Origin of the sequence: Halobellus sp., assembly GCF_042218505.1 — an archaeon.
Classification (GTDB): Archaea; Halobacteriota; Halobacteria; order Halobacteriales; family Haloferacaceae; genus Haloquadratum.
In genome coordinates this window covers 54,130-97,516 of the sequence record NZ_JBDGQZ010000024.1, presented here as the reverse complement: position 1 = coordinate 97,516, position 43,387 = coordinate 54,130, and the positions used below count along the sequence as shown (strand labels likewise).

Genomic DNA, 43,387 nt, shown 5'->3' with positions numbered 1-43,387 from the left:
TGAGCGCGCTTACCGGGGTGAATCGACTGGAGTCGATGTGCTGCACCCACTCTCTAAGTCGGTCACACCGTTATTGATAGAGGCCAGGTAGGTCATTGAGTCGCTGCTTAATACACAGCGCGAATGCAGCACGTCGGACACGGAGAATCAGGGCCGTCTGATTTGATCAGTACAGGGCAGGCACCGATCACATAACTGAATTCAGTTATCTGTAGTGTCACAAGCGATTGTGTCTGCGCCGGTTAAATTCGGTGTACTCCCCTTTTGGAGTCCCTCGTTAGTCGGATCATCTCGAAGGGCAAAGCGGTTGGTGAGGTAGTACCACACGGATACCTCAAAGAATCCAGATGGGAGCGGTGTGGACGACGTCGTCGAAGTTTCTGTGTTGTCGAATTGAACACGGCTATCAATACCGACGGTGTATCCTCCTTGTGTTTGGGAAATCGCCCATTCGGGAACTTTCAGGTCGATCTCTATGCCCCCGTACTCAGGGAGTTTGGAATTGTACTGATATGCCCGTTCAAAGGCGGTTGCGAACGTCTTCGCTGTGGATACTGTCAGCGACTCTGGAATCGTGGGATATTGCTTCGTTCTGGATGAATCAGGTGTTGGCCGAAGTCGGGTTGATGATTCGCATTCGCCCTTCGACGGTGTCTGAACTGAGATTGATCGATCCGAAGTACTGGTAGACGGTGAAGATGGTTGGTCTGAATTGTTGGAAGATCCTGTTAGACAACCACCGAGGACAGTTGAGAGAGCGATACCGGTGGTAGCGAGGACTTCGCGTCGATTCATAACGAGGTAATCAAAAGTTCTGAAACAACCTCTAAATGCTTTCGGGGAACCGAACCTATTGACCTCTGCTTAGTTCGCAGTCCTACGGACTGTCTGATTCATCCGGATTAGTGTGAAACCAACAAAGGCTGACCGCTGACTTCATACTCTGTCTCTTGCAGGCTCTTCCTGACGGTTTCTGGGCAGGTCACTCCAAGCTATGCAAGATACAGGGCGCGTGTCTTGCAGTAAACTATCTCGGAGTTCGATTAGACCGGATCGGTCAACACAGATGAACGCAGTATCACACCGAATCGTTATCTACTCAGGATCTGTCAGAAACGGGCTGCTGAGTAGAGAGGCCGTAATCAGCTCAGTGGCGCCGTCACCTCGCTACAAAGGTACTGGAAATCTCGCCCAATAATAATACCTACTGGTTATTGCGTGTTCCTTCGATCCGGTCCGGAAGTTCCGGGCACCCCGACCACCACTGGATTCCTATCAGACCGACAGAGAACCTGATATCCGCCCACCAGTACGACACACCCTGCCAGAATCGCCTCGGCGACGAACGGCGCAGCCGTACTCGCTCGGGCAACGATGCCCGACACCTCAACGGGTGTCTCGAACAGTCCCGCCTGATTGTGTACCGCGTGTGCGATCATCGGTATCAGCAGGCATCCTCCCGACTCATTGTAGAACCACGCGTAGACGATTGACTGTCCGATAGTCCCGAGCACGTACCAGTGGAGCGTCGACGGATCGAACACACCCAAGTCGAACACAAAAAACAGCGGCAGATGCCACAGTCCCCAGAGAATCCCAATCCCGGCTGCCGAGAGCGTTGCCGAGTAGGATCGTTGTAGTCGCGGTTGAGCGAATCCACGCCATCCGAACTCTTCGAGACCGCCTGCCAAGAACAACACCACCGCCAATCCGACGACGTAATTCATCAGCGACGGCGGCGAGAAGCGCACCGGGAGTCCAGCCACGGCCTGGATCAGGACTTCGGCCTCGCCGGCCAGCAGGGGAAATGCCACGGCGAGCACGTACCAGAGGGGACTTATTCGCCAGTTGGTCACCTGTCCGAGCAACGCACGGACACTGTCACCGACGACGTAGGTCACGACCACTGCCCCGACTAACGGGCCCCAAGCACGCGGGAGGAGAAGGAGCATCGGAGGGGACGCTCCCCAGGCGGCGTAGACGACGGCGTCAATGCCGAACGACCAGCCGAGGGTGGCCAGTACGAACGCTAAAACGGGATGGTGTCGCATCCATCTGTGAACCGTGTCGGTCATATGTCACAATTCCTTCGAATGCTCATTAAAATCACGCTCTACAGAAGAAATGATTATCGGCGGCGAGAGTGGACGACTCAACGTGGACCGAGACACACAACAGACCATTGCCGTGTGGACAATCTTCCTTCTTCCATTCTCGGTCTTTGGCGGCTTTCTGTACATCCGAAATCAACTCACATTGGGGGTTATCGGTATGTACTGGTTCCCTCCAATCGTCCTGATGATCATCGGAGTTATCCCGCCACCTTGGAAACCACTTGGTAAATAAGCACGTTCACCTAACGGCTGTTTCGTCGCTAATTGGGTGAAACAAACGACAACCAACTGCTGACTACACGCTCTCTATTCAGCAGCCGGTTCCTGACAGGAGATAGGTAGCACCCGGGTCGGCCTGCCACAGCGTCCTCTGTATGGATCAAATGACCGTTGTCATCGGGGCCGCAGAAGTACTTGGAGCTGTTGGACTTGTTGCTACGGTCACAATCCCTGCATTCGCCGATATGGCGCTCGCGTGGTGGGTTATGGCCGTGTGTATGAGTATCGAAGGCGGTAATAGAGTGCGTGCTCAATTCATTGATGACATCGATGGGCACTCTTGAGGACCGAATCGAGGATCTCAAGACGACGCTGCAAGTGCTGTTCCTTGTCGGTATCGCGTTTGTAGTCGTCGGGAGCGCCGTGTGGATGACGAGTAGCGGGCAGGAAGGAACCGTTGGCGGACTCCTCTTGGTCGGGAGTGGCATCGTGGCACTGTTCGCAACTGTTGTTCTGAGCGATAGCGACACCCAGCCCTGACGCCAATCCACGCGATGACAGCCTCACAGAACAGCCGCCCATCACGGTATGAGAAACAGTCTATGACACCCGCTGCTGGTCGGAATGAAGAATTAATAGTCACGACTGGCAACAAGCATACATATTTGACCGGATTCGATCCGATTTCAGGAGTGAAGACCCGAAAACGATGCTCGTACTCGGGCTGTCGATGGTTATCACGGGGGGTCTGACCGCGGCAGGGGCCAGCGATGTGGGCATCGGTCCGGTTCTGGGAACTGCGGTGTTAGTTTGTGGTCTGCTCGTTCTAGGTGGCACGGTCGTCTGTGACAGCACTGAACAGCGCCAGTAACGACAGGTGGGGAAGGTCAATATGGAAGATACGATCTTGCAAGAGGTGGCGTCGCACGGTCCCGCCAGTTGGCTGCTCTCATCTGCGATGTTTCTTACCGGGCTCATCGCCCTGTTTGTAGCCGCCATACAGACGGACAATCACTGGATTTTGGTCGGCATCATTTTGATCACCTTGGCAGAGGCCATTAATCGGAGACGGCTGCCCGATCCGGACGATCCGCGCCCATCGTGGTGGCCGTGGAAGTAAGTGCACCGGGTCTTACCGACACCACAAGCGGCAGACGACTGAGTTTCCGCTGGTGATGCAATGAACGCCCACTACATACGATCATACCTGTGACCGCGAAAACAGCAAGTTGATGTCCCAGCGATACGGCGACGCTCTCTTGTTCCGAGTGTGATCACGACGGGCGAATCAATGGCGACTGGCTCATCCACGTCCTCGCCGAGTCGCTCACCTACGAGTGCCCACAGTGTGAAACGGCGATGAAATTCCCGCCAGCAGCGACGCGAATTGACGGAAAATAGTGCTGGCTCACTTCGCTTCGAACGGAGGAACTGACTGATCGAATCTCCCGACTGACCAATTCGCTATGAGAGATGCTTTCGGAGATACCGTGCAAGATATGCGCCTTGTATTCAGCAGGGCGTTCTCAATACAATCTCGATTTGACAGAACCCTCGACATTCACTAAGCACGCGGCTTCTCAAGACTGGTTCACCGAAAGACAAGTGAAATCAGTAGCAGCGAACCGGCCAGTACAGTCTGAACACTTATCGGCGGGGAGAGTCTTGTAGACAATATGATCCACGGTCTGTGGGACGTGTTCCTGTCTTTGATCGGGAACACGGATGAGGGGAGTGAGACCGACAGTAACAGACGGTTCACCCCATCACCGCTAGACCTGTCGGTTCGCGTCGGCCACGGAGGCAGAGACGATGAAGTTGTGCGTGAACTCTGTGAACTCGACGAACGCGCACGCGAGCTAGAAGAGAATCGGCGCGATCAGTAGGCAGCTCCTTCTAACGGCTATTCAGTGCGATCACAGGTGGAAAAATACCTTGTGAACCGTTGTATACTCCCTGTTAGTGTAATATCTGAATATGATTCGATTTACAGCCGCTAGATCGAATCGAGGAATTTCCGTCGCTGCTCTGCCTTCTCACGCTCAGTCCGCTCATCGTAGTGGCGGTCAAGCACCTCAGGTGATGTTGAAGCCCTATCAGAAACCACCGTATCTGGAACATCAGATCGGAGCCAGTGCGTAATCCCGCCTCTCCGGATCGCGTGCGGTGACAGCGACGACGGACAGTCGTATGCTTCCTTTCGCATTGTCGCGGCTGTACATTCCTCGGGATCACGGTCGTGCGGACACCCGGATCCAGCGACACACGGACGTGTCGTAGCGTAGGCGTCCGCCTGTAGTGTACTCACGTGCGGGCGTCCCTGTGTCGTTGTAATAAGAGGCTCACGGCCGTATTCGTCGGTCACATCGGTTCGATGCTCTTCAATGTAATCAGCGATCACGGATGCAGTTTCCGACTGCAACGCTAGGTACCGATTAGCGTCGTACTGATTTTTGAGCGGTGTACCTGTCTCCGGGCGGTGCCGAAGTTCGATTCCGGGCTCGTCACCGGTAAGATAGATGTCGTCAATATCGATCGCACGGATCGCACCGCGGCGTAGGAGTCCACGCCACATCAACAGTACCACGACGTGCTCACGGGTCGCATACTGGTACTTCGACAGGTAATCGATGATCCGGTCGGCGACATCCGAATCAAGCATCTCGCTGCGTTCATCCTCGCCTTTAGCGAGGGAGGGAACGTGGATTGCGTCGGCGAGCCCGTCACCGACGATTCTGGCGCTCTCGCACCAATTAATAAACACGCGGATCGTGCTGAGTTGCGTATTCATCGTTACCGTATTCGGATTTCCATTCTCCCGTCGCCACGCAGCATACCGTTTGATCGAGAGAGGAGCGATCGAACTCATATCATCGACCCCGACCTCACCGCACCACTCGATGAAGTGGTTAAGATGGGATCGGTGCGCGTAGATCGAACTGTCAGCGAGTTCGGGGGTATGGTCACTGATATACAATTCAACGGCTTCCGTGGGTTCGATTGACTCCGTCATAGTCTAGTTCGACGGATCGATGCACAGCGCGGGGTGCGACCTGCAGAAGGTTCAATTCTCCCTGGCTCTCCGGATGCGGTAAACGCGCGCATTCGGGCCTCTATCCGGTGATTTGGGCATAAGGTCTGATTCGGGAGCGGCAACAAAGAGAACGGACCCGACGGGATTTGAACCCGCGACATCCTGGTCCGGAACCAGGGACTCTGTCCACTGAGCTACGGGCCCCCAAAACGAGTAGGCTGGCTGCCTGTTTAACGGTTATGAACAACCACGAGACGCTGCGAAAGAACAGCTGCGGGATCTCAGGGCGCTTCCCCGGTTTCGATCGTGAAGTCCGCGCGGGGGTACGCAACGCACGTGAGGGTGTACCCCTCGCCGAGTTCGGCGTCGTCGAGCATCTGCTGATTGTCGTGTTCGATGTAGTCCTCGGAGTTGCCGCCGGAGGTGATCTGCCCGGCACAGGAGACACATTGGCCCTGCCGGCAGGCGTAGGGGAGGTCCCAGCCTTCTTCCTCACCCTGATCGAGGAGCGGTTCGTCGTTCGAGACCTCGATTGTCTCGCCCTGCTTGGCGAACTCGACCTCAAAGTACTCGATTTCGTCTTCCGGAATGTCGCTGGGATCGACCTCTTCGGCCTCTTCGGCCTCTTCGAGTTCGGCACCCTCTTCACCGCCGACGACTCCCCCTGCAGGGGCTGCGCCGCCGCCGATGGATCGGTTCATCGGTTCCGGGAAGTCCGTCTCTGGGAGCGTGCTCGCCCGCTGTTCGAGCACCTCTTGGGAGATGTCGCCGGTGGCCGTCCACCCGGTACCGCGAGCGTAGTGGATCGCCACCACGAGGAGCGTTAGGGTCACCCCGAGACCCAGCCCCACGAAGTTGATTTCGACCATACTGGCGCTATGGAATCGGGGGTTAAGGAAATTGTGATTATCGCGCCGGGGCCGACACGAACGGGCGAGATCCCGCCGCTCACTCGTTGCGTCGCTTCACTTCGTGCCGGCCGAAGCCGTATCGAAGCCGGTTCGCGAGTCGGCGGGCGAAGCGGCCGTCGTCGGCCCGACTGCCGAAGCGCTCGGCCAGCGCCTGATAGATCAGCGGCACCGGCACCTCCTGTTCGAGCGCCTCCTGGACGGTCCAGGTCCCGGTCGAACCGCCGGCGACGTGGTCGGCGACGTCGCCGAGGTCGCTGCCCTCCTCGCGGAAGGCCTCCTCACAGAGATTGAGCAACCACGAACGGATGACCGCACCGTTGTTCCACGTCCGCGCGACTGACTCCAGATCGATGTCATACCGGCCGTTCGCGAGGAGTTCGAAGCCCTCGCCGTAGGCCTGCATCAGCGCGTATTCGATGCCGTTGTGCACCATCTTGACGTAGTGACCCGACCCGCTCGGACCCATCCGATCGTGGCCTGCTGGCCCGGTCGCGACGGCGTCGAAGACGGGAGTCACCGCTTCGTAGGCCCACTCGGGACCGCCGATCATCAGCGAGAAGCCGAGTTCGGCGCCAGCCGGTCCGCCGGAGGTCCCGCAGTCGAGGTACGCTGCATCGGTCGATTCAGCGCGCCGCACCGACGCCTCGAAGTGGGAGTTACCGCCGTCGACGACGACGTCGGCGGAATCGAGATGCGGTTCGAGTTCCGTGAGGGTCGCGTCCACGGCGTCGCCGGCGGGCACCATCAGCCAGATTCGCTTCTCCTCGCCGAGGCGACCGGTGAGGTCAGCGAGGTCCTCGGCAGGGGTCGCGCCCGCTTCGGCGGCCGTCGCGACCGCCTCCGCGTCGAGGTCGAACGCCACTACGTCGTGTCCGGCGTCGATCACGCGGTCGACGACGATCTGTCCCATCCGGCCGAGGCCGACGACGCCAAGTTGCATACCAGCGCCTCCGCCCCCAGGCGAAGTAGTGATTGCGGTTTCTCGCGATATTGCACCGGGTGTCCCCGATCAGCACCGTTCGAGGAACGCCTCAGCGAGGCGGCCCCCGGCACCGTCGTCGGCCCGAAAGAACAGTCGGGGTTCGATCAGTTCGATCTCTATGAGGCGGAACGTTCCGTCCCGGACGATCCCGTCGACGCGGGCGTACAGCGGCACCTGCCTCTTCAGTTCGGCTGTCACCGCCTCGACGACGTCCGTCGCCTGCTCGATGAGTCCTCCCCGCGGCGACTCGGCCGCCGCGCGCCCGCCGTGTTCGGACTGAACGCGGAACTCGCCGGCTTCGGGCTGCTTTCGGACGGCGTGGCTGTACGCGCCGTCGAAGAAGATCAGCGACCACTCCCCCGCCTCGATTTCGTCGGCGAAGCGCTGGACTAACACGTCCCGGCGAGCGAGGATCTCGTCGAACCACGCCTGCGCCGCGTCGACGTCGGCCTGGGAGACCCGGTTCGTCTCGAACGCTCCGGCACTCATCGCGGGCTTGACGACCACCTCATCCCAACCGCGGTCAGCCATCAGCTCGTCGAGTGAGGCGTCTGCTCCCCGCTCGAGAAACGCCGTCTGGAGGGTCGGCACGCCCTGCTCTGCGAGGTCCCGGAGGTAGAACTTGTGGCTGTTCCACCGGAGCGTCCGAACCGGGTTCCACACCGAAGTCGGCACACGGTCGAGCCGATCGAGCCACGCGTCGAACGCATCTTCACACCGGTAGTAGTCCCAGATCGTTCTGACGAGAACCGCGTCGAACTCGCCCCACGCGACGGTTTCGTCCGACCAGACGACCGGCTCGGCGGTCACACCGCGGGCGTCGAGCGCGGTCCGGAAGGCGTCCTCGTCGTCGATGAGTGACGGCAGACCGGCGGCGGTGGCGAGGGCGACGTCTGTCACGATCCGGCGTCGGCCCTCCGCGATCATAAGTGAGGCGATACACGTTTGTCACCCCGCCCGTCAGATGACGTATGGACCCACGTGTCCGCGACCACGCGGAACTCCTCGTCGAGTGGAGCGCTCGGATCGAACCCGGCGACGACGTCGTCGTCAGCGTCGCCGAGGGCACTCACGACCTTGCGGTCGCCGTTGCGGACGTCCTCGGTGAGGTCGGCGCGAACGTCGCCACGACCTACGCTTCCGACGAGTTCGAGCGCGCCTACCAGCGCGCGCACGACGGCGACTTCGGGACGCCGGCCCACGAACGCGCGCTCTACGCGAACGCGGATTCAGCCCTGTTTCTGAAAGGCGGTCGCAACACGTTCGCGACCGCCGACGTCGACGGCGAGACCCAGCAGGCCGCCAGGCGGGCGAACTCACCGATCCGCGAGGCGCGCCTCGCCACCGACTGGGTTTCGACGCTCCACCCGACGCGGTCGCTGGCTCAGCAGGCAGAGATGGCCTACGAGGCGTATCAGGACTTCCTGTACGACGCGATTCTCCGTGACTGGGACTCGCTGGCGGCCGAGATGGGCCAACTCAAGGAGTCGCTCGATCAGGGGAGCGAGGTTCGACTCGTCCGCGGCGACGCCGAACTCACGATGTCGATCGAGGGCCGAACTGCGGTCAATTCCGCGGCTTCGGTCGTGTACGGCTCGCACAACCTCCCCTCCGGCGAGGTGTTCACCGCGCCGTACGACGTCGAGGGCGAGGTCCGCTTCGACGTGCCGATGACCGTCTCGGGCTCCCGCGTCCGGGACCTCTGGCTGCGCTTCGAGGACGGTCGCGTCGTCGACTACGACGCGGCGGTCGGCGCGGCGACGATCGGTGACGTGCTCGACACCGACGCCGGAGCCCGATCGCTCGGCGAACTCGGCGTCGGAATGAACCGCGGCATCGATCGCGCGACCGGCAACGGGATCATCGACGAGAAGATGGGCGATACGATCCACCTCGCACTCGGCCGCGCCTACGACGCGTGTCTTCCCGAAGACGAATCGGGTAACGAATCGGCGGTTCACGTCGATCTCATCACCGACGTGAGCGCGGACGCTCGGCTCGAAATCGACGGCGAGGTCGTCCAGCGGAACGGCCGCTTCCGCTGGGAGGACGGGTTCCAGTCCGCATAGGGGCCCGAGCCTCGCCAACGGGGAGTCGCTTTCGACGTGCTTTTTATCGGCGACCGTCTCGATCCCCCTATGGCTGAATTCAAAGTTGTCGTCTCCGATAAGACCGGAGACACCCAGCAGTTCGAGGTCGACGGACAGGACGCGAACCGATTCCTCGGCCGCGAACTCGGCGAGGAGGTCGACGCCGGCGCTGTCGGTCTCGATGGACGAACGCTCGAACTCACTGGCGGCTCCGACGAGGCTGGCCGCCCGATGCGAGACGACGTGGCTGGCGCGGACCTGAAGGAACTGCTTCTCGAGGGCGGCGTCGGCTACAAGCCCTCGCGCGACGGCGAGCGCAAGCGTATCACGGTCCGTGGCCGACAGATCTCGGAAGCGACCGCCCAGGTCAACGCCTCAATCGTGGACGGGACCATCGCCGGCGAGCCCGAAGAAGCGGACGCAGACGAGGAAGAGGCCGAGGCTGCCGACGAAGCGGGCGCAGATGAGGAAGCCGCAGCCGACGACGAAGACGCCGAGGCTGCGGACGAAGCCGATGCGAACGACGAGTAACTCTTCCCGTGGCTGAGCGCGTTCCGAGCGATCACACCGCCGTGACGAACCTCCGAGCGACGCTGGCCCGCAGCGGCGGTATCAGACGACCCTGTCTCCGACTTCCCGACGACGCCGCGGTCGAAGCCGACGACGTCATTCGCCTCCTGCTCGACGGAACGACGACGCACGCCCGCGTCGAGTCCGATTCTCGCGGGATGCTTCTCCGGGGCGCGTACGACAACGAGCGACTGGCGCGCGACCCGCCGGACGGCGAGAACCAGCTCGTCGGGTGGTGTCGGACCCACGACCGCAGCCCCGACGACACAGTCGTCCTCGACGAACTCGACCCCGGCTTCTGCTATGGGCTCCGAGAGCCCGGCAACCGACTCGTCTACAACGTTCCCCGGCGGCCGGACGAGTCGCTGCAGGACATCGCCTCCTCGCTCCGCGACTGACTGCCAGTCCCCTATTTTCACCGCGTGAGTAAGCCTTACCACGACTCCGGCGCTCCTTCCGGTATGAGTCAGGTGCCCGAGCGCAGCGAGATCGACCCCGAGTACAAGTGGGATCTCGCGAGCATCTACGAAGACGACGAGGCCTGGGAGGCGGCGTACGAGGCGATCGACGATCACGTCGATAACCTTCGTGAGTACGAAGGCCACGCGACGGACGACGCCGAGACCCTGCGTGAACTCCTCGACCTTCGTGAGGAGATCCTACGCGAGGTCTCGAAGGTGCGCAGTTACGCGAGCCTCCGAAGCGCCGAAGATACCCGAAACCAGGAGTATCAAGCCCTGCAAGCGAAAGCCGAATCGCTCTCGTCTTCGGCCCGCTCTGCGACGAGTTTCCTCGAACCGGAACTCCAAGAACTCGACGAGGCGGACGTCAAATCGTTCATCGAGGCCGAACCGGCCCTCGCGGAGTACGAGCACTACTTCGACGACGCGTTGCGGATGAAGCCCCACACCCGGTCTGCGGAAGTGGAAGAACTCCTTGCCGAACTCGGCGAGGTCGCGGGCGCGTCCTCGGACATCTATGGGATGCTCTCGAACGCCGATATGACCTTCCCGACCGTCGAACGGCCCGATGGCGAGGCGGTCGAAATCTCGCTGGGTAACTTCACGAAACTCCAGAAGCACCCGGATCGCGGCTTCCGCCGCGAGGTCTACGAACAGTTTTACGACGAGTGGGCCGACGTCCGCAACGCCGTCGGCACGTCGTTGAAGAACAGCGTCAAGAAGGACGTCAAATACGCCCGGGCACGAAACTACGAGACCGCTCGCGAAGCCGCGCTCAACGGTCCGAACGTTCCCGTTGCGGTGTACGACACGCTCGTCGACACCGTGCGGGCGAACCTCGATAGCCTCCATCGACACGCCGAACTGAAGCGCGACGCGCTCGACGTCGAGGAACTGGAGATGTGGGATCTCTATATGTCGCTGACGGGCGACGAGGGGCCGGACATCCCCTACGAGCAAGCCACGGAGTACATCGTCGAGGCCGTCGCACCGCTGGGCAAACCGTACCAGACCCGCGTTCAGGAGGGCCTCGATTCGCGGTGGGTCGACGTCTACGAGAACCGCGGAAAGCGCTCGGGCGCGTTCTCCGCGGGGACGTACGACACCCAGCCGTTTATTTCGATGAACTACCAGGACGACATCTCCTCGATGTTCACGCTGGCGCACGAACTCGGCCACTCGATGCACTCCGAACTTGCGAAAGACGCCCAACCGTGGCAGTATGCGGACTACACGATCTTCGTCGCCGAAGTGGCCTCGACAGTCAACGAGACGCTCCTCACACACCACCTGCTCGAGACGCTCGAAGACGACGAACTGCGGATGCACATCCTCGACGAGTACCTCGAACGGTTCCGCGCGACCCTCTACCGACAGACGATGTTCGCGGACTTCGAGTTGCAGATCCACGAAATCGCCGAAGAGGACGGCGCGCTCACGCCGGACCGCTTCGACGAACGCTACCGCGAGGTGAAGGCGGAGTTCTACGATCCTGCGCGGATCGACGACCGGATCGCCCGCGAGTGGATGCGTATCCCGCATTTCTACTACAATTACTACGTCTACCAGTACGCGACGGGGATCTCCGCCGCGGTCGCAATCGTCGATCAGATCCTCGAGGATGGTGAGGACGCCGCTGCGGCGTACCGGGAAGCACTTTCACTCGGTGGGTCGGCGTATCCGATCGAGGTGCTCGAGACTGCCGGCGTCGATATGACGTCCCCCGAACCGATCGAATCGGCGCTGTCGGTCTACGACGACTACCTGGACCGGATGGCACAGTTGCTCTGAGGCGGCGACGACTGCCGGCTATCCCCGACCGATCGCGATCCGACACAAGGGGTAAACCGTTCGAGTCCACCGATTCGGTATGGACGCCAACCGCGCCGCCCTCGCTACGGCGGCGGACCTGCCGCTCGAGGACCTCTCGACGCGACTCTCGGGCGACATCGTCGCCCCCGCCGACCCCGCGTACGCCGACGCGCGCCGAGTGTGGAACGGGATGGTGAACGCCTACCCGGCCGCCATCGCGTACTGTCAGTCCGTCGACGACGTCGTCGCGACCGTCTCGTTCGCTCACGACAACGACGTCGACGTCTCCGTACGGAGCGGTGGGCACAGCGTCTCCGGCGCGTCGGTCGCCTCCGGGTCGCTTGTCGTCGACTGCTCGCGGATGGAGTGGGTCCGGATCGATCCCGACGGGCGGACGGCCCGCGTCGGACCGGGTGTTACGTGGGGGACCCTCGACTGCGCCGCACAGTCGTTCGGGCTTGCGACCCCCGGCGGCGTCTACCCCGAGACAGGCGTCGCCGGACTGACGCTCGGGGGCGGCACCGGCTACCTCTCGCCGAAGCACGGCTTCGCCGCCGACAACCTCCGCTCGATCGACGTCGTCACGGCTGCAGGGGAACGCGTGACCGCCGACGCCGACCGCAACGAGGACCTCCTGTGGGCCGCCCGCGGTGGCGGCACCGTCGGCGTCGTCACCGCTTTCGAGTTCGACCTGCACCCGCTCGATCACGACGTCGTGTACTTCGAGTCGTGGCTGCCGCTCGACGAGGCAACGGCGTCGCTTCGGACGTATCGAGAGTTTCAGGCGACTGCGCCGGACGACGCCTGTGTCTTCCCGTACTTCGGATCCGTCCCGACGACTGCGGAGTTCCCGCCCGACCGCCACGGCGACGACGCGCTGGTACTCGCAGGCGTCTACGCCGGCGCGCCCGAGAACGCCCGCGACGCGTGCGATCCGTTCATCGCCCACGAGGCCGCCTTCGCGACGTCGTTCGATGCGATGTCCTACCTCGCGGTCCAGTCGATGATGGAGCACGACTTTCCGGACGGCCGACGCTACTACTGGAAGTCGGTGCCGCTTGCGACGCTCAGCGACCCGACGGTCGAAACGCTCCGCGAGGCGGCCGAACGCGCGCCCTCGACGCTCTCGACTATCGTCCTCTGGCCGATGCACGGCGCAGTCGAGCGCGTCGACGCCGAGACGAGTCCGGTCGTCGGCCGCGACGCTGTGGCCGTCGCGAACGTCGAGGCGGCCTGGGACGATCCACTGGCGACGACGGAACACGTCGAGTGGGTCCGCGAGACCTGCCGGTGGCTTCGCGGCGAGGACTCCGTGCCCGGGACCCTGCCGAACTTCGCTGGCGGCGCGGAACCGGACGCCGAGGCGGTGTACGCCGACAACGCTGCGCGACTCCGGACAGTCCGCGAACGGTACGACCCCGGGACCATCTTCACGCACGAGCGAGTGTGAGTGGGTCGCCGTCGGACGGCGAAGTCACTCCTGAGCCGCTCCCCTGACGAGACTACACTGGCGAACTGTCGGCATCGTCGTCGTTCCTCGGGCCCCACGTCGGTCTGCCGAGCGACCGCTGCCCGACGCGGGGTCGTTCTCGCGTCATAGGAGTGGTGGCCCCGTTATCCGACATAAACCGTCGGGAGCGGTGCATTCGATATAAGTGAACTGATTCCCAACGCGTGGGTATGAACCATCGGACACTGGGCGATTCTGCCGTCGAAGTGAGCGAAGTCGGCTTCGGCGCGTGGGTCGTCGGCACCGACTGGTGGGGCGACCGCACGCGCGAGGACACGATCGAGATGCTTCATCACGCGATCGACGAGGGCATCACGTACTTCGATACCGGCGACGTGTACGGTCACGGCCAGAGCGAGGAAGTCCTCGGTGAGGCGCTCGCTGAGTACCGCGACGACGTCACCGTGGCCACGAAAGTGGGCTACGACTTCTACAACAACCCGCAGGCGGGACACGGCGAACTGCCGAAGGAGGTCACCGGCGAGTGGATCCGCTCGGCGACCGAGAAGAGCCTCGATCGCCTGGATATGGAGTACGTCGACGTCCTCCAACTCCACAACGCGAACGTCGACGAGGTCGACGCAGACGTCCTCGAAGCGCTGGACGAACTCCGCGAAGAGGGACTCGTCCGCGCCGTCGGCTGGGCGCTGGGCCCCTCGATCGGCTGGCTCGCCGAGGGCGATATGGCGATCGAAGCGGAGTTCGACTCCGTCCAACTCGTCTGGAACCTCTTCGAGCAGGAGGTCGGCAACCACTTCCTGGAGACAATCGAGGAGACCGGCTCCTCCACCAGCCTGATCCCGCGGGTTCCGCACTCCTCTGGACTGCTCAACGAACAGGTGACGCCAGAGACCGGTCACGACCTCGACGACCATCGCGGCTTCCGCCCGGACGCGTGGTACGAGACGGGCTGGGAGAAGATCGAGGCGCTTCGCTTCCTCGAACGAGACGGCGAGCGCACGATGGGGCAGGCTGCGATCGCCTACCTCCTCAGTCACGGTGCGGTCGCCTCGGTGACGCCGACGTTCCACACCAAAGAAGACATCTCCGCGTGGGCGGCCGCGAGCGAGGTCCCGAAACTCACTGACGAGGAACTGGCCCGCGTCGCCGACCTATATGAGACGAACTTCGGCATCGACCGCAACGACGGGATGGACGAACTTCGCTCGTCGGTCGGCGGTGAGGACATCCGCGCTGCTGGCATCGACAAGCGCGCGACGACGGGGCCGCGAAACACCGCCTCGTCGGACTGACGCCGTATGAACGCTCGCCGGGTGGTGTTTCTCGTTGCGACCGCACTCGCCCACCTCGCGCTGACCGCGTGGGTCAGACGCGACGCGGACCGGCGGGGAATCGACCCCTCGCCGTGGGACGCGCTGACGCTGCTCACGGGCGTCGTCGGCGCGGTCGGCTACCGTCGCAGTCGTTGAATCCCGTCGCAGCCGTTCAATCTGGCCGCGGTCGTTGAGTCCCGCCCTGATGTTACCTCTGGCTGTCGTCGTTGCTGACTACTGCTACATTCGTCTGTCCGACCGACTACTCTCTATGCGGCCAGTCGACAGACTCGACGAACGACGACGCGCCGCAGGCTCAGCACTCGCCCGGCGACTCGTATCGGGGCCCGCCGCTTTCGACGTACTCTGCCACGGTTCCGGCGTGCACGACCTGACACTCGGTACACACGTACCGTGCTGGCCGCTCTGGTGAGTGCGCCGGACGAGAGTATCAATAAGACAACATATAATCCTGGGTATTCTCGGCCTTGGATGGAGAGGCAGTCCTCGACGTGTGTATCGACGTCTAGGCACTAACACGCAGGTCAAATAACCAACTACCGGTCGGTACGGACGCGACTCATCGCTGGCGTTTCGCAAACTCCGTCGTGCCTGACCCCGCTGTTTCGCTTCGAAACCTGCAGACTGCACCACGTCTGACACTGCAGTCGCAACCTTCGTGGAGTGGAAACGGGTCCCGGACCGTCGGGGTTACGCCAGGAACACGTGTCGTGGCCGGTCGGCGAGGACGTCTCGCCCCCACTCGACGGCCTCGCTGAAGTCCTCCGAGCGGAAGAACGCCATCGCGTTCTCCCGGGAGTCCCACTGGCTCGAAATGAACATATCGTTCTCGTCCTCGACGTTCACGAGCAGGTCGGTCTCCTGGTGGCCGTCCATCCCCGACAGGACCTCGCCAACGGTGTCGAACGTGTCGTGGAACTCCTCGCGGTAGTCCGATTTCACCGTATAGAACATTCCCATCGTCCCGAATCCGGACTCTTCGCCCGCCCGGGAGACGACGTCGGGCAGTTCGGAGAGGAACCCCGCGGCCGTCTCGGCGGCCGAAGCGGTGTCCCAGATGCTCACCACTGCGCTGCGGTCCCGGTTACGGGCCTCGTACACTGCCGTCTTGACGTGCGTGCCGTAGTGCTCGAAGTTCCCGCGCAGCCCCTCGACCTCGTCGAACAACTCGTCGGTGTCGGCCTCCGAGTACAGCACCGTCGCATACACGTCCTCGCCGTGGGGCTGGCCGCCGTAGATGTCCATCTCGGAAAGTTCCGCGCGGATGCTGTCCTCGTCTGCTCCCTCGTCGCCATCGTCGTGATCGTGCTCCTCGCTCGATTCGTCGCTCTCGGTTTGCTCGCCGTGTGAGTGGCCTTCCGCATCGCCGTGCTCGCTCGTCGGGACGGCCTCGCCCTCGAGATAGGCGCCAAGGTCGGCGGGCGGGAAGCGGCGGCCGACGTAGAACCGGCCGAACTCCCCGTACTTCGAGGACACGTCGTCGAAGCGCATCTCGTAGACGATGTCTTTGATGTGGGTCGGATCGTCCGAGAAGAGCGTCACTCCCCACTCGTAGTCGTCGAAACCGACCGAGGAGGCGATGACCTGCTTGATCTTCCCGGCGTACTCCTTGCCGGTCTCGGCGTGGGTCTCCATCATCTCCGCTCGCTCGCTGAAATCGGTGTCGTACCAGTTGTGCGTTTCCCCGCGGCGCTTCGACATCGGATAAAACGAGACGTACTCGTCGTTGGGAATCTCCGGCTTCAGTTTCCCCTCCATATAGTTCTTGAGTCCCTCGTCGACGGCGTCGGGATCCTCGAAATACTCCGGCGTCGAGTATCCCGAAATCTCCGTGACAGAGACGTACGACATCGGCTGGCCGGTGAAGCTGGCCAGCGCCGTCTGCTCGAAGGCGCGCTCGGCGCGCGAGAGGTCGTCGAGCGTCGGTCGGAAGTGAACGACGAGCAGGTCGGCTTTGTGCCCGAGAACGGAGAAGACGGCCGATGCGCCCTCGTCGCTGTCGGCGACCTCCTCGTGTCTGCGGAGGTGCGTTGTCCCTTCTGCAATTGCCTGCTCGCGCTCGCGCTCCGGCGCGTCGCGCCACGCCTCCCAGTCAACGGTCCGGAAGTCGTGCAGTACGAACCAGCCCTCGTCTGTCGGTGGGGCTTCTGACATACCCGTATCTTGATCAGCCTCCCGTATGGGCGTTGCGAGTCGCTTCCGATTTACAGACCTGGGTGTGTCGCATCATTTTCTTCGTGTGTGTGGACTCTGGGGTTATGTGGATCGTCTGTGAGAAGAGGCCGAATCCCCAGAGCGAGCCGACAGCGTGCAGGCAGACCACGAGCGGTGACAGCGCTGCACAGTTCGAGAATGTGAAATCGCAGCGGACTCACCGCGAGGTTATCCACCGAGGATGGTGGGTCCGAACACCAACAGCAGCAGCGACGCGAGCATCGTCAACCCCACGCCGGTGGTGATCGTGGTGACCACCCGGTCCCGGTCGTCGATCGGGAGTCGCGAGACGATCGTCTCGACGCTCGCCCGGAGGATCCGCCCGCCGTCAAGTGGATAGCCCGGGATGCAGTTGAACAGTCCGAGTTGGAGATTGATCCACGCTGTCCAGAACGCGACGTTCGCGAGCAGGAACACGCCCGTCCCGAGAAACTCGAGCGTCCCCGTGATCGCGTAGAAGTTGTGGACGTTCCCCGTGAATCCGGGGAAGTTCGGGATTCCCAGCACGAGCGACGCGAGCGGCAGGACGAGCGAGACGTACACCGTCGCCAGCGGTGACCCGCCGATGCTTCCGGAGAGGCCGAGCGCGTCGGGTCCGCCGTCGCCGCCGAGCAGTTCGAGATACGTCCCTGCCGGGTACGACTGCACACCGAAGTCAGTCACCAACAACCCGCTCGTCCCGGGGAAGATGTTGACGCCGAGGAATCCGTTGCCGTCCTGCGGACTCTCGCCCAGCGTCACGTCGTACGTCTGCAACTCGCCGTCGTGATACACTTCGATCGGGACGGTCTCTCCGGCTTCGGTCCGGTCGAGCACCCGAGTGAGTTCAGTCGAGGAGACGACCCGCTGGCCGTCGATTGCTGTCACGATCAGGCCTGGTTCGGTGGGCGCTCCAGACTGCGCCAGCGGTCCGTCGTCGACGACGCGCGTGAGGTACGCGCCGACCGGGATGGTGACTGCCCCTCGCGCGGTCGTGATCGTCGCGAACCGGTCATCGCCGACGGCTGAGGCGAACCCGGAGCGGGTGTAGACCGCGGTCCCGTTCACGCGTGTGACGTTCACGGGGTCGCTCTCGACGCTGATGTTCGCTGGGTTGCCGGCGACCGTGCCGGCGACGATCAACGACCGCTCGACTGTGGCGGTCCGCGCCTCTCGATCCGCAGCGCTCTCACCGCCGTCGAGTTCGACCGAGATGGTCCGCGCGTCGGTTCCGAGTAGGGCCGCGTCGAGTGAACTCTCGTTTCCGACTGGAACCCCGCCCACGGCGGTGATCCGATCGCCCTGCGAGATGCCGGCGGCCGCCGCGGGCGAGCCGTCGTATGCGCCCTGGACGGCCATTCCCGGCGCGACCCCAATGCTCCCGACAATCGGGCCGAAGAGGAGCACGAACGCCACGAACGTGATGAAGAAGTTGTTCGTCACCCCGGCGGCGAACATCCGCGCTCGGCCGCCCCTGTCGGCGCTTCGCTGGCTCTCCTCGTCCGGTTCGACGAACGCGCCGAGCGGGATCACGGTGAAGAGGAAGACCCCCATCGACTCGATGTTGATCCCCTCGACGCGGCAGAGAATTCCGTGTCCACCCTCGTGCACGATGAGGCCGACGAGCAGGCCGAAGACGATCTCCGGCGCGACAGAGAGCGGCAGAAAGTCGTTGACGCCGGGGATCACGAGGAAGTTCTGCGGTTGGTTCACCTGGGAGGGCGCGGGGGGATCCTGTACGATCGCGATCCCCTGCAGCAGCAAGAAGAGGAACATTCCCGCCATAATCACGAGCGCAGCCCCGACGCCCAGATTCGTCCAGGCGCGCCAGAACCGCTTCGGCGTCGCGATCCAGTCGATGAGATCGCGCCCCCGCTTCGTGTGTACGGTCGTGAACGGCCCTCGAATCTTCATCGAAGCGGGCACGAGCCCGCGCTGTGAGAGGAAAAAGGACCCCGCCGAATAGGCGACGAGGCCAACCAGCACCCACAGAAGCGTATTCATCATCAGACCAGAGGGGTCCGGTGCGGAAATGTGTTATTACCCTACCTTGTCATTCCGCCAGGCGCGGCACCGCGGAGCCCCGTGGAACGGTCCGTCCGGCGACCGACGTACCGCTCCGGTCGCGCCCGCTCCCGAGCAGGGCAGACACCGTAGCTATTTTTTCGGTGGCTGAGTAGCCCCGTTGTGGATGCCAACGCGTCGCCGCCTCCTGCTTTTCGGTGCGGCCGCCGCCATCGGCGGGGCCGGGTATCTCACCCGACAGGACGCGGCCGTGCCAGCGTCCGCGGTCTCGACCGTGACCGACCGACTCAATCCGACGTGGCAGTCGGTTTCAGACGCCCCGTGGGACGTTCGCTGGGAGGTCGACGTCGACGGACGGCCGACAGCCACTGCACAACCATCGGACGGTTCGGTGATCGTTGCCGGGAGGCGGTCAGCGGCGGAGAGCGCGCCGGGATGGTTCTGCGAGATCGACGTCGACGGAGCCGTCCGCACTGCGCGAACGCTCCCACGAACGGCGTCGAACGGACCGCCGTCGGCGATACTCCCCACGGCTAATGGGGTACTGATCGGCGGTGACAATGACGGGGATACAGTGTGGGTCGTCGCGCTGAACGAGGGGGGCGCAGACCGATGGGTGAACCGCTACCAACCGGCCGGTGGCTCCGGCCGTGCCCCGCTCGCGATTCTCTCCGCACGGTCGACGGATGCCGCGTACACCCTCGTGTCACAGCGCGAATCGTTCGACGACTGGCGCGACTCGGCGTGGCTCCTCGGCGTGGATGCGAACGGCCGCGTCCGCTGGAACCGCACCTACGACGCCGACGTCTCGTACATCGACAGTGCGTGCGCACTCGACGCCTCGACGTCCCTTCTCGTGGGCAGACTCGACGGAACCGACGGCGTCGAGTCGCCGGCCGGTGCCCTCGCAATCGAACGCGGCGGGGTGGCGTGGCGCCGAACGTATCCAGCGAGTGTGCTCCACGACGTCGCGCCCGCAGTTGCGGACGGCTCGGCGGCTGTCGCGGTCGGACAGGTCGATCGGCGCGGCCGCGACGGCGTCGGGGTGATCGCCCGCCTGAGTAAACGAGGTCGCGTGCAGTGGTGGCGAACGCTCGGCTCGGACGACGGAGCTCTCACGCTGAACGGCGTTCAGCCGACATCCCGGGGCTACCTGCTGACTGGGCTTCTTCGACGCGAAGACCGGGACGATATGCCGTTCTACGGCCTGTTCGACCCCGGTACCAGCAGCTGTCGGTGTTATCGCTTCGACCGACCGCGAGGCGCGCGGCCCCTGCTCGTCGGTGACCAGTTGCTGTCCGTCAGCGAGACGGCGGCGAGTACTACGATCCGGTCCCTCGGGAGGACGTGAGATGGCACGCAGGCTCCTCAGGGGAATCAGACTCGTGTTCACCCGGCTGCCGGGGATCTCCAGCCTCGATCGGCTACTGGGCGTCGTGAGTGGGACGATCCTCGCGTGGAACGCTCTCCCGAGTCTGCTGCCAGCCTCGGTGCCCGACCGGATCGCTTCATCCCTCGCCGGCGTTCAGACCGGTTTGCTGGGGTCACTCGTCCCGCTCTGTTTGAGCGTCCTGCTCTTGGGCCTCGTCGTCGTCGCGACACTCTCACGGGTGTACGTCGGTCCACTCAGTGAACCGATCGGCCGGCACTCGCGGGTTCGAACGGTGCTCGGGGCGTACGCCTTCGCCGTCGGGACGGTGTTCTACCTCTGGGGGTTGTCAGTTGGCGGTTCGAGCCTCCCTGCCGGACTGCGCGGACCGCCACAGTGGGTGTTGAACGCCACGATGCTCTCCGGATTTCTCCCTGTCGGCGTCGCACTGTCCCGGGCAGAGCCGCGGCCGATTCATCATCCGGACAACTATTTCGCTCGGCCGCTGGTCGGCCTTTCGACGGCCGACGACTCCGCCGCTGGCTGGCGCGCTGACTTCGAGACGCTGGCCGGACGTCCCCGACTGCGAACGCTCGTGGGCTTGCTGGTGGCGACTGCGGGTACTAGCGTGTTCGTGGTGCCTGCGACGCTTCTCGGGGTCTTCGTCGGGACGCTCAGCCTCTATTATCCCATCATCGAGATCGTGGCACTCGTGGGCTCCGTCGGGAGTTGGGCGCTGCGGACCGATCGCACACCGGCTCCTGACTCCCAGATCGGCGGCGGGTTCGACGCCGCCAGAGACGTAGACTCGTCGTTCTATCGACAGCTCCGGACAGCCGTTACCCCGCGGGCCTGGGGGGTGTTTCTTCCGGTGCTCATCGGTGTGCTGTTCGCGGTGGCTCCGCTGCTGCTCGCCGGCGCGTACCACACGCCGACCACTGCCCTCAGCCCGTCAGCGCTGCTCGGCGCGTACAGGTCGCTCGCCGAGCTTCGGACTCTCGGAGCCTTGGGGTACGCCGTCGACGTCACGGGCGACGCCGCCGTCTGGGCGGCACTCAGCCTCACGCCCCTCGTCGTGGTCTGCTACAGTCTCTGGTACTGGTTCCGCATCGTCCGTCGGATCCCGACCCTCCTGTATCACGCAGATTCGACCTCCGTCCGTGCGCATCTCGAAGATGCTTCGAGGACGCCAGACGTACGCAGACCCACGGGCTCGTTACTCCCGTTGTGTCTCGTCGTGTGGGCGTGGTTGTCCCACCGCTTCACGTGGGGGGAACCGTTCGTTCCGATTCCCCTCGCACGGAGCGAGTTCGGCTTCCTCTTGATGTGGTCTGTCGGGATCGGGGTCCTCACGTGGACGGCCTACGAGGCAGTGCAGTCAGCGCCGACCGTCCCGAACGGCCCCGTCCGAGAGCTCTACCTCCCGCTCGGCGTCCAGATTCTCGTGGTGATGGATATGGGGCTCGATCGGCTGCTCGAACTCGGCAGTTTGCTCACGCTGTTGGTGCTTTTCGTCTCGCTGTACTATCTCTTCCCGAGGGCGGAACTCCTCTTCGACCTCCCGCGCTCTCGACGCATCCTCGCGTTCGCGTCCGTCGGGTCCACGTTCGGCTTCCTCCTGTGGTTGCAGTACGACGTTGGACTCAGCCTCCTCGTCGGTGCAGCGGTCTTCGTCGTCCTCGTCCTCGGCGGCGAGTGGCACGATCTCATCGAAGAGAGCGACTGAGACCGAGACGCACGATGACCCACGCTCAATCGGTCGATACGCCCAGTATCCCGAATCACCGCTCTCGGCACACAGACTGCGACGAGATCTCGTATCGGACGCTGCGAACTCCGGACGAACACCTTTTGTCGATGCCGAACCATTGCCTCCAAATGTTCGACAGTCGCTCGTATGAGGTCCGACAGAAGATTTCGATCGGCAACAAGTACCGCATCTACGAGGGCGACGCGCCGATTCTCGAATCCGCACAGAAGAAACTCCGACTCAAGGAGGACTTCCGCTTCACCGACCCCGAGACGGGCGACGAGCGGTTCCGCGTCAAGGCCGACAGTGTGCTCGACATCGCGGCCGCCTACGACATCGTCGACTCACAGACCGACGAGCGCGTCGGTGCGGTCAAGCGCGAGGCCATCTCCTTTTTCAAACACGAGTACACCCTCCTCGGTCCCGAGGGCGACAAAGTCGCGACGATCCGCGAGAACAGCGTGCCGATGGCGATCGCACGTCGATTCCTCACGACGCTGATCCCGTTCTCCTACGAGATCGTCAGCGTCGACGGCACCGCAATCGGCGAGGTGATGGGCGCGTTCTCGCTCCGGGATAAGTACTCTATTGACCTCTACGGCGACGACGTCGATCCGCGACTGGTAGTCGTCGGGATGGTCGTCGCCGACGCAATCGAGGAGAACTAGCACACGCTTTCTGCCACTCGCAGATACGGAAGACCCGACGTCGCCCGAGGGGTCTTACCGACCGGATCGACAGTTCGCTACGTCGGATCAGGCCCGGGGCAGTTCGACCCGGAACACGCTCCCCGTTGGTTCGTTGTCCTCGATCCAGACCTCCCCACCGTATATGTCGACCAGTGTATCGACCAGGTGCAATCCGATCCCCGACCCGGGGCTCTCGAGTCCCATCTTCCCCCGACCGAAGACGGTCTCCTTGCGATCATCCGGAATACCCAGTCCGTCGTCTGCGACGACCACCTGGACCGTATCGGGGGTCACCTCGAGACTGATCGTTACCCGTGGTGTGTCTTCGGTGTTGTGCGTGACGGCGTTGTTCAGGAGGTTTCTGAACACCGACGACAGCATCTGGTTTGCCTCGACTGTCACCCCGTCGGGCAGTTCTCCCTCGACGGTGAACTCCGCCTCGCTGTGAGTGGATCGGGCCTTCTCGATTTCGGCGCGGAGCACATTGACGAGGTCGCTGGGACGCAGATCGGCGTCCTGTTCGCCTTCGAGAATGTTCAGAAAATCCCCGACCGTCTCGGTCAACTGTGTGATATGATCGGCCGAATCGAGCACTCGAGACAGGTACTCCTCGCCGCCGGGCTCGACGTAGTCTTCGAGGGTGGTTCCCCATCCGGTTATGACCGACACGTCGTTGCGGATGTCGTGGCGCACGATCTGATTGAGAACGGCGAGTTCCCGGTTCCGGCGCTTCAGTTCCCGCTCCTGGCTCGCACGCTCGATTGCGTACCTGATCGTGCGCTGGAGGAGTTCTGGCGAGACTTCGTCCTTGATGAGATAGTCCTGCGCGCCCTCTCCGACCGCTTTGACTCCCAGTTGTTGATCGTTCAGCCCGGTTAGCACGACGAGCGGAGTAGCCTCGGACGCAGCCGACATCGACTGGAGCGTCTCGAGTCCCGCGCTGTCCGGTAGATTGAGATCCAGAAGCACGAGATCGACCTCGTCGATCTGTGCTTCGATCCCCTCCGAGAGGCTGCCGGCGTGGATGACCTCGGGACTGCCCGTTGATTTCTGTCCCCACTGGCCGTCTACCAGGTACTCCTCGATAAGACGAACGTCGCTCGGATTATCCTCGACGAGGAGCAGTGTAAGTTCCTCAGATGTCATCGGTCGGTTGTACGAGTTTTGCAGTGTGCAGCCAAAAGCGTTCTATCTGCGCGGCGAGCGATTCACATTCGCCGATGTCTACCGGCTTCACCAGATATGCGTTCGCGTGGTGTCGATACGCCGCCTCGATATCGTTCGATGCATCCGAACTCGTCAGCACTAACACCGGGATCTGTTTCAGGTCGTCGTCCCTCTTGATACGTTCGAGCACTTCGATCCCGGATCGCCTGGGAAGGTTGAGATCGAGCAACACGAGATCGGGACGCGGCGCGTCCACGTACGGTGGCTGCTGTTCGAGGAACTCCAGCGCCTCCGCTCCATCGCGCACCCAGTGGAGGCGGTTGCACACCGCTGCGGAAAACCCCTCCTCGAGCAATCGCGCGTCGGCCGGGTTGTCCTCGACGTGGAGTATCGCGGTCTCGGATCGGTTCGATTCGTCAGTCATCGGTTGTTGCCGGTAGTGTGAAGTGGAACGTCGATCCCTCGCCCTGTGCGGACTCGACCCAGATGTCGCCGCCGTGGCGATCGACGATCTTGCGACACATCGCCAGTCCGATTCCGGTGCCGGCGTACGACTCTCGGCTGTGGAGTCGCTCGAAGACCTGGAACACCCGCTCGGCGTCTTTGGCCGTCATCCCGATACCGTTGTCCTCCACGGCGAACGCCCACTGGCTGCCGGTTCGCTCCGCCGAGACGTGAACGCGCGGTTGCGTGTCGCCCGCGTACTTGATCGCATTGTCCAGCAGATTCTGGAACAGTCGGACGAGTTGTGGTTCGTCACCCTGAACGGTGGGAAGTCTGTCGGTAGTGACTGTGGCGTTAGTTTCGTCGATGGTCACTCGAAGGTTCTGGTGGGCCTTTCGATACACGTCGTCCATACTGGTCGGGGTGAGTGGCTCTCCGCGTGTATCGACTCGCGAATACTCGAGCAGCGCTTGGATCATCTCGGACATCCGCTCGGCCCCGTTCACAGCGAAATCGATGAACTCCTGTCCCTCTTCATCGACGTCCTCCCCGTACCGGCGCTCTAATAACTGGAGGTAACTCGACACCGTTCGGAGGGGTTCCTGCAGGTCGTGTGAGGCCACGTAGGCGAACTGCTCCAGATCTTCGTTGGATCGCTCCAGTTTCGCACGGGTTTCCTGCAGCGTCTGTTCGCGTTCCATACGAAGCATCGCACTCGTGACGGTGGAACCGAACAACTCGAACAGTTCGATATCCGTATCGCTGAACTCGTGCTCGGACACGGAACCGGTCGCAATCGCGCCCTGATCGCCGAGAGGGACGATGACCTCGGCGCGGATGTCCGTGTCCGGATTGAACCGCCCCTGGACCGTCGAGACGTCCTCGAAGACGGCCTTTTCACCCCGCTCGAATACCGTCCACGTGAGGCCACTCCCCGGTTCGTATCTGGGCGCTGAACCGAACAGCTCTCGAGCCGCCGGCGTCTCGCTGATCGGGAGCAACGCCTCCTGTTGCTCGTCGTACGACCAGATCCCCGTCACTTCGAGGCCGAGGATCTCCTCGGCGGACTCGACGGCGATGTCACCGATCTCATCGATCGAACCCGCCTGCATCAATTCTCCGGCGACCCTCTGAAGTTCGCGGAGTGTCCCCTCGAGACGATTCTGCGCCAATTCGTATCCGGCCCACTGGACGAGGAGTTCGACGAACGCCTGTTCTGACTCGGTGAACGAGTACTCGCGGCTCTCACTGCCAGCAAAGCACAGAGTTCCGTACAGTTCCTCGTTGACGACGACTCTCCCGCCGAGATAACAACCGAGATTGTACCGTTCGTATGCCGGGTCGGACGCAAACCCCTCGTCGGCAGCATCCTGCACCCCGAGCAACCCGTTTCGTTGAACCGTCTTGCGGCAGTATGCCTCCGAAAGCGGCCCGGTTGCGCCCGGCTGAAGGCGGTCGTGAGAGCCCACCGCCTCGACGATATACTGCGTGTCGTCGTCGATGCGTGTCAGGAAGGCAAACGGGAGATCGAGGCGCTCGCGGCCGAGTTCGAGGATTCGGTTGAGTTTCTCCTCGAACGACAGGTCGGTGTCGGACGTGATCCGGTACAGCTCACGGAGTGACCGCTCACTTTCACGGAGTCCACGGAGTGCCTCCTTGCGTTCGGTGACGTCGTTGAGAAACGCCACCACTTCGATCAGGTCGCCGTCGGCATCGTGCAGGGGCACTGACGAAAGCGTCACATCGAGCCGAGTTCCGTCTTTGGTCCGGCGCTGGAGTTCGACCTTCGAGAGCGACTCCCCGTTGAACGCACGCTCTCTGAGTTCGCTTTGACCGTCCCGGTTTTCGTCCGGAATCACGGGGTTGAACTCGCCGAGGACTTCCGCCTCGGACCAGCCGAAGATCTCCTCGGCGGCCGAGTTCCAGAGGGTGACCTCACCGGCGGGATCGACCGCGAGAATCGCCACGGGTGCAGCCTCGATGAACGACTCGAGCCGGTCTGAGATGTCTTCGAGTTCCCGCTCCCGGTGCCGTCGGTCGGTGACGTCAGTCACGGTGAGGATGGCGACGTCCTGCGTTCCCGGTCCGGTGACAGGCATCGTCCGCGCCCAGAGGTGCCGCTCATCGCCGTCGACCCGGATCGTACACTCACTCTCGGTACTCTCGAAGATCGACTTTTCGGCGAGTTCGTCTCTGAGTACTGACTGGAGCGGCTCACCGACCGGGTCGTCTACCCCGGGGCGGAGGCACACCGACGCACGACCCGCTGGATTCGTCTCGACGACTCGGCCGTCAGCGTCGAGGACGAAGACGGCGTCGTCGAGCGACTCGACGAGTCGCTGTCTCGCAACCGGAACGAGATCGAGCAACTGGTACCGGAAGACGCCAACCGATAGCACGGTTATGCCGAGGGCGAACCCCAGCGGCGTCAGGTCGATATACGCCGGCCCGATGTCACTGACCACCGCTACGTTCACTGTCCACGGAACGAGTCCTCCGATGATGATGGCCGCGGTCTGTGCCCTGTACAGTCTGTTGGAGGTGACGGCGAACCGTAGCAACAGAACGGTTGCTACGAGGAGGATCCCGTACGAGTACGCCGTATGGATCCAAAACGCGGGACCGGCGTTCGCCGTCGTCCAGACCAGTAGTGTCATATCCCCCACCTGTGTGAGGTTGACGCCCTCGTAGAACAGCCCGTGATCACTGTTCGTCGCTAGCGCGAACAGCGTAAATACGGGATGCACGGAGAGCGCGGCGAGCACCGGCCGAGATACCCATTCGTGCCGTCCGGTGAACCGGAGCGTGAACACGAGGAAGGCGGCCGGAAGACTCACGAGTCCAGCGTATCCTACCACCTCCCAGAGCAGTTTCGTGTCCAACTCGGGGGCCAGCAGCCGGGCAGAGAACGCAATCGTCGTCAGCGCGATTGCTCCGACAACGGCGCCGAACGCCCGCTCGGTCGATCCGTCCCGGTGTCGCCAGACCACGTAGCCGGTGAGTGTGACTGTGCTTACCGCTGCGAGCACATATCCAGTGATGGCGAAGAGCAGGTAACTCGGCAGCGTCATCAGTCACGCGTCCCGTCGAAACGCACGTCTGTAGCCGAGTTGACCACGACGAAGCGTCGAGACTGAACGGTGGTCCCGGGCCCCGCTGTGGAACTGTTCCTCACGATGCGTCCTCCGTCACGATCGGGCGGAGGACGCTTTCTGGAACCTCGTCTATCTCGGTTTCGAGTTCCTCGATACGGGTGACAAGCCGTCTGTACTCCTCGTTTTCGTCACGGTCTTCGTATCCCAATTCAGTCTTGAGAAGCGCCTGCTTCGACCGAAGGGCGAGATACTCTCGGACCAGTGCGCCGTGCTCTCGACGGTCCAGAACCGTGTCTACGACGTCCAAAATCTTCGATTTGTCTGTGGGCTTCGTGAGATACTCGTCGAATTCGAGATCGACGATATCGGTATCGGGGTCCTGGGACGTCAGCACCACGATCCGGCAGTCGAGATTGTTCCGTCGGATCCACTCGACCAGTTCGTCGCCCGACAGGCCGGGCATTCGACGGTCGAGAACGACCAGATCGACGTCGCCGTCGAGTATCTTGACCGTCTCGTCGCCGTCGTAGGCGACTCGAACGTCATAGTCGCGTTCGAGCCACTCGGTGTGCATCTCCGCGAGTCGCCTGTCGTCGTCCGCGACGAGTACAGTCGGCGGACCCGCGTCTTCGGCAAGGTGCCGTTCCCCCCAGTCTGCCAACGACTGGATGGTAGCCTGAAGTTCCTCGCCTCTGGAGGTCAGCGAGTACTCGACGCGGAGCGGGCTCTCACTGATCACCCGTCGTTCGACGAGGTCCGTCTCCTGCAGCTCGTCTAGCGCGTCAGTCAGAACCTTCGCCGAGATCGGCTCTAGCCGCGTCTGAAGGTCGTTGAATCCCAGTGAACCGGCGTCGAGAAGCACTCGAATAATGACCGGATACCACTTCTTCGAGATGAGGCTAGCTGCCTCAGCGAGGTACGTGTTCTCGTCCGCTGACCCATCAGACGAACGACCCGATCTCGTCATAGGTTCTGTAAGTTACTCCACTATTAAACATCTGCCGTGAGATGTCTCCCCTACTGGAGCCAGAAGTCGCTCAGGGCTTCGAGGGTCAGCAGGTACTCGTCGACGTCTGCCGGCTTCGAGACGTACGCGTTCGCGCCGAGTTCGTACGCGCGGGCGATGTCTTTCTTTAATGTGGAACCCGAGAAGATGACGACCGGAATGGCTCGCAGTTCGTCGCTCGATTTGATCTGTGCCAGAATGTCGAATCCATCGATCTTGGGCATATTCAGATCCGACAGGACGAGCGCGGGCGATGACACCTCTCCCCGTCGGATCTGTGCGAGTAGACCGGGCATCTTGCGACTCTCTCTCAGACACAACACGTCGGCATCGAGATCGGTGAACGCCTCCTCGAGAAGTCGAACGTCTCCGGGGTTGTTCTCGACGACGAGAACGTCAGCGTCGCCGCTGGTCTCGTCCGCGATATCCTGTGGTTCAACCGGGGAACGCGACGAGCCACCACGCTGGAGTCGGTGAAACGTCATCGTGGCCCCGGTCGACGAATGCGAGAGACGCTCACATCGATCGCCTCGGTGAACAGCCGCCGAACGCGGTCGCTCCACAACTGCAGGCCACGATAGAAGCTCCGCCGTACTGAACTCACCACGGAGTGGTGTACTGACTCTGTCCGAGCGCGCGCTTCGTTCGTTCGTCCGCCAGTGTTCTCTGGACTGGTAGGATCGATGTGTTGATTCACGGGCGTACTGGTCGGCATTGTACCTAGCCGTCGTCTCACGCTTAATTCCGCGCCAACCGACCGGTAACGAACGTCACTTACCAGTCGGTAGGCGAGCCGAAGAATGATTCGCCTCTCAATCCCCCTGTTCTCAATTCACACGCAAGTGACACTTTTGCTCTCCTGCTATCTCTCCGATGGCTGAACAGTGGATAGGCTGTGCAAGCATCATCGCCAAGATACCCCGATTCAGCGCCTACAACGGACTGAAACGCTACATTCGAGTCGTTCTGCGTTCCACTGCGCGATGGCACTCACCATCCGGTAAGTGCACCCACAAACCTATCGGTTAGGTTATAGTTAACCGTTGGTAGTCCTTCACTACTCTTGTATGGCAAAAACCATCCCCACCCTGTTGATGGCGGGCCTACTGCTGGTCGCCACCGTCACCTTCGGAGCGAGTGCATTCACCGCGGCTACGGTCGATCGTTCGGCAAACGTCGACGTCGTTACTGACAGCAACGGGCTGCTGGCGCTCACCGACGGGAACTCCGGCAATCTGGTCTTCCAGGAGGGAAGTACCGGACAACTCAGCATCGACTTCACCAGCGGCACGGCCGACGGTGCCAACGTCAATGCGACGTTCGAACTCGGCGACCCTACCAATCCGACAACCTCGAACGCATTCAAGATCGCGAACCGTGACGATGAACAGCACCAGATCAACGTCGAATACACCGGCGCAACCACGAACGGGGAAGATAATCTTGAGTTCAGTATCTACGACAGTGACGGCAACTCTGTCGGCTCAGTCACTGAGGAAGGAACCACGGCTTCGTTCACTGCGCCCGCTGACGACACGTTCTACGTCGTCGTGACGGTCGATACCGGTGGCGGGGCTGGGACGACTGATCTGACGTCGACGTCAGATCTCTCCGGCGAACTCTCGTTCACCATCGACGACGCGAACGAAGGCGGTAGCAACTCCGACGACGCGAACGAAGGCGGTAGCAACTCCGACGACAGCTAAGCCGGACTGAGTTTTTCGCCGCGCAACGGACGCTGATCACGCCTTCCCGACACAATACTCAATCATATGCACAAAAAGGCTGGACTCGTCGTCATCGTCGCTGTGACGCTTGCGCTTCTCGCTCCAGCCGCCTCACCCGTTCAGATTTCGTACGTGACTTCCGACAGTATGGAGCCGGCGATCCAGACGAACGACGGCTACATTCTGGTTCCCCCTGGTGAGGTCATTCCGGGTGAGATCGTCACGTACTATTCCGACGAACGCGACGGCTACGTCACTCATCGCGTCGTGGGAACGACGGCAGACGGCTTTCTCACGCAGGGGGACGCCAACCCGACGACCGATCAGGCAGTCGGAAACCCGCCGGTCGAGCGCAGCGCGATTATCGGCCAGGTGTTCGCCATTGGCGGCCAGCCGGTCCTGATCCCGCAGTTGGGCGCCGTTCTCGGACTCGTGCGCGCCAACTGGATGCTGTTGTTCACTCTGGTGAGTTTGTCGGGAATCGTGCGCGTGTTTCGCGGTGGATCCGACCGTCCCCGGGATAATAAAGAGTCGGCCCTCCAGAGCCGAGAGATCGTCATCCCCACGATCATCGTGGCGATCTTCGCCAGCGTGCTCTTGATCTCGTCGGGTGCGGTCCACACGGAACTGACGTACACGGTCACCGAGACCGGGACAGAAAACCCCCAGATACTCGCCGTTGGCGAGCGCGCGACGACCGCTCTGGACGCCAACATCGTCAGTTCGCCGCTAACGCAGGTCCTCATCGACAGTGAGGGGATCGTCATCACTAACGCTACCAGTGTGGAACCCAGTGCAACGACGGATGCGGCATCGGCAGCGAGGCGAGACCGCCAATCCGGAACCCTCGGCTCGCTCCGGGACCCACTTATCACCAGATCCAGTACGACCCTGAACGCCACCGTTCCTGCACAGGCCGAGCTGGGTAGTCACACGGCTCGGGTTAGTCTGTACCCCTACCCTGCAACACTGCCCCGGGGGACGCTCGAACAACTCCAGTCGATCCACCCGTGGCTGGCCGCCCTGGGATCAGTACTCGTGGTCTTCCTCCCGGTCTACATACTGTACTGGTTACTGATCGACACGACCGCGCCGATTCGGGGACCGCGCAGCCGCTGGCTCCGCCGGTTGGGTGATCGCTGATGGGACGCCGTCGCTCCCGGTCGCGGGGCTCAGGTGACCGGTCGATCTGGATCGTCCTGGGCGTCGTCCTGCTGCTGGTGACGGCTCCAGTCGGATTGGGACTCGACACCTCCACCGAGGCGTTCACGAGTCTGTCGGCTGACCGCGGCTCGTCGCTCAATGTGGCCGACGATACCGGCGGCATCTTCGGTCTCGACGTCGCCCCGAGCGTGGCGGCGGGCACGACAGATCGGCTGGTCACCATCACCAACAACGCTGGCCAGCCCATCGATTTCACGGTCGCTGCAAGCACCGGGACCGTCCCGAACAGCCACGCCACGCTCCAGCCGAACGAGTCTCTCCTCGTATCTGTCGATGTCGCGTGTAGCGCAAACACCGATACCGTCTCGTTCACCGTCGAAGGGACGGCCGGCGATCGCTTCAGCGGGAGGATGACTCGCTCGACGACCGTCGACACGAGCAACTGCAGGAGAGAACCCGCTTCCATTACCAGCGGGGGCGCGCTCGCAGGCGGGTCGAACGGGAAAGGCACCTTCTCGCTTCAGAACACGGGAACGGCATCACTCACCATCGTGGCGATCAACTTCACTGACACCAACTCGTCCGCAACAACAATTTCGAGTCCCGGCGACCTCACCTCGAACCGGTCTCTCGAGTACAGCGACGGCGCATTTTCGTTCGGCACGAAACTCGATCTGACGACGAATCAGACGTTGGCCTCAGGAGAAACTGTCGAAGTTACCGTCGACAAATTCAGAAAGCAGGGCAGATCGCCTAATGTCGATATGACGGGGAAGTACGTCGAGTTTGTCCTCTCTCTCAGCAGTGGAGAACAGGTCACAGTCAGAGTCACATTCCCTCCGTGACCGCCGCGCAGCCGGACGACGAGGGTGCGTGCGATCGGCTGTGCGATCAGTTGCAAACGCTACTTATTACGTCCGCGTGACCCAGCGAACGGTGACTGCTCAAACGTCACCGTTGCAATCGACGATGTATGGCCCAACTCACTCTGCTCGACCGACGAACTCATCGTAACGATGCGGGGTATCCGCGGAAACGTACGTCAGCGTGAGACGGACGCCCGTACTGGCCCCCGTGCAATCCGACGACTGTGTGTCACAACGTCGGCTACTTTCTGATATATAAGGGACTTACCGCTTGGTAACCAACGGTGAAAAGGGATTAGTTAGCCTGTCCTTATGAATGGACGATGCGAAGTACTACGTACAAATGACTTCGCAATCGCAATCTGTTCTCCGGCTCAAATATCTTCTCAGCCGGTACGGAACGCTCGCTATCGTCGGCTTACTGTTGGTAAGCACCGTCGCCTTCGCGAGTGCGGCCCTCGCGTACGCTGAACCGCCGGAGACACAGCAGATCACCGAACAGACGGACAAACAGTCGTTCGAGACGACAGTGAATACGAGCGCCGCGGTGACAGAGAACACGACCCTGTATGAACCCGATCAGACGCTCTCAAATATGCCGGTCTACCTGCTCTCTGCCTCCCCGAACGTGACGATACGCGCTCAGACGGCGGTCCCGGACGACCGCGCCATAGCGGTCACCCAGCAGATCAGGATCGAACTTTATGCGACCCGAGCCGAAGACGTGTTCTGGAGGGAGACGAGAACGCTCGCGAACGATTCGGCGCAGGTCACCGATGGACGTCTCGAAACGCAGGCGACGATCAACGTTCGCGAGATCCGGGATGGGCGATTGAACGAGGTGCAGTCGGAAGTGCAGGGTGTCGGGGCCGTCCGCGCCGAGATCCACGTCGACACAGTGTACGAGTCCGATAAGTATCAGGGATCTCTCAGCGTCACGACGCCGATGCGGATCACTGACCGTTCCTACACTATCGACGCCCCGCGATCTGACGAGCGCAGTCACACGACGCCGGTCACCCGGACAGTCGCTGTCTCCGGCGCGGAAGCTGCTGTCGGGGCATCCGATCTGTCCAACGCGACAGCGCAGGCCGGGTTGCTTCCCGGTACTGGGCCGAATGCGGTGGGCAGTGACACTGCGCTTCGGAGCGGACTCGGAATCCTCGCGCTCGCTGCAGCGCTCGTCCTGTGGCGCGTCCAGGACCGACTCCCCGACCGTGAGGGCATCGAGCAAGCGTACGACAAACTCCGGTACACCGAGTGGATATCGCGGGGACGAATTCCCGAGTCGGATACCTATCAACGAGTCGTCATCGAGGAGTTCGTCGATCTGATCGACATCGCGATCGACTCCGACAAGCGAGTCATCCACGACCGGACTCAGGACCGCTACGGGGTGATCGACGGCACCACGATCTACCAGTACAGCGACCCGCGAGACCGAAGCGAACACGACGAGCCTCTGTCCGGTATCGCGCCAACAGCGGTGAACGAAGAGCGTCAAGACCGAGAGAGCGCTTCGCCACCCGATGCACAGGTGACCGATGGCGGCAGCGACTCCGAGAGCACAGACTCGTCAAGCGACTCTCCGAACGCCGCTGACGAAGACTGTTGACCTCCTCCTCCGCGTAACCGCGGAGGAATCCGACTATGGGATTCGGGCGGTCGTCGCCCTTCGGCTCCAACCCGCACTCGGAGGGAACCGGCGACACGCCGAAGGAACTCTCGTTTGACTCCCTCGTAGGGCTGTGTCCCGGCCAATGAGGCCCTATCGGAGTCCGTGTCATCGCCGTGCGAACCACTGCTGGTTCGCCATCCCCTGTGGTTCGGGGAGGGCCTCTCACCGACTCCGTAGCATCCGTGCGAACGCAACTCACAGGCATAATAACGTCGCTCGACCTCCGCCTGAAAACGGAGGTATGCGCTTGCATCTCTATCACTGTTCTCTATCGGCTTTCGTACAATCTGCGAGTGCTCACCTCGCGGTGCCGGTCTGCCGGTAGTGGCTGCGTACCCTCGGCGAGTCACCCCGAAAGAACAAATTGCCGCTACGAAGTGACGCCGCGCTATTGTTCGCGCCGCAACCGCTTCACCACGAACTCCGTGTCGAGTTCGCCGAGGAACTCACCGAGACGCGGCCCCTGCGGTTGGTCGAAGAAGAGCAGATAGCCCGCCTCGAAGAAGTCCGCGATTTCGATGTCGTGCCGCCGAGCCGTCTCGTACATCTCGCCTTGGATCGCCCCGCCGTCGTTTCCGGCCGCGACGAAGTCCGCAAGTTCGTCGAGCGCGGTCTCGACGTTGCTGTCGAAGTCGACTTCGGGGAGGTCTTCCTGGATGCGGTAGCTGTACGCATTGTCAAGCCGCACGGCCCACGCACGGGCTCGATCGACCCGTTCGAGGGCCTCCTCGATCGCCCACTCCGGCGTGCCGTCGTCGATGTAGCCCTCGTTTCTGGCCATCTCGATTCGAAGGTCCCGATCGTCGGTCATTCCGAGTACGGCCGCGAAGGTGTACGGCAGACGGACGCGGTCCTCGCGGATCTCGTCGACGACGAACGGGTAGGCCCGTTCGGCGAACGCTGTCACCGATTCGTCGTCGACGTCGCCGAAGTACGCCCGCTCGAAGCGGTCGAAGTCGTCGACCAACTGATCCAACCGGGTGATGTCGAGATCGCGCGCCCTCCGGGGGTTCAGCGCGAAGAAGTACCGGAGTACCTCCGGCTCCAGCAGATCGAGCATCTCCGCGACGGTGACGATGTTCCCCTGCGAGGACGAGAGCGCCTCGCCGTTGAGCGTGAACCACTCGTAGACCATCGGTACCGGCGACTCGATTCCGAGGACGTTGCGGGCGATGTCGTCGCCGGACGGCCACGACCCCTCGGCGTGGTCCTTCCCGAACGGCTCGAAGTCGACACCGAGCACCTGCCACTGGGCCGGCCACTCGAAGCGCCACGGGAGTTTGCCTTCGCGGAACGTCGCCGTACCCTCGTGGCCACAGCCGTCGATCGTCTCGTCGCCGACGGTCATATCGGTGCAGACGTACTCAGCCGTCTGCGCGTCGAGGTCGACCGAAGTCACGGTTTCGGTGATCTTGCCGCACTCGGCACAGATCGGATTGAACGGGACGTAGTCCTCGTTTACTTTCGACTGGTAGGCCGACAGGACCTCGCGGGCCTGGTCGGCGTGTTCGAGCACGTGAGCGACCACCTCCTCAAACGTGCCGTCCTCGTAGAGTTCGGTGTTCGAGAGCATCTCGACCGGGATGTCGAGGCGGTCGGCGTCGGTCTTCAGCAGTGCTGCGAAGTGGGCTGCGTAGGACTCGGACTCGCCGAACGGATCGGGAATGTCGGTGTAGGGCGTTCCGAGGTTCCGCCCCAGCGCGCCGGCGTCGACGTCGCCGAGGCCGACGATGTTCCCGTCCACGTCCGCGAGCTTTCGGGGGAGTTTCCGCAGCGGATCGCGGTCATCGCTGGTGAACACCTGTCTGACTTCGTGACCGCGTGCGCGAAGAACCGCGGCGACGAAGTACCCGCGCATAATTTCGTTGAAGTTCCCGAGGTGTGCGACCCCGGACGGCGAGACGCCGCCTTTGATGACGATGGGCTCGTCCGGATCCCGGGCCTCGATTTCGTCGGCGACCGCCTCGGCCCAGAAGTCCCGCGCGTCGGCCTCGTCGGCTCCGCTGACCGTGGATTCGTCGACGTTCGTGCTCTCGGCGCCTGGGTCCCCGACATCTGCATTTTCAGCGCTTGGGTCCTCGACATCTGATCCTTCGATGTCGGCGTCGTCGGTCTCCTCGCTCATCGGTCAACCCAGTAACTCGGTTCGTCGCCGTGTTCCTCGGGGACGACGTCGGTTCCGTCGTGCTCGCCGCGAAGAACGGCATCTTCGATTCGACCGGGATCGGTCCCGTCGAGGACGACGGTTCGCATCCCGGCCCGTTCGATGAGTTTCGCTGCCAGCAGGTCGACCGGTGCTGACGCTCCGGCGTTGCGGCTCATCGGCGCGATCACGTCGACCAGTTCGCCGCCGGACAACTGTTCGTACTTCTTCGCCCCGTCGTCGGCGCTCGGATCCGCGCTGTAGACGCCGTCCACGCTAGTCGCATAGACGAGCAGGTCCGCGTCGACGTACTCCGCGAGCGCGGCGGCGACCGCGTCGGTCGTCTGGCCCGGGGTCATCCCGCCCATCACCGAGACGTCCCCCCGCCGGATGGCGTCCCCGGCCGCCTCGTGATCGTGTGCCACTTTCGGATCCACCTCTGGACCCAGCGCGGCGATCAGGAGGCGGGCGTTGATCCGCGTGACGTCGATGCCAATCTGATCCAGTTGGACCTCGTTCGCGCCGAGTTCCCGCGCTGCGCCGATGTACTCTCTGGCGACCCCACCGCCGCCGACGACGGCGCCGATCTCACACCCGGCTGTCGCGAGCCGTTCGACGACCGCTGCGTGCCCCTCCACCCGGCGGGCGTCGAGGTCCGGAGCGAGAACGCTCCCGCCGATAGAAACGACGACTCTCATTGCTCCGTGATTGCCGCGAACCGGGCTTAAGGGTTGTCAACCGCACACGCGAGTGCCGCGCTTCGCGTCGCTCTGGCTCCGACCGCTGCAGCCGACAACATAAAGCCGTTCGCCGTCCCGAATCCGGAGTATGCAGGTACTCGGAGTCGTGGGTGACGACGCGCTGGCGCTCTGCGATCGCGTCGCGCCCCATCTGGACGGCCGTGTGGCCGTCGTCGGACACAGCAACGACACCGGAGACTCGCTGCCCACCTCGAACTCAGCACTGTCTCAGCGTCCCGACGGCGTCGACACTGCGTACGCACTCGACAGCAGTGGCTGGACTGCCGCGGGGGAGGATCGATCGCTCGAGGACGTCCTTGACGACCTCGCGGCGACGTACGACCACGCGCTTCTCGCCGGATTCCCGGACGCAACTGCGCCCACGATCGCTGTCGGCGAGGCAGGCGCGGCAAACGTCGCACTCGAAGTCGGCAACGCGGCCGACGCCGACATCGAAGCCGTCATCGATGTGCTGGTCGACGCCGAACCGCACGTCACGCTCGAAACCCTTGTCGAGCGCGTGAAGGCCTCACCACGGGCCGAGCGCGCTGGTGCGATCGCCACTTTTACCGGCCGCGTGCGCACGAAAGACGGCGAAGCGGACCCTGAGACGCTCGAACTGACGTTCGAGAAGTACGAGGGTGTCGCCGACGAGCGAATGCGGACGATCGAAGACGAACTGATGGAGCGAGACGGGGTCCAAGAGGTCGCGCTCTTCCACCGGACCGGGACTCTCGAATCCGGTGAAGACATCGTCTTCGTCGTCGTTCTCGCCGGACACCGCGGAGAAGCCTTCGAGACGGTCTCAGACGGCATCGATCGACTGAAAGATGAGGTTCCGATATTCAAGCGTGAAACGACCGTCGAGGAGGACTTCTGGGTTCACGATCGACAGTAGTTCCACGCGCCCCGCTGATTCTCACCCCGCGTGCGGTCTCAGCAGTCGCTGTTTACGCCCGATCACTGGTACGCGCCCGGCCGGATTTAGGTCCTTGACCGCGATATTGTGGAGGGATAATTACTTAATCAGATACAAGAAATAAAAGCCCAGAGAAAGGAATAAAAACTCAAAACGCATCTGAGCAATTTCTAAACGATCCATTAGCAGACCGTTTACGGGTGAATAGAGCCGAATTACCCCCAACGTTCCCTTCTTTATATACTCTCCTCCCGTGTATAACGGATCGAGGTCACACAATGAGCGCAACTACGACACCCTCCACCGAAGCCGCTGACGACCTGACCAAGGAAGAGCGCCTGAAATCGTTCCTGATCGCGAAGGCCCAGGACGGCGAGATGTACTTCAAATCGAAGTTTATCGCCGAAGAAGTCGGCCTCTCGCCTAAAGAGATCGGCGCGCTGATGGTGAAGCTCAAAGACTCCGCCTCGGAGCTCACCGTCGAGAAGTGGTCGTACACGAGTGCGACCACCTGGCGGATCGAACCCAACACGGACGCGGCGTAAGCGCTCGTCACCCCCGAATTGGTCCACCCAGACGTCCGCTCCGTGACACGCGATCGTCCGCACCGAAACTCCCCTCGCACGGCTCGCTACCTACTGCCGTTTTCTCGTTCGGGTCTCACCGCCAGCGACGACTTTGTCGCGGAGTTTATCGGGTTGTGGGCCGTACCAACGGTCGATGGATTCCGCCGACTCGACCGCGGAACTTCCGGTTGAGACGCTTCGATCAGTGTTCCAACTCCGGGAGACCCAACGGGACGGTGACCGGGTCATCTTCTACGGCGAATCGCTCGTCCCCGAACAGATGCTCCTGCGGGAGGTGTGGCGTGCGTTCCGCGACGCCGGCTACGAGGTGCAGGTCTCGACGAGTTCGGGTGCCCGCGAGGACCTCGTCGTCGCTCGGCCCGTCACGAACGGCATCGACGGCGTCCCGTGGAAGAATCTGGGGTTGTTCCTCGCTACTGTCGTGTCGACGATGTTGGTCGGCGCGCTGACGTGGTACTACATCCCGCTTTCAGAACTCCTCGCAAACCCGCTCGCGGTGTTCCGCGCGTGGCCGTTCACTGCTGCGGTGCTCGGCGTCCTCGCGACGCACGAACTCGGGCACTACGTGATGGGCCGGTACCACGATGTCGACGTGTCGTTACCGTACGTCATCCCGTTCATCTTCCCGTTCGGGACGCTCGGCGCGATCATCCGGATGCGCGGGCAGATGCCGAACCGCAAGACGCTCTTCGACATCGGTGTCGCGGGCCCGCTCGCCGGACTAGCGGCGACGAGTGTCGTCACGGCGGTCGGCCTCTCGCTTCCGCCGATCGAGGTACCGGCGTGGGCGCTGCAGGGGACCGGGCAGGTGATCGTTTTCAACAACCCGCCGCTACTGAATCTCCTCGCGTCGCTCCTGGGCCAACCGACCGAGTACGCCGACCCCGGCGTCGCGGTCAACCCGGTCATCATCGGCGGCTGGGTGGGGATGTTTTTCACCGTTTTGAATCTCCTCCCGGTCGGTCAACTCGACGGCGGCCACATTCTTCGGGCGATGCTCGGCGAGTCTCAAGAGCGCGTGGCGGCACTCGTCCCCGCCCTCCTCTTCGGAATCGCGGGATATCTCCACTATGTGCTCGGCTACGCTCTGAACGAATCTGTGGGTCTGTGGGTGTTCTGGGGGTTGCTATCGGCGTTCATCGCGTTCAAGGGCCCGGCGAATCCGATCGACGACTCGCCGCTCGACTCGCCGCGGATCGTCGTTGGCGTCGTCACGTTCGGACTCGGCGCGCTCTGCTTCCTGCTCGTGCCGATCGAAGTGACGACCGTCTGAGGGCGGTCACTCGTGGGTGTAGCCCTCGTCGGCGAGCGGTTCGCCGTCCAGCCGAATCCCGTGCTCAGTGACCTCCCCGACAATCGAGAGCGAACCCGGGACGGCCTCTCGTGCTGCGTCCACGGCATCCGGCGGAAGCGTGCAGACGAGTTCGAAATCCTCGCCGACGGTCGTCGCCATCGTGCGCCGATCGGCCGTGTCGGTCGCGTATTCGTCGACAGCGTCGTGAACGGGGACGTCGCTCCAGACGATGTCAAAGCCCACCCCCGACGCCGCCGCGAGTTGGTGGAGAGACCGGGCGATCCCGTCCGACGAGTCCATCATCGCGGACGCGTGCGGCGCGAGCGCCGAGCCGGCGGCGACGCGCGGAGAGAACTGAAAGAGGTCGTTGCCACGTTCCACGTCACTGTCCTCGAACGCGCGGAGTCCCGCAGCCGTCCGTCCGAGAGCGCCGGTTACGCAGACGACCTCCCCCGGCTCGGCTCCCGACCGCTGGACCGGTTCGGCCGCCTCTCCTATCGCGGTCGACGCCACCGTGAACTCCGTACCGGTGTCGAGGTCACCGCCGACGTACTCGGCACCGACGCTCGCACAGACGTCCCTCGCGCCTTCGAGGAACTCCTCGAGTTCGGTCTCGACCAGGCTCGGTGCGGCGTACGCGGCGACAGCGGCAGTCGGTTCCGCGCCCATCGCAGCGACGTCCGAGAGCGACGCCCCGACCGACCGCCAGCCGGCGGTGTACCGCGTTGTTCCCGCCGGAAAGTCCGTCGTCTCGTGGAGCATATCGGTGGTCACCACGAGTCCGTCCACGACGGCGGCATCGTCGCCGGCGGCCGGGAGGGCAGCCGCGAGTCGTCGCAGCGCCGAGCGTTCGTCCATATCCGTGGTCCGACCCCGCCGGGCAAAAAACCCGATATTCGCCTTGAGGAGGCTGTCGCGGGCTTCCCGAACGTGCCCACAATTCTCACACCCATAGTGGTTTCGATGGGTTGATGCCCTGAAAGGGCAAGAGCCGTGGTATGGTCCGCGAGAACCTCCGGGCGACCGTTTTCGGGTTCGGAGGGGCTGTCGTCGTCTTCGCGCTCCTGTTCTATTTCGCCGGCATCGAAGAACTCCTGATGACTCTCCGAAGCGCCGATGTGAACTATCTCGCGCTCGTCGTCGTCGCCACACTCGCGTGGCTCGCCGCCTGGAGCCTCTCGCTGAACACCGTCCTTGGTGTCCTCGGCATCGATCTCTCGTACGTCTCCTCGTTTCTCGTCTTCGCCGGGGCGACGTTCTCCAACAACATCACGCCGTTCGGGCAGGCCGGCGGCGAACCGGTGACCGCCTACCTCATCTCCCGAGTGGCGAACGCCGAGTACGAGCGGAGTCTCGCAGCCATCGCCAGCGTCGATACGCTGAACTTCGTCCCCTCGATCTCGCTCGCGCTGGTCGGCACCGGCTACTTTGCGACGGAGGTCGCACTCGGGACGAACCGGAACCTCCTGGCTGCCATCGGGGCGGTCGTCCTGCTCGCCGTGCTCGTTCCGTCGCTGATCTACGTCGGCTGGCAGCGCCGTTACAAACTGGAAACACGGGTCGTGAGCGCTCTCACACCGCTCATCCGTTCGCTCGCCGCTCGCCTCCCTCGGGTGTCGGTGCCGACGTCGGAGGGAATCGAGCGACGGACAAACGGCTTCTTCCGAGCGATCGAGCGAGTCGCAGCCAACCCAAGCGGGCTGGCGCTGGCGCTCGGTGCCTCGGCCACCGGCTGGCTCTGTCAGATGCTCGCCCTCTGGCTCGCCTTCGGCGCGATCGGTGTCGACGTCCGACTTTCGATCGCACTCGTCGTCGTCCCTATCGCCGCGATCGCCGGCGTGACGCCGCTGCCCGGCGGTGCCGGTGGCATCGAGACCGTCCTAGTGATTCTCCTCTTGGCCGCGCCGCTGTCGCCGGTGACCGAACCGGTCGCGGTTGCGGCGGTCGTCATCTTCCGCGGTGCGGTCTACTGGGTCCCGACGATCCTCGGAGGGATCGTCGTCGCGTGGATCGGGACCGGATTCGGGATCGAGGCCGGAGCGGAGTAATCGTGCGGTTTCGACCGTCTGGATCTCGCTCCCCGAGAGACCGTCTCACGCCCCGTAGCGCCGATACGATGGCTTTAAACGACGCCGTCGGGAACTAATCGCTATGGTAAGTGTCTACGACGTTCCGGCTGACGCCCTCATCGAGGACGTCGCCGACCGCCTCGCGGACCGGATCGACGAGCCCGACTGGATCGAATTCGCGAAGACGGGTCAGACGCGCGAACTGCCCCCCCAGCAGGAGGACTTCTGGCACGTCCGTGCGGCGTCGCTCCTCCGGAAGGTCGCCAAAGAAGGACCGATCGGCGTCGACCGCCTCGCGACCCAGTACGGCGGCCGCAAACGCGGCTCGAACCGGTACCGCGTCGCCGGCAATAGCTCGGCCACCGGGAGCAAGAACGTCATCCGGACGGCGCTCCAGCAACTCGAAGAGGAAGGACTTGTCGAGACTGCAAAGGGTCAGGGCCGTCGCATCACCCCCGAGGGACAGAGTTTCCTCGACAACGCCGCCGACGAGGTCCTCGCAGAACTCGACCGGCCGGAACTCGACCGGTACGCGTAGACCACGCGCCGATGCCGAACGACGTAACGGTTTTTAGCGCTGCGACAACAATCATTTGACGATGAGTGGATCCCCTGACGACGACCGACTGGAGGAGCTCCGCGAACAGAAGATGCAAGAGCTTCGCGAACAGGCAGACGGACAGCAGGGCGGCGGCCGCGAGGGCGCTCAGGACGCCGCGCGAGAGCAGGCTGAGGCCAAGCAGGAGGCGATGCTAAAGCAGTATCTCACCGATGGGGCCCGCCAGCGCCTCAATGCGGTGGAGATGTCAAAGCCCGAGTTCGCGAAGTCCGCGAAGAAACAGATCCTCGCGCTCGCGCAGAGCGGACGGATCCAGGACCGAATCGATGAAGAGCAGATGCGCGACCTGCTCAAGGAACTACAGCCCGAATCGAAGAGCTTCGACATCCGCCGGCGATAGCGGCGTCGTGGACCTCGCACTCCTTTACAGCGGCGGGAAAGACTCGACGCTCGCCGCGCTGCTCCTCGATTCCTTCTACGACGTGACGCTCGTCACCGGCCGCTTCGGCATCACTGACGACTGGACGCACGCCGAAGCCGCCGCCGACCGGCTTGAGTACCCCTTCGACACGATCGATCTCGACCTCGACGTCGCGAGCGAGGCCGTTACCCGAATGTCCGACGACGGCTACCCCAGAAACGGAATCCAGCGGGTGCACGAGCACGCGCTCGAACGCGTCGCAGACCTCGATGTCGACGCCGTCGCCGACGGCACCCGCCGCGACGACCGGGTCCCGACACTCTCCCGGGCGCAGGCACGGAGCCTCGAGGATCGCCACAGCGTCGATTACCTCTCGCCGCTGGCCGGACTGGGCCGCCACGCTGTCGATCGGATCGTCGCCGAAGCACTCGACGTCGAGACGGGCCCGTCCGAGCAGATTCCTCGTGGCGACTACGAGGCTGAA

At 62.8% G+C, this 43,387-nt stretch carries 38 protein-coding genes and 1 tRNA gene (1 of these 39 cut by a window edge); 23 read left to right on the top strand and 16 right to left on the bottom strand.

What is annotated here, in order from left to right:
* Positions 1–1,211: 1,211 nt before the first annotated feature.
* Positions 1,212–2,075: a lysostaphin resistance A-like protein gene (locus ABEI27_RS08160; RefSeq protein WP_375798909.1), complete on the bottom strand. Its 864-nt coding sequence runs from the start codon at positions 2,073–2,075 to the stop codon at positions 1,212–1,214.
* A gap of 579 nt (positions 2,076–2,654) precedes the next feature.
* Between ABEI27_RS08160 and ABEI27_RS08155 the strand changes: the two genes are divergently transcribed.
* Together ABEI27_RS08155 and ABEI27_RS08150 are read left to right on the top strand one after the other, a co-directional pair.
* Positions 2,655–2,873: a hypothetical protein gene (locus ABEI27_RS08155; RefSeq protein WP_375798908.1), complete on the top strand. Its 219-nt coding sequence runs from the start codon at positions 2,655–2,657 to the stop codon at positions 2,871–2,873.
* 352 nt (positions 2,874–3,225) lie between these two features.
* Positions 3,226–3,453, top strand: coding sequence for a hypothetical protein (locus ABEI27_RS08150; RefSeq protein WP_375798907.1), 228 nt, complete (start codon positions 3,226–3,228; stop codon positions 3,451–3,453).
* An 876-nt stretch (positions 3,454–4,329) separates the two neighbouring features.
* On the opposite strand, the gene ABEI27_RS08145 is transcribed toward ABEI27_RS08150, so the two are convergent.
* From ABEI27_RS08145 to ABEI27_RS08125, 5 genes are all read right to left on the bottom strand, one after another.
* Positions 4,330–5,346, bottom strand: coding sequence for a tyrosine-type recombinase/integrase (locus tag ABEI27_RS08145; RefSeq protein WP_375798906.1), 1,017 nt, complete (start codon positions 5,344–5,346; stop codon positions 4,330–4,332).
* 152 nt (positions 5,347–5,498) lie between these two features.
* Positions 5,499–5,571 (bottom strand) — tRNA-Arg (locus tag ABEI27_RS08140).
* Positions 5,572–5,648: 77 nt separating this feature from the next.
* Entirely contained in the window at positions 5,649–6,236 is a 588-nt protein-coding gene (locus tag ABEI27_RS08135) for a 2Fe-2S iron-sulfur cluster-binding protein (protein ID WP_375798905.1), read from the bottom strand.
* Positions 6,237–6,315: 79 nt separating this feature from the next.
* On the bottom strand, positions 6,316–7,218 hold the full coding sequence (gene gnd, locus ABEI27_RS08130) for a phosphogluconate dehydrogenase (NAD(+)-dependent, decarboxylating) (RefSeq protein WP_375798904.1): 903 nt from the start codon (positions 7,216–7,218) through the stop codon (positions 6,316–6,318).
* A gap of 69 nt (positions 7,219–7,287) precedes the next feature.
* Complete coding sequence (locus tag ABEI27_RS08125; protein WP_375798903.1) at positions 7,288–8,160, bottom strand: RimK family alpha-L-glutamate ligase; 873 nt, start codon at positions 8,158–8,160, stop codon at positions 7,288–7,290.
* 71 nt (positions 8,161–8,231) lie between these two features.
* On the opposite strand from ABEI27_RS08125, the gene ABEI27_RS08120 reads away from it, so the two are divergent.
* From ABEI27_RS08120 to ABEI27_RS08090, 7 genes are all read left to right on the top strand, one after another.
* Positions 8,232–9,329 (top strand): aminopeptidase, encoded by a 1,098-nt coding sequence (locus ABEI27_RS08120; RefSeq protein WP_375798902.1) that lies wholly within the window; start codon positions 8,232–8,234, stop codon positions 9,327–9,329.
* A gap of 69 nt (positions 9,330–9,398) precedes the next feature.
* Positions 9,399–9,881 carry a 30S ribosomal protein S6e gene (locus ABEI27_RS08115; RefSeq protein WP_375798901.1) on the top strand — a complete coding sequence of 161 codons (483 nt, stop codon included), beginning with the start codon at positions 9,399–9,401 and terminating at the stop codon, positions 9,879–9,881.
* Between the two features lie 8 nt (positions 9,882–9,889).
* Positions 9,890–10,318 (top strand): hypothetical protein, encoded by a 429-nt coding sequence (locus ABEI27_RS08110; protein ID WP_375798900.1) that lies wholly within the window; start codon positions 9,890–9,892, stop codon positions 10,316–10,318.
* A 63-nt stretch (positions 10,319–10,381) separates the two neighbouring features.
* Positions 10,382–12,172, top strand: coding sequence for an oligoendopeptidase F (pepF, locus tag ABEI27_RS08105; protein WP_375798899.1), 1,791 nt, complete (start codon positions 10,382–10,384; stop codon positions 12,170–12,172).
* A gap of 79 nt (positions 12,173–12,251) precedes the next feature.
* A complete protein-coding gene (locus ABEI27_RS08100; RefSeq protein WP_375798898.1) occupies positions 12,252–13,643 on the top strand; it encodes an FAD-binding oxidoreductase in 1,392 nt (463 codons plus the stop codon).
* 230 nt (positions 13,644–13,873) lie between these two features.
* Positions 13,874–14,956, top strand: coding sequence for an aldo/keto reductase (locus tag ABEI27_RS08095; protein ID WP_375798897.1), 1,083 nt, complete (start codon positions 13,874–13,876; stop codon positions 14,954–14,956).
* 6 nt (positions 14,957–14,962) lie between these two features.
* Positions 14,963–15,133, top strand: coding sequence for a hypothetical protein (locus ABEI27_RS08090; protein WP_375798896.1), 171 nt, complete (start codon positions 14,963–14,965; stop codon positions 15,131–15,133).
* 555 nt (positions 15,134–15,688) lie between these two features.
* On the opposite strand, the gene ABEI27_RS08085 is transcribed toward ABEI27_RS08090, so the two are convergent.
* Entirely contained in the window at positions 15,689–17,152 is a 1,464-nt protein-coding gene (locus ABEI27_RS08085; RefSeq protein WP_375798895.1) for a heme-binding protein, read from the bottom strand.
* A gap of 228 nt (positions 17,153–17,380) precedes the next feature.
* Complete coding sequence (locus tag ABEI27_RS08080) at positions 17,381–19,195, bottom strand: site-2 protease family protein (RefSeq protein WP_375798914.1); 1,815 nt, start codon at positions 19,193–19,195, stop codon at positions 17,381–17,383.
* A 187-nt stretch (positions 19,196–19,382) separates the two neighbouring features.
* Between ABEI27_RS08080 and ABEI27_RS08075 the strand changes: the two genes are divergently transcribed.
* From ABEI27_RS08075 to ABEI27_RS08065, 3 genes are all read left to right on the top strand, one after another.
* Complete coding sequence (locus ABEI27_RS08075; protein ID WP_375798894.1) at positions 19,383–20,567, top strand: hypothetical protein; 1,185 nt, start codon at positions 19,383–19,385, stop codon at positions 20,565–20,567.
* Position 20,568: 1 nt separating this feature from the next.
* Positions 20,569–22,311: a hypothetical protein gene (locus ABEI27_RS08070; RefSeq protein ID WP_375798893.1), complete on the top strand. Its 1,743-nt coding sequence runs from the start codon at positions 20,569–20,571 to the stop codon at positions 22,309–22,311.
* 152 nt (positions 22,312–22,463) lie between these two features.
* On the top strand, positions 22,464–23,003 hold the full coding sequence (locus tag ABEI27_RS08065; protein ID WP_375798892.1) for a hypothetical protein: 540 nt from the start codon (positions 22,464–22,466) through the stop codon (positions 23,001–23,003).
* Positions 23,004–23,090: 87 nt separating this feature from the next.
* Here the strand turns inward: ABEI27_RS08065 and ABEI27_RS08060 are convergent, their stop codons facing one another.
* The 5 genes from ABEI27_RS08060 to ABEI27_RS08040 form a co-directional block, all read right to left on the bottom strand.
* Positions 23,091–24,170 (bottom strand): ATP-binding protein, encoded by a 1,080-nt coding sequence (locus ABEI27_RS08060; RefSeq protein ID WP_375798891.1) that lies wholly within the window; start codon positions 24,168–24,170, stop codon positions 23,091–23,093.
* Positions 24,160–24,615 (bottom strand): response regulator, encoded by a 456-nt coding sequence (locus tag ABEI27_RS08055; protein ID WP_375798890.1) that lies wholly within the window; start codon positions 24,613–24,615, stop codon positions 24,160–24,162. Before ABEI27_RS08055 ends, ABEI27_RS08060 begins: the two co-directional genes overlap by 11 nt.
* Positions 24,608–27,706, bottom strand: a complete 3,099-nt coding sequence (locus ABEI27_RS08050) for a histidine kinase N-terminal 7TM domain-containing protein (protein ID WP_375798889.1) — start codon at positions 27,704–27,706, stop codon at positions 24,608–24,610. The genes ABEI27_RS08055 and ABEI27_RS08050 overlap by 8 nt, the downstream gene beginning before the upstream one ends.
* A 100-nt stretch (positions 27,707–27,806) precedes the next feature.
* Positions 27,807–28,697, bottom strand: a complete 891-nt coding sequence (locus ABEI27_RS08045) for a winged helix-turn-helix transcriptional regulator (protein ID WP_375798888.1) — start codon at positions 28,695–28,697, stop codon at positions 27,807–27,809.
* Positions 28,698–28,747: 50 nt separating this feature from the next.
* Positions 28,748–29,221 (bottom strand): response regulator, encoded by a 474-nt coding sequence (locus ABEI27_RS08040; RefSeq protein ID WP_375798887.1) that lies wholly within the window; start codon positions 29,219–29,221, stop codon positions 28,748–28,750.
* Positions 29,222–29,803: 582 nt separating this feature from the next.
* Between ABEI27_RS08040 and ABEI27_RS08035 the strand changes: the two genes are divergently transcribed.
* From ABEI27_RS08035 to ABEI27_RS08020, 4 genes are all read left to right on the top strand, one after another.
* Positions 29,804–30,442, top strand: coding sequence for a hypothetical protein (locus tag ABEI27_RS08035; RefSeq protein WP_375798886.1), 639 nt, complete (start codon positions 29,804–29,806; stop codon positions 30,440–30,442).
* A gap of 66 nt (positions 30,443–30,508) precedes the next feature.
* Positions 30,509–31,606: a signal peptidase I gene (locus ABEI27_RS08030; protein WP_375798885.1), complete on the top strand. Its 1,098-nt coding sequence runs from the start codon at positions 30,509–30,511 to the stop codon at positions 31,604–31,606.
* Entirely contained in the window at positions 31,606–32,472 is an 867-nt protein-coding gene (locus ABEI27_RS08025) for a hypothetical protein (RefSeq protein WP_375798884.1), read from the top strand. The genes ABEI27_RS08030 and ABEI27_RS08025 overlap by 1 nt, the downstream gene beginning before the upstream one ends.
* A gap of 364 nt (positions 32,473–32,836) precedes the next feature.
* The gene (locus tag ABEI27_RS08020) at positions 32,837–34,108 is read left to right on the top strand and encodes a DUF5305 family protein (protein ID WP_375798883.1); all 1,272 of its coding nucleotides are present in this window, start codon (positions 32,837–32,839) and stop codon (positions 34,106–34,108) included.
* A gap of 451 nt (positions 34,109–34,559) precedes the next feature.
* Here the strand turns inward: ABEI27_RS08020 and lysS are convergent, their stop codons facing one another.
* Positions 34,560–36,296, bottom strand: coding sequence for a lysine--tRNA ligase (lysS, locus tag ABEI27_RS08015; RefSeq protein ID WP_375798882.1), 1,737 nt, complete (start codon positions 36,294–36,296; stop codon positions 34,560–34,562).
* Positions 36,293–37,012, bottom strand: coding sequence for a UMP kinase (pyrH, locus tag ABEI27_RS08010; protein ID WP_375798881.1), 720 nt, complete (start codon positions 37,010–37,012; stop codon positions 36,293–36,295). Before pyrH ends, lysS begins: the two co-directional genes overlap by 4 nt.
* Positions 37,013–37,142: 130 nt before the next feature.
* Between pyrH and ABEI27_RS08005 the strand changes: the two genes are divergently transcribed.
* The 3 genes from ABEI27_RS08005 to ABEI27_RS07995 all read left to right on the top strand — a co-directional run bounded on the left by ABEI27_RS08005 (position 37,143) and on the right by ABEI27_RS07995 (position 39,833).
* Positions 37,143–37,952, top strand: a complete 810-nt coding sequence (locus tag ABEI27_RS08005) for a molybdopterin synthase (RefSeq protein WP_375798880.1) — start codon at positions 37,143–37,145, stop codon at positions 37,950–37,952.
* Positions 37,953–38,251: 299 nt separating this feature from the next.
* Positions 38,252–38,518 (top strand): hypothetical protein, encoded by a 267-nt coding sequence (locus ABEI27_RS08000; protein ID WP_375798879.1) that lies wholly within the window; start codon positions 38,252–38,254, stop codon positions 38,516–38,518.
* A gap of 175 nt (positions 38,519–38,693) precedes the next feature.
* Positions 38,694–39,833, top strand: a complete 1,140-nt coding sequence (locus ABEI27_RS07995; RefSeq protein WP_375798878.1) for a site-2 protease family protein — start codon at positions 38,694–38,696, stop codon at positions 39,831–39,833.
* Positions 39,834–39,839: 6 nt separating this feature from the next.
* On the opposite strand, the gene thiL is transcribed toward ABEI27_RS07995, so the two are convergent.
* Positions 39,840–40,712 (bottom strand): thiamine-phosphate kinase, encoded by an 873-nt coding sequence (gene thiL / locus ABEI27_RS07990; RefSeq protein ID WP_375798877.1) that lies wholly within the window; start codon positions 40,710–40,712, stop codon positions 39,840–39,842.
* A gap of 140 nt (positions 40,713–40,852) precedes the next feature.
* On the opposite strand from thiL, the gene ABEI27_RS07985 reads away from it, so the two are divergent.
* From ABEI27_RS07985 to ABEI27_RS07970, 4 genes are all read left to right on the top strand, one after another.
* Positions 40,853–41,902, top strand: coding sequence for a YbhN family protein (locus ABEI27_RS07985; RefSeq protein WP_375798876.1), 1,050 nt, complete (start codon positions 40,853–40,855; stop codon positions 41,900–41,902).
* Positions 41,903–42,005: 103 nt separating this feature from the next.
* Positions 42,006–42,461 (top strand): 30S ribosomal protein S19e, encoded by a 456-nt coding sequence (locus tag ABEI27_RS07980; RefSeq protein WP_375798875.1) that lies wholly within the window; start codon positions 42,006–42,008, stop codon positions 42,459–42,461.
* A 61-nt stretch (positions 42,462–42,522) separates the two neighbouring features.
* Positions 42,523–42,882, top strand: coding sequence for a DNA-binding protein (locus tag ABEI27_RS07975; RefSeq protein WP_375798874.1), 360 nt, complete (start codon positions 42,523–42,525; stop codon positions 42,880–42,882).
* Between the two features lie 7 nt (positions 42,883–42,889).
* On the top strand, positions 42,890–43,387 hold the 5' portion of the coding sequence (locus ABEI27_RS07970; protein ID WP_375798873.1) for an alpha hydrolase. Its footprint extends 96 nt past the window's final position; the window shows 498 of its 594 coding nt (coding positions 1–498); the start codon lies at positions 42,890–42,892; its stop codon lies beyond the right edge, outside the window.

What these genes read in the sequence shown, in the direction of transcription:
- ABEI27_RS08135 (WP_375798905.1), bottom strand. Translation starts at nt 6,236, where the DNA reads ATGGTCGAAATCAACTTCGTGGGGCTGGGTCTCGGGGTGACCCTAACG.
- thiL (WP_375798877.1), bottom strand. Translation starts at nt 40,712, where the DNA reads ATGGACGAACGCTCGGCGCTGCGACGACTCGCGGCTGCCCTCCCGGCC.
- ABEI27_RS07985 (WP_375798876.1), top strand. Translation starts at nt 40,853, where the DNA reads ATGGTCCGCGAGAACCTCCGGGCGACCGTTTTCGGGTTCGGAGGGGCT.
- ABEI27_RS08005 (WP_375798880.1), top strand. Translation starts at nt 37,143, where the DNA reads ATGCAGGTACTCGGAGTCGTGGGTGACGACGCGCTGGCGCTCTGCGAT.
- ABEI27_RS08115 (WP_375798901.1), top strand. Translation starts at nt 9,399, where the DNA reads ATGGCTGAATTCAAAGTTGTCGTCTCCGATAAGACCGGAGACACCCAG.
- ABEI27_RS08080 (WP_375798914.1), bottom strand. Translation starts at nt 19,195, where the DNA reads ATGAATACGCTTCTGTGGGTGCTGGTTGGCCTCGTCGCCTATTCGGCG.
- ABEI27_RS08120 (WP_375798902.1), top strand. Translation starts at nt 8,232, where the DNA reads ATGGACCCACGTGTCCGCGACCACGCGGAACTCCTCGTCGAGTGGAGC.
- ABEI27_RS08155 (WP_375798908.1), top strand. Translation starts at nt 2,655, where the DNA reads ATGACATCGATGGGCACTCTTGAGGACCGAATCGAGGATCTCAAGACG.
- ABEI27_RS08090 (WP_375798896.1), top strand. Translation starts at nt 14,963, where the DNA reads ATGAACGCTCGCCGGGTGGTGTTTCTCGTTGCGACCGCACTCGCCCAC.
- ABEI27_RS08160 (WP_375798909.1), bottom strand. Translation starts at nt 2,075, where the DNA reads ATGACCGACACGGTTCACAGATGGATGCGACACCATCCCGTTTTAGCG.
- ABEI27_RS08045 (WP_375798888.1), bottom strand. Translation starts at nt 28,697, where the DNA reads ATGACGAGATCGGGTCGTTCGTCTGATGGGTCAGCGGACGAGAACACG.
- ABEI27_RS08065 (WP_375798892.1), top strand. Translation starts at nt 22,464, where the DNA reads ATGTTCGACAGTCGCTCGTATGAGGTCCGACAGAAGATTTCGATCGGC.
- ABEI27_RS08060 (WP_375798891.1), bottom strand. Translation starts at nt 24,170, where the DNA reads ATGACATCTGAGGAACTTACACTGCTCCTCGTCGAGGATAATCCGAGC.
- ABEI27_RS08070 (WP_375798893.1), top strand. Translation starts at nt 20,569, where the DNA reads ATGGCACGCAGGCTCCTCAGGGGAATCAGACTCGTGTTCACCCGGCTG.
- ABEI27_RS07975 (WP_375798874.1), top strand. Translation starts at nt 42,523, where the DNA reads ATGAGTGGATCCCCTGACGACGACCGACTGGAGGAGCTCCGCGAACAG.
- ABEI27_RS08025 (WP_375798884.1), top strand. Translation starts at nt 31,606, where the DNA reads ATGGGACGCCGTCGCTCCCGGTCGCGGGGCTCAGGTGACCGGTCGATC.
- ABEI27_RS08075 (WP_375798894.1), top strand. Translation starts at nt 19,383, where the DNA reads ATGCCAACGCGTCGCCGCCTCCTGCTTTTCGGTGCGGCCGCCGCCATC.
- ABEI27_RS08000 (WP_375798879.1), top strand. Translation starts at nt 38,252, where the DNA reads ATGAGCGCAACTACGACACCCTCCACCGAAGCCGCTGACGACCTGACC.
- gnd (WP_375798904.1), bottom strand. Translation starts at nt 7,218, where the DNA reads ATGCAACTTGGCGTCGTCGGCCTCGGCCGGATGGGACAGATCGTCGTC.
- ABEI27_RS07980 (WP_375798875.1), top strand. Translation starts at nt 42,006, where the DNA reads ATGGTAAGTGTCTACGACGTTCCGGCTGACGCCCTCATCGAGGACGTC.
- lysS (WP_375798882.1), bottom strand. Translation starts at nt 36,296, where the DNA reads ATGAGCGAGGAGACCGACGACGCCGACATCGAAGGATCAGATGTCGAG.
- ABEI27_RS08150 (WP_375798907.1), top strand. Translation starts at nt 3,226, where the DNA reads ATGGAAGATACGATCTTGCAAGAGGTGGCGTCGCACGGTCCCGCCAGT.
- ABEI27_RS08050 (WP_375798889.1), bottom strand. Translation starts at nt 27,706, where the DNA reads ATGACGCTGCCGAGTTACCTGCTCTTCGCCATCACTGGATATGTGCTC.
- ABEI27_RS08085 (WP_375798895.1), bottom strand. Translation starts at nt 17,152, where the DNA reads ATGTCAGAAGCCCCACCGACAGACGAGGGCTGGTTCGTACTGCACGAC.
- ABEI27_RS07995 (WP_375798878.1), top strand. Translation starts at nt 38,694, where the DNA reads ATGGATTCCGCCGACTCGACCGCGGAACTTCCGGTTGAGACGCTTCGA.
- ABEI27_RS08055 (WP_375798890.1), bottom strand. Translation starts at nt 24,615, where the DNA reads ATGACTGACGAATCGAACCGATCCGAGACCGCGATACTCCACGTCGAG.
- ABEI27_RS08035 (WP_375798886.1), top strand. Translation starts at nt 29,804, where the DNA reads ATGGCAAAAACCATCCCCACCCTGTTGATGGCGGGCCTACTGCTGGTC.
- ABEI27_RS08020 (WP_375798883.1), top strand. Translation starts at nt 32,837, where the DNA reads ATGACTTCGCAATCGCAATCTGTTCTCCGGCTCAAATATCTTCTCAGC.
- pepF (WP_375798899.1), top strand. Translation starts at nt 10,382, where the DNA reads ATGAGTCAGGTGCCCGAGCGCAGCGAGATCGACCCCGAGTACAAGTGG.
- pyrH (WP_375798881.1), bottom strand. Translation starts at nt 37,012, where the DNA reads ATGAGAGTCGTCGTTTCTATCGGCGGGAGCGTTCTCGCTCCGGACCTC.
- ABEI27_RS08095 (WP_375798897.1), top strand. Translation starts at nt 13,874, where the DNA reads ATGAACCATCGGACACTGGGCGATTCTGCCGTCGAAGTGAGCGAAGTC.
- ABEI27_RS08030 (WP_375798885.1), top strand. Translation starts at nt 30,509, where the DNA reads ATGCACAAAAAGGCTGGACTCGTCGTCATCGTCGCTGTGACGCTTGCG.
- ABEI27_RS08040 (WP_375798887.1), bottom strand. Translation starts at nt 29,221, where the DNA reads ATGACGTTTCACCGACTCCAGCGTGGTGGCTCGTCGCGTTCCCCGGTT.
- ABEI27_RS08100 (WP_375798898.1), top strand. Translation starts at nt 12,252, where the DNA reads ATGGACGCCAACCGCGCCGCCCTCGCTACGGCGGCGGACCTGCCGCTC.
- ABEI27_RS08145 (WP_375798906.1), bottom strand. Translation starts at nt 5,346, where the DNA reads ATGACGGAGTCAATCGAACCCACGGAAGCCGTTGAATTGTATATCAGT.